57 protein-coding genes (1 of these 57 cut by a window edge) are annotated in these 56,872 nt (G+C 61.8%); 34 read left to right on the forward strand and 23 right to left on the reverse strand.

Features of this window, described 5'->3' with window-relative positions; genetic code table 11:
- The coding region (locus tag XW59_RS28080) for an autotransporter outer membrane beta-barrel domain-containing protein (protein ID WP_206077770.1) at positions 1-1,213 on the forward strand (1,213 nt) is incomplete at its 5' end.
- A gap of 162 nt (positions 1,214-1,375) precedes the next feature.
- Here XW59_RS28080 and XW59_RS28085 read toward each other — a convergent pair.
- Both XW59_RS28085 and XW59_RS28090 read right to left on the reverse strand, forming a co-directional pair.
- Positions 1,376-2,023, reverse strand: coding sequence for a FadR/GntR family transcriptional regulator (locus tag XW59_RS28085; RefSeq protein ID WP_047148936.1), 648 nt, complete (start codon positions 2,021-2,023; stop codon positions 1,376-1,378).
- 26 nt (positions 2,024-2,049) lie between these two features.
- Complete coding sequence (locus XW59_RS28090; RefSeq protein WP_137327115.1) at positions 2,050-2,889, reverse strand: sulfite exporter TauE/SafE family protein; 840 nt, start codon at positions 2,887-2,889, stop codon at positions 2,050-2,052.
- Between the two features lie 301 nt (positions 2,890-3,190).
- Between XW59_RS28090 and XW59_RS28095 the strand changes: the two genes are divergently transcribed.
- From XW59_RS28095 to XW59_RS28200, 22 genes are all read left to right on the forward strand, one after another.
- Complete coding sequence (locus XW59_RS28095) at positions 3,191-4,207, forward strand: ABC transporter substrate-binding protein (protein WP_082137866.1); 1,017 nt, start codon at positions 3,191-3,193, stop codon at positions 4,205-4,207.
- Positions 4,204-5,043, forward strand: coding sequence for an ABC transporter ATP-binding protein (locus XW59_RS28100; RefSeq protein WP_082137867.1), 840 nt, complete (start codon positions 4,204-4,206; stop codon positions 5,041-5,043). Before XW59_RS28095 ends, XW59_RS28100 begins: the two co-directional genes overlap by 4 nt.
- A 1-nt stretch (position 5,044) precedes the next feature.
- On the forward strand, positions 5,045-5,839 hold the full coding sequence (locus tag XW59_RS28105; RefSeq protein ID WP_082137868.1) for an ABC transporter permease: 795 nt from the start codon (positions 5,045-5,047) through the stop codon (positions 5,837-5,839).
- Complete coding sequence (locus XW59_RS28110) at positions 5,839-6,669, forward strand: ABC transporter permease (protein ID WP_052958567.1); 831 nt, start codon at positions 5,839-5,841, stop codon at positions 6,667-6,669. Before XW59_RS28105 ends, XW59_RS28110 begins: the two co-directional genes overlap by 1 nt.
- Positions 6,666-7,349, forward strand: coding sequence for a hypothetical protein (locus XW59_RS28115; RefSeq protein WP_047148939.1), 684 nt, complete (start codon positions 6,666-6,668; stop codon positions 7,347-7,349). Before XW59_RS28110 ends, XW59_RS28115 begins: the two co-directional genes overlap by 4 nt.
- Positions 7,350-7,368: 19 nt before the next feature.
- Positions 7,369-8,574 (forward strand): hypothetical protein, encoded by a 1,206-nt coding sequence (locus tag XW59_RS28120; RefSeq protein ID WP_246666256.1) that lies wholly within the window; start codon positions 7,369-7,371, stop codon positions 8,572-8,574.
- A 15-nt stretch (positions 8,575-8,589) separates the two neighbouring features.
- On the forward strand, positions 8,590-9,054 hold the full coding sequence (locus XW59_RS28125) for a cupin domain-containing protein (RefSeq protein WP_047148940.1): 465 nt from the start codon (positions 8,590-8,592) through the stop codon (positions 9,052-9,054).
- Positions 9,055-9,274: 220 nt separating this feature from the next.
- Entirely contained in the window at positions 9,275-10,096 is an 822-nt protein-coding gene (locus tag XW59_RS28130; RefSeq protein WP_170990246.1) for a tripartite tricarboxylate transporter substrate binding protein, read from the forward strand.
- A 59-nt stretch (positions 10,097-10,155) separates the two neighbouring features.
- Entirely contained in the window at positions 10,156-10,647 is a 492-nt protein-coding gene (locus tag XW59_RS28135; RefSeq protein WP_047148942.1) for a tripartite tricarboxylate transporter TctB family protein, read from the forward strand.
- Between the two features lie 79 nt (positions 10,648-10,726).
- Positions 10,727-12,166: a tripartite tricarboxylate transporter permease gene (locus XW59_RS28140; RefSeq protein ID WP_170990247.1), complete on the forward strand. Its 1,440-nt coding sequence runs from the start codon at positions 10,727-10,729 to the stop codon at positions 12,164-12,166.
- The gene (locus tag XW59_RS28145; RefSeq protein ID WP_047148943.1) at positions 12,163-13,257 is read left to right on the forward strand and encodes a GTP-binding protein; all 1,095 of its coding nucleotides are present in this window, start codon (positions 12,163-12,165) and stop codon (positions 13,255-13,257) included. The genes XW59_RS28140 and XW59_RS28145 overlap by 4 nt, the downstream gene beginning before the upstream one ends.
- Entirely contained in the window at positions 13,254-14,168 is a 915-nt protein-coding gene (locus tag XW59_RS28150) for an NAD(P)-dependent oxidoreductase (protein ID WP_047148944.1), read from the forward strand. The genes XW59_RS28145 and XW59_RS28150 overlap by 4 nt, the downstream gene beginning before the upstream one ends.
- Positions 14,165-14,602 carry a heme-binding protein gene (locus XW59_RS28155; RefSeq protein WP_047148945.1) on the forward strand — a complete coding sequence of 146 codons (438 nt, stop codon included), beginning with the start codon at positions 14,165-14,167 and terminating at the stop codon, positions 14,600-14,602. The genes XW59_RS28150 and XW59_RS28155 overlap by 4 nt, the downstream gene beginning before the upstream one ends.
- Before the next feature lie 223 nt (positions 14,603-14,825).
- The gene (locus XW59_RS28160; protein WP_052958569.1) at positions 14,826-15,470 is read left to right on the forward strand and encodes a GntR family transcriptional regulator; all 645 of its coding nucleotides are present in this window, start codon (positions 14,826-14,828) and stop codon (positions 15,468-15,470) included.
- Between the two features lie 168 nt (positions 15,471-15,638).
- Positions 15,639-16,439, forward strand: coding sequence for an ABC transporter ATP-binding protein (locus tag XW59_RS28165; RefSeq protein WP_082137871.1), 801 nt, complete (start codon positions 15,639-15,641; stop codon positions 16,437-16,439).
- Entirely contained in the window at positions 16,439-17,329 is an 891-nt protein-coding gene (locus XW59_RS28170; RefSeq protein WP_052958570.1) for an ABC transporter permease, read from the forward strand. Before XW59_RS28165 ends, XW59_RS28170 begins: the two co-directional genes overlap by 1 nt.
- 1 nt (position 17,330) lies before the next feature.
- Positions 17,331-18,239: an ABC transporter permease gene (locus tag XW59_RS28175; RefSeq protein ID WP_047148946.1), complete on the forward strand. Its 909-nt coding sequence runs from the start codon at positions 17,331-17,333 to the stop codon at positions 18,237-18,239.
- Entirely contained in the window at positions 18,236-19,270 is a 1,035-nt protein-coding gene (locus tag XW59_RS28180) for an ABC transporter substrate-binding protein (RefSeq protein WP_047148947.1), read from the forward strand. The genes XW59_RS28175 and XW59_RS28180 overlap by 4 nt, the downstream gene beginning before the upstream one ends.
- Before the next feature lie 70 nt (positions 19,271-19,340).
- Positions 19,341-20,429 (forward strand): amidohydrolase family protein, encoded by a 1,089-nt coding sequence (locus XW59_RS28185; RefSeq protein ID WP_047148948.1) that lies wholly within the window; start codon positions 19,341-19,343, stop codon positions 20,427-20,429.
- 142 nt (positions 20,430-20,571) lie between these two features.
- Positions 20,572-21,900: a histidinol dehydrogenase gene (gene hisD, locus XW59_RS28190; protein ID WP_047148949.1), complete on the forward strand. Its 1,329-nt coding sequence runs from the start codon at positions 20,572-20,574 to the stop codon at positions 21,898-21,900.
- Positions 21,900-22,664 carry an SDR family oxidoreductase gene (locus XW59_RS28195; protein WP_136068559.1) on the forward strand — a complete coding sequence of 255 codons (765 nt, stop codon included), beginning with the start codon at positions 21,900-21,902 and terminating at the stop codon, positions 22,662-22,664. The genes hisD and XW59_RS28195 overlap by 1 nt, the downstream gene beginning before the upstream one ends.
- 8 nt (positions 22,665-22,672) lie before the next feature.
- Entirely contained in the window at positions 22,673-23,686 is a 1,014-nt protein-coding gene (locus XW59_RS28200) for a LacI family DNA-binding transcriptional regulator (protein WP_047148951.1), read from the forward strand.
- Here the strand turns inward: XW59_RS28200 and XW59_RS28205 are convergent.
- Positions 23,683-24,078 carry a hypothetical protein gene (locus XW59_RS28205; protein WP_047148952.1) on the reverse strand — a complete coding sequence of 132 codons (396 nt, stop codon included), beginning with the start codon at positions 24,076-24,078 and terminating at the stop codon, positions 23,683-23,685. The genes XW59_RS28200 and XW59_RS28205 overlap by 4 nt on opposite strands.
- Before the next feature lie 99 nt (positions 24,079-24,177).
- On the opposite strand from XW59_RS28205, the gene XW59_RS28210 reads away from it, so the two are divergent.
- Positions 24,178-25,371, forward strand: a complete 1,194-nt coding sequence (locus tag XW59_RS28210; RefSeq protein WP_047148953.1) for an FAD-dependent monooxygenase — start codon at positions 24,178-24,180, stop codon at positions 25,369-25,371.
- Between the two features lie 25 nt (positions 25,372-25,396).
- Here XW59_RS28210 and XW59_RS28215 read toward each other — a convergent pair whose 3' ends face one another.
- Both XW59_RS28215 and XW59_RS28220 read right to left on the reverse strand, forming a co-directional pair.
- Positions 25,397-26,032, reverse strand: coding sequence for a glutathione S-transferase N-terminal domain-containing protein (locus tag XW59_RS28215; RefSeq protein WP_052958571.1), 636 nt, complete (start codon positions 26,030-26,032; stop codon positions 25,397-25,399).
- 9 nt (positions 26,033-26,041) lie between these two features.
- Positions 26,042-26,995, reverse strand: coding sequence for a cyclase family protein (locus XW59_RS28220; RefSeq protein WP_047148955.1), 954 nt, complete (start codon positions 26,993-26,995; stop codon positions 26,042-26,044).
- Positions 26,996-27,168: 173 nt separating this feature from the next.
- On the opposite strand from XW59_RS28220, the gene XW59_RS28225 reads away from it, so the two are divergent.
- The gene (locus XW59_RS28225; RefSeq protein ID WP_052958572.1) at positions 27,169-27,882 is read left to right on the forward strand and encodes a TetR/AcrR family transcriptional regulator; all 714 of its coding nucleotides are present in this window, start codon (positions 27,169-27,171) and stop codon (positions 27,880-27,882) included.
- Here the strand turns inward: XW59_RS28225 and XW59_RS28230 are convergent.
- Together XW59_RS28230 and XW59_RS28235 are read right to left on the reverse strand one after the other, a co-directional pair.
- The gene (locus tag XW59_RS28230) at positions 27,839-29,146 is read right to left on the reverse strand and encodes a 3-keto-5-aminohexanoate cleavage protein (protein WP_052958573.1); all 1,308 of its coding nucleotides are present in this window, start codon (positions 29,144-29,146) and stop codon (positions 27,839-27,841) included. The genes XW59_RS28225 and XW59_RS28230 overlap by 44 nt on opposite strands.
- Positions 29,143-30,252, reverse strand: coding sequence for an LLM class flavin-dependent oxidoreductase (locus XW59_RS28235; RefSeq protein ID WP_047148956.1), 1,110 nt, complete (start codon positions 30,250-30,252; stop codon positions 29,143-29,145). Before XW59_RS28235 ends, XW59_RS28230 begins: the two co-directional genes overlap by 4 nt.
- 118 nt (positions 30,253-30,370) lie before the next feature.
- On the opposite strand from XW59_RS28235, the gene XW59_RS28240 reads away from it, so the two are divergent.
- Positions 30,371-31,282 (forward strand): LysR family transcriptional regulator, encoded by a 912-nt coding sequence (locus XW59_RS28240; protein ID WP_047148957.1) that lies wholly within the window; start codon positions 30,371-30,373, stop codon positions 31,280-31,282.
- Between the two features lie 54 nt (positions 31,283-31,336).
- On the opposite strand, the gene XW59_RS28245 is transcribed toward XW59_RS28240, so the two are convergent.
- The 5 genes from XW59_RS28245 to XW59_RS28265 form a co-directional block, all read right to left on the reverse strand.
- The gene (locus XW59_RS28245) at positions 31,337-32,647 is read right to left on the reverse strand and encodes a TRAP transporter large permease (protein ID WP_047148958.1); all 1,311 of its coding nucleotides are present in this window, start codon (positions 32,645-32,647) and stop codon (positions 31,337-31,339) included.
- Positions 32,647-33,234: a TRAP transporter small permease gene (locus XW59_RS28250; protein ID WP_047148959.1), complete on the reverse strand. Its 588-nt coding sequence runs from the start codon at positions 33,232-33,234 to the stop codon at positions 32,647-32,649. The genes XW59_RS28245 and XW59_RS28250 overlap by 1 nt, the downstream gene beginning before the upstream one ends.
- 84 nt (positions 33,235-33,318) lie before the next feature.
- Positions 33,319-34,209 (reverse strand): polysaccharide deacetylase family protein, encoded by an 891-nt coding sequence (locus XW59_RS28255; RefSeq protein WP_136068547.1) that lies wholly within the window; start codon positions 34,207-34,209, stop codon positions 33,319-33,321.
- Positions 34,209-35,000 carry a 3-oxoadipate enol-lactonase gene (pcaD, locus tag XW59_RS28260; protein WP_047148961.1) on the reverse strand — a complete coding sequence of 264 codons (792 nt, stop codon included), beginning with the start codon at positions 34,998-35,000 and terminating at the stop codon, positions 34,209-34,211. Before pcaD ends, XW59_RS28255 begins: the two co-directional genes overlap by 1 nt.
- Positions 35,001-35,126: 126 nt before the next feature.
- Entirely contained in the window at positions 35,127-36,119 is a 993-nt protein-coding gene (locus XW59_RS28265; protein ID WP_047148962.1) for a Gfo/Idh/MocA family oxidoreductase, read from the reverse strand.
- 145 nt (positions 36,120-36,264) lie between these two features.
- Here XW59_RS28265 and XW59_RS28270 point away from each other — a divergent pair, with 145 nt between their 5' ends.
- On the forward strand, positions 36,265-37,353 hold the full coding sequence (locus tag XW59_RS28270; protein WP_047148963.1) for a C4-dicarboxylate TRAP transporter substrate-binding protein: 1,089 nt from the start codon (positions 36,265-36,267) through the stop codon (positions 37,351-37,353).
- Positions 37,354-37,422: 69 nt separating this feature from the next.
- Here XW59_RS28270 and XW59_RS28275 read toward each other — a convergent pair whose 3' ends face one another.
- Genes XW59_RS28275 through XW59_RS28285 form a run of 3 tightly spaced genes read right to left on the reverse strand, consistent with a single transcriptional unit; the run spans position 37,423 to position 41,119 of the window.
- Positions 37,423-39,795 (reverse strand): xanthine dehydrogenase family protein molybdopterin-binding subunit, encoded by a 2,373-nt coding sequence (locus tag XW59_RS28275; RefSeq protein WP_047148964.1) that lies wholly within the window; start codon positions 39,793-39,795, stop codon positions 37,423-37,425.
- Positions 39,792-40,283: a (2Fe-2S)-binding protein gene (locus tag XW59_RS28280; protein WP_047148965.1), complete on the reverse strand. Its 492-nt coding sequence runs from the start codon at positions 40,281-40,283 to the stop codon at positions 39,792-39,794. Before XW59_RS28280 ends, XW59_RS28275 begins: the two co-directional genes overlap by 4 nt.
- Positions 40,280-41,119: a xanthine dehydrogenase family protein subunit M gene (locus tag XW59_RS28285; protein WP_047149012.1), complete on the reverse strand. Its 840-nt coding sequence runs from the start codon at positions 41,117-41,119 to the stop codon at positions 40,280-40,282. Before XW59_RS28285 ends, XW59_RS28280 begins: the two co-directional genes overlap by 4 nt.
- Before the next feature lie 343 nt (positions 41,120-41,462).
- Between XW59_RS28285 and XW59_RS28290 the strand changes: the two genes are divergently transcribed.
- Genes XW59_RS28290 through ugpC form a run of 6 tightly spaced genes read left to right on the forward strand, consistent with a single transcriptional unit; the run spans position 41,463 to position 48,783 of the window.
- Complete coding sequence (locus XW59_RS28290; protein ID WP_047148966.1) at positions 41,463-42,470, forward strand: LacI family DNA-binding transcriptional regulator; 1,008 nt, start codon at positions 41,463-41,465, stop codon at positions 42,468-42,470.
- A 25-nt stretch (positions 42,471-42,495) separates the two neighbouring features.
- Positions 42,496-43,818: an extracellular solute-binding protein gene (locus XW59_RS28295; protein WP_047148967.1), complete on the forward strand. Its 1,323-nt coding sequence runs from the start codon at positions 42,496-42,498 to the stop codon at positions 43,816-43,818.
- A gap of 54 nt (positions 43,819-43,872) precedes the next feature.
- Entirely contained in the window at positions 43,873-44,718 is an 846-nt protein-coding gene (locus tag XW59_RS28300) for a sugar ABC transporter permease (RefSeq protein WP_047148968.1), read from the forward strand.
- Positions 44,715-45,548: a carbohydrate ABC transporter permease gene (locus tag XW59_RS28305; protein WP_047148969.1), complete on the forward strand. Its 834-nt coding sequence runs from the start codon at positions 44,715-44,717 to the stop codon at positions 45,546-45,548. The genes XW59_RS28300 and XW59_RS28305 overlap by 4 nt, the downstream gene beginning before the upstream one ends.
- Before the next feature lie 28 nt (positions 45,549-45,576).
- Positions 45,577-47,682 carry an ADP-ribosylglycohydrolase family protein gene (locus XW59_RS28310; protein WP_047149013.1) on the forward strand — a complete coding sequence of 702 codons (2,106 nt, stop codon included), beginning with the start codon at positions 45,577-45,579 and terminating at the stop codon, positions 47,680-47,682.
- A gap of 36 nt (positions 47,683-47,718) precedes the next feature.
- The gene (ugpC, locus tag XW59_RS28315) at positions 47,719-48,783 is read left to right on the forward strand and encodes a sn-glycerol-3-phosphate ABC transporter ATP-binding protein UgpC (RefSeq protein ID WP_047148970.1); all 1,065 of its coding nucleotides are present in this window, start codon (positions 47,719-47,721) and stop codon (positions 48,781-48,783) included.
- A gap of 45 nt (positions 48,784-48,828) precedes the next feature.
- On the opposite strand, the gene XW59_RS28320 is transcribed toward ugpC, so the two are convergent.
- From XW59_RS28320 to XW59_RS28345, 6 genes are read right to left on the reverse strand one after another with little or no spacing between them, the layout of a single operon-like run.
- Positions 48,829-49,806 (reverse strand): ornithine cyclodeaminase family protein, encoded by a 978-nt coding sequence (locus XW59_RS28320; protein ID WP_047148971.1) that lies wholly within the window; start codon positions 49,804-49,806, stop codon positions 48,829-48,831.
- A complete protein-coding gene (locus XW59_RS28325) occupies positions 49,803-50,597 on the reverse strand; it encodes an alpha/beta hydrolase (protein WP_170990248.1) in 795 nt (264 codons plus the stop codon). Before XW59_RS28325 ends, XW59_RS28320 begins: the two co-directional genes overlap by 4 nt.
- A gap of 59 nt (positions 50,598-50,656) precedes the next feature.
- On the reverse strand, positions 50,657-52,111 hold the full coding sequence (locus XW59_RS28330; protein WP_047148973.1) for a M81 family metallopeptidase: 1,455 nt from the start codon (positions 52,109-52,111) through the stop codon (positions 50,657-50,659).
- A 56-nt stretch (positions 52,112-52,167) separates the two neighbouring features.
- Complete coding sequence (locus XW59_RS28335) at positions 52,168-52,683, reverse strand: TRAP transporter small permease subunit (RefSeq protein ID WP_047148974.1); 516 nt, start codon at positions 52,681-52,683, stop codon at positions 52,168-52,170.
- Positions 52,680-53,675: a TRAP transporter substrate-binding protein gene (locus XW59_RS28340; RefSeq protein WP_206077771.1), complete on the reverse strand. Its 996-nt coding sequence runs from the start codon at positions 53,673-53,675 to the stop codon at positions 52,680-52,682. The genes XW59_RS28335 and XW59_RS28340 overlap by 4 nt, the downstream gene beginning before the upstream one ends.
- 28 nt (positions 53,676-53,703) lie before the next feature.
- Positions 53,704-55,026, reverse strand: coding sequence for a TRAP transporter large permease (locus XW59_RS28345; RefSeq protein ID WP_047148976.1), 1,323 nt, complete (start codon positions 55,024-55,026; stop codon positions 53,704-53,706).
- A gap of 105 nt (positions 55,027-55,131) precedes the next feature.
- On the opposite strand from XW59_RS28345, the gene XW59_RS28350 reads away from it, so the two are divergent.
- Positions 55,132-55,785 (forward strand): XRE family transcriptional regulator, encoded by a 654-nt coding sequence (locus XW59_RS28350; RefSeq protein ID WP_047148977.1) that lies wholly within the window; start codon positions 55,132-55,134, stop codon positions 55,783-55,785.
- An 80-nt stretch (positions 55,786-55,865) separates the two neighbouring features.
- On the opposite strand, the gene XW59_RS28355 is transcribed toward XW59_RS28350, so the two are convergent.
- Both XW59_RS28355 and XW59_RS28360 read right to left on the reverse strand, forming a co-directional pair.
- Positions 55,866-56,561, reverse strand: coding sequence for an SDR family NAD(P)-dependent oxidoreductase (locus tag XW59_RS28355; RefSeq protein WP_047148978.1), 696 nt, complete (start codon positions 56,559-56,561; stop codon positions 55,866-55,868).
- Positions 56,562-56,629: 68 nt separating this feature from the next.
- Positions 56,630-56,872, reverse strand: partial view of an FAD-dependent oxidoreductase gene (locus XW59_RS28360; protein WP_047148979.1) — the 3' portion only. The gene runs 1,155 nt beyond the window's last position; 243 of the gene's 1,398 nt are visible here — the last part of the coding sequence; the start codon falls outside the window, past its right edge; its stop codon occupies positions 56,630-56,632.

Genomic DNA, 56,872 nt, shown 5'->3' on the forward strand with positions numbered 1-56,872 from the left:
ATCGAATGTTCGCTTCGCGCTGTCCAACGTTGCTGGAATGTCCGCACCGGGTACGATCACGTTCAGGATTTTGGCTCGCCCCAACCCTTCCCTTGATCCGGAAGTCATCGGCCTGATCCGGGCGCAGACCGAGACAGCAAAACGCTTCGCCAACACGCAGATCACCAACTTCAACCAAAGGCTCGAGCAGCTTCACAATGAAAGCGAGCGGCGCAGCAATTCGGTCGGCGTCAATGTCGGCGTGCAACAACCTTCGATCACGCCTGATGCCTATGCGCCGCAAGAGGATGCGCACGATCCGGCACTCAAGGCTATCGGCCGAGCCGCGCCTGTCCAGGCGGAGCGCCGCTCCGACCCGCAACCGGCACCGGTCGACCATCCGTTCGGCAATCTCGCCTTCTGGAGCGGCGGCTTTGTCAATTTCGGCACCAACGACAATGGCGCGATCAACCTCGATCATACGCTGGTCGGCGTCAGCGCCGGAGTCGATTACCGTTTCACGTCCGAACTGACGGCGGGCTTTGGTCTCGGCTATGGGCGCGATGTGACCGAGGTCGGTTCCAACGGCACGGAAAGCCGTGCCGAAGCCTTCTCGCTTGCCGCCTATGGCAGCTACCGGCCCGTGCCCGGCCTTTTCATCGATGGGTTGGCCGGCTACAGCGCCATGAGCTTCGACAGCCTGCGCCATGTCACGGCGACCGGTGACTATGCCACCGGCACGCGCGGTGGCGACCAATTCTTTGCCTCGCTCACGGCAGGCTACGAATACCGCAACGAGGGTTTACTGATCTCACCCTATGGCCGTCTGTCCGGCTCGCGTTCCACGCTCGACGCCTTCACCGAAACGGGAGCGGGTATGTGGAACCTCACCTACGGCGAACAGCGTATCGATACGCTGTCGGGCACACTGGGGCTGCGGCTCGAATATGCCATCTCCACGGACTGGGGTGCCCTTAAGCCGCGCGGCCGGCTTGAATACACCCATGATTTCGAGGGCACGAGCCGCGCCAGCCTCGGCTATGCCGACATCGGCACCCCGCCTTACGAACTCGATATCGAAGGCTTCTCGCGCAATCATCTCGCGATCGGCCTCGGGCTCGATGCGCGGATTGGCGAGGACGTGACGCTCGGCTTCGACTATCGCACTGCCTTGGGCACCAATGGCGACAGCCGGGATCATACGTTCGGACTCAAACTCGGCGTGCAGTTCTAACGGAAATCGCATCGGTGCTGCCGTGCTGGTCGTGTAGCGCGTGGCAGCACGTTCCGCTGATACAGACGCGACAATACTTGAGAAGATATTCGAGAGTTGTCGATCCTGGTATTTGACCGTGAGCCAAACCCCAGTGCCATTATGCATGTTCCTGAGGACACCTCAGGTCCCCGTGATCCGACTGACTTCCAGCAAATGATCGCGCATCGCCTCATCGGCTTTCTCGGGATCTCTTTCGGCGATGGCGTCGACGATTTGCAGATGGTGAACGACCAGGATGTCACGCAGATCCGCAGTGAATATCTGGGCGCGCAGGCCGGTCCATCTCTGTTCCACACGAACTGCCTGGATGAGCTGGAAGACGCCTAAAAACAGGTCGTTACGCGCACTTTCCGCTATCTTTGCATGGAAGGCGCTGTCCCAGCGCTCGTAATCCTGACTGTTGCCGGTCGTTCCGCCGCGTTCGGCCAGACGTTTCAACTGTTCGATGTCGGACGGCGTTGCGCGCAGCGCCGAAAGCCTTGCAAGCGCAGGCTCGATCTCGCGACGGACCTCCATGATCTCGAACGGGCTCGTGCGATTGGCAAGGCTTTCCACCCGTGAGGCGTTCGGACTCGTGGGCCGGATGAAGGTGCCCTGCCCCTGCCGGCGAAACACAAGCCCCTGGTGCTGGAGTTCGTCCAGCGCGCTTCGTACTGCCCTGCGGGTAACGCCGAACATCTCCATCAATTCTCGCTCGGTCGGCAGCCGCCCATCCTTGACCAATTCCCCCTCGCCTGTTTCCGCGGCACCGCGGAGGCTGGCGATCATTGCTTCTGCATTGGAGTAGGAGCGGGTCATAGCGACAGATAAAGGTCGTAGAACATGCGGACCGCTGTTATCGCGAGAAAGAACGCGAAACACAACTGAAGCGCGCGCCGTGGAATGGAATGGGCCAGCCTTGCCCCCAGCGGCGCGAATGCCATCGTCAGCGGCACAAGCGCAAGTGCGCCCGCGACGTTCAGGTAGCCGATGGAAAACGGCGGCAAATCCGGTTCGCCGAGGCCAGACAGGACGTAGCCGATCGTGCCGGGGATCGCAATGATGAAGCCGATGGCCGCCGCCGTGCCCACCGCGCGGCGGATATCGAAACCGTAGGCAGTCAGGATCGGCACGCTCAAGGTGCCGCCGCCGATGCCCATCAATGCGGAGATCGAACCGACGAAAAACCCCAACACCGCCTTGATGATACGGCTGGGGAACCCGTCCCGCAACTTTGCGCCATCCTTCTTGAATGCCATCTGGAGAGACACCGCCAGGGCCACCGTGGCAAAAACCGCAGTCAGGATACGGCCGTCGGCATAGCCGCCGAAAATCGTTCCTGTCACGACTCCGACAAAGATCGGCACGCCCCAACTCTTGAGCAGCGATACGTCGATCGCGTCGCGTTTGCGGTGACTTCGGATGGACATGGCCGATGTGGCGATGATCGTCGACAACGAGGTTGCAACGGCGATCTTCATGCGCAGTCCCTCGTCGACGCCGAAGGATGCGAGAATGTGATAGAGAACCGGTACGATCACGATGCCGCCGCCGACGCCGAGCAACCCCGCCAGCAGCCCCCCCGTTACACCGGCTGCAACGATTCCGGCGAGGAATATCGCCAGGGCACCGACGTCACCTTCGAAAATTCCCATCTATGCAAAGCCCATATTAGCGTACCAATTTGCCCTCATACAGCATATTGGTTCAGCTTCCGCCAGAGAAAAAATCAGCATCACGTCGGGCAATCACCAGACGTCAAAGCTGCCCCGCCTCTCTGAAGCTCAAGTTTCGCAATGCCTGTGGATCAGAAAATCGAAAAGAGGCTGTTGACAGGTGGGCGCAATCAATGATTATCTATCGATCAATAAGCGAGCTTATAGTGAATCAATATAATATTGGTTCGCAAAAAGATCGCTGCTCTCGACATCAAGGCCTATCTGGGAGGAAAGGACCATGTCTCGTCGAATCCGCGCGCTGTTTGCCGCTCTTTCATTAACGATCACGGCACCTGTCATGGCCAATGCCGAGCCGGTGAACATCCGCATCGGCTGGTCCACCATGCCGGGACATCTCATCCCCGTGCTGTATTCCAAGCCCGAGATCCTGAAGCACTACGGAACGAGTTACACGGTCGAGCCGATCCGGTTCCGGGGCAGCTCGCCGCAGATCAGCGCCATGGCCGCGGGCGAGATCGACATCGGCGCGTTCGGACCGCTGGTGCTGGCGCTGGTCGTCAACAATGCGCGCCAGGACGTAAAGGTGGTCGCCGACGTGATCCAGGACGGCGTCGAGGACTACCATTCCGAAACCTATATCGTTCGCGCCGATTCAGGCATCGATAGCGTGGACGACCTCCGCGACAAGCGAGCCGGCACCAACGCCATCGGTTCGGCGTCGGACACGGCGATGCGCGCCATGTTCCGCAATCACGACATGCTCGACAAGCGCGACTTCACCATGGTCGAGGTCGCCTTTCCCAACATTCCGCCAATGCTCGAAGAGGGCAAGATCGACATCGGGACAGTTCTGCAGCCGATGTCGGGTCAGTTGCAGGAAACCGGCGACTACAAGGTTCTGTTCACGGCCAAGGATGCCGTCGGGCCGTCTCAGTTGGTCTTCCTCGCGGGCAAGACCGATTTTCTGGAAGAAAACCGAGATCAGATGATGGACTTCTTCGAAGACCATGTGCGCGCCGTGCGCTGGTTCACCGACCCGGATAATCGTGAGGAAGCCGTCGGGATCATCGCCCGTTTCATGCAGCAGTCGCCGGATACGCTCACCCACGTCTTCACCAAAAAGGACTACTATCGCGACCCCTTCATGTTCCCGAACATCGAGACACTGCAGAACAGCATCGACATCGCCGTCGATCTGGGTCTGTCGCCACAGGGACTGGCGGTTGCCCCGGACTATGTGGACCTCAGTTTCGTGGAAGAAGCCAAACGCCGCATCGAGGCGGACAAACAATGACGACCGTCGCCATGGCCGCCGACGCGAGGCACGAGGCAGCCGACCGCGCCCGAACCGGCATTCACATCGATAATGTCACCCATTCCTACGGCGCACGTGCCAGCGGTCGAGGCGTGGTGGCTCTCAACCGCATCTGCCTCGACATCGCCGACGGAGAATTCCACGCGCTGCTTGGCCCCTCGGGTTGCGGCAAGAGCACGCTTCTCTACCTGATCGGAGGATTCCTTCCCATTCAGGAAGGCGCGATCGTGACGACGAACGGCCCTGTAACTCAGCCCGGCCCGGACCGGGCCATCGTGTTTCAGAACTTCGCGCTCTTTCCGTGGAAGACGGTGAAGCAGAACGTGCTTTACGGCCTGAGAAAGCAAGGCCTGAAGGGAGAGGATGCCGAGGAGCGGGCGCGCGACTACATCAACCTCGTTCATCTCTCGGGCTTCGAGGATGCCTATCCTTCGCAGCTCTCCGGCGGCATGCAGCAACGCGCGGCCATCGCGCGCACGCTTGCCGTCGATCCCAAGACGCTGCTCATGGACGAGCCCTTCGGCGCGCTGGACGCCCAGACGCGCCGCGTCATGCAGGAGGAGCTGCGCGCGATATGGGGACGCTCCCGCAAGACGGTCGTTTTCGTTACGCACGACGTGCAGGAAGCCGTATTCCTCGCCGATCGCATTTCGATCATGAGCTCGCGCCCAGGTCGCATCGAACACGTGATCGACGTATCCCTGCCGCGCGACCGCGGCGAGGACACGCTGGAAGATCGCGAATTCATCCATCTGAGCGAGCAGATCTGGCGGCTTGTGAGGGAACAGGCCGTCGCAGCCACGCGAGGGCGCTGAGATGCCGCGGGCTGGAACCGGGACAGGCGGCATCAACATGCTTCTCGACATCAGCCGGGGTGCGTTGAGGTATTCGCCCATCGCAATCCTGCTCATCGTGTGGGAGCTGCTCGGCGCGACCGGTCTGATATCCCGGCAGATGCTGCCGGGACTTGGTGAGATATTTGGCGAACTCGTTGCCGCGGTGGTGAGCGGCGACCTCCTCTACAATTGCGCCCGCTCGCTGATGCGCGCGGGAAGCGGCCTCTTGTGCGCGGTCGTCGTCGGCATAGTTGCCGGGCTGCTGATGGCAAGCTTCCGCCCCCTTCGCCTGCTCATCAACCCGATCGTCCAGATATTCTACCCGATGCCCAAATCGGCCCTCATTCCGGTTGTGATGATCTGGCTGGGTCTAGGCGACGCCTCCAAGATCCTGCTGATCTTCCTTGGATGCCTCCTGCCCGTGGTGGTGGGAACCTATAACGGCGCGCGCGGCATCAACCCGTTCATGATCTGGTCAGCGCGCAGCCTCGGCGCTTCGAAGCTGGAGGTTATCCACGAGATCGTGCTGCCTGGCGCGATGCCGGAAATCCTCAATGGTGTCCGCACCGCGCTCGCCTTCTCCTTCATCCTGATGGTGAGCTCGGAATTCCTGATTGCGACCGACGGCGTCGGCTACATGATTTCGTCGCTTGGCGATGGGGGCATCTATCCCGCGATGTTCGCGGTCATCTTCTTCGTCGCCGGCATCGGCTTCCTGGCCGATCGGATTTATGCAGCCTTCGCCCGCCGGCAACTCGCCTGGAGGGAAGCCTGATGGCCACGGTCCAAGCCACATCGAGAGGCTCCTTGAAGGCAAAGCGCGCAACCCCACGCATCGCGCCGGACAGGCTGGTCGATATCACGGTGCAGGCGGGCGTCATCGTAGTCCTGTGCCTGGCCTGGGAATTCGGAGCACGAGTCGGCGCGATCAACCCATTCCTGCTGCCCTCGCTCTCGGACGTGCTTGCGCGCATATGGGCCGACGCGATGTCGGGAACGGTGTTCGTAGACCTCGGCCTGACCCTTTACAGGACCCTTGCAGGCTTCCTCATCGCCGCGGCTCTGGGCATTCCCATCGGTGTCCTCATGGCGCGATCTGCAACCGTGCGATGGTTCTTCGACCCGCTGATCTCGGTCGGTTTTCCGATGCCGAAGATCGCCTTCCTCCCAATCTTCATCCTTTGGTTCGACATATACGACACGTCGAAGATCATCATGGTCACCTTCTCCTGCTTCTTCCCCATAGTAGCAGCGACCTACGCCGGCACGACCGGGCAGGACAAATGGCCGATCTGGTCGGCCCGCGCCCTGGGAGCCAGGGAACATGAGATCCTGTGGGAGGTACGTCTCCCGCTGGCCTTGCCGCAGATTCTCACCGGGCTTCAGGTTGCCCTGCCCGTCGGCATGATCACCACGATCGTGACGGAAATGCTCATGGGCGGCAGGGGCGTCGGCGGCTCCATGATCATGGCGGGCCGTTTCGCCGATTCCGTCGGCGTCTTCGCAGGCATCGTCGAGATCGTGTTCCTCGGTTTCGCAGTGGTCCGCAGTCTCGAAATGCTGCGCGCAAGGCTGCTGGTGTGGCATCCGGAGGCGCGCAAATGAAAGCGCCAACCATTCCCGCCATCGCGTTTCCAATCGTATTTGGCGACAACGCGCGGCATCGGCTTTGCTGCCGGCGGGATCAGCCGATCCGGCTGCATCATCTCGGCCGTATCCTCCCCGCATCGGACTCGCTGCTTTCAGGCGGGTCGAAGGAAGACATCCTGGTGGCGGCGTTGAAGCGGCAATGCGCGCCGTGGGACCGCACGCTGCTGCGCCTGATCGACCGCTATTTTGAGTTTCTACGCCGCCGACTTCAGGACAATTTGCCCGAAATAAAGCGACGGCTGGGATACTATGAAGGGCTGTATCGATCTGAAGATACACTGTTTTCGGCCCCTGCGCTTCTGCCCCGCGCGCGGGTGAAAACAAGCGGGCTGGAGGATGTGCCCATCGCAGCCGCGATCTGGTCGGGCGAAAAACTCACCGCGCTCTTCGAGGGCCGTGTGGGCGAAACGCCGCGACACGGCCGCGAATACACGCGGAAACTCGAGGCCGCGGGCATTGCCATCAAGCTGACGGAGCCGGAAGCCACAGCATCCAGCGACGACGCCTTCTTCGACGCCCTGCTCGGTCCGGAACTGCGCCACTTCTTCCACACGGAACCACTGCCTTGCGCGCCGCTGCCGCCGGATCTCGCACCTGGATTTCTCGCGAGGCAACTGAGCGCGCCCGCAACATAATAGGAGAATCTGTTTGACGGTGGATCTGATCAAAGGAATGCGTCTCATCGGCCACGATCTGCTCGATGGCTGGGGAGGTATTGGCGAGGGGATGTCTATTCAGGCGACGAGAGACGGTCGCCGCATCATGTGGCTCGCGCATGAAGGCCCGCCGAAGAATTTCACTGGTGTTGACGTGACCGACCCGCGCAAGCCCCGCGTCGTGGTCCAGACGGATCTGCCCAACATGCATGTGCGCTCGAATTCGCTCGAGACCACGGGCGACCTGATGGCCGTCGCCTACCAGACGCTCGAGCCCGGGCAGACGCCGGCCGGGCTCGAAATATTCGACATTTCGAACCCCGAGTCGCCGCGTTCGATCAGCTATTTCGACTGCTCGGGTCCGCACTCGCGCGGCGTGCATCAATTGTGGTTCGTGGACGGCGAATACATTCACTTCGCGGGAGGGGCGGCCGACTTCACCCCTCACAACCAGCTGGACGATCAGCCTTATCGCATTCTCGACGTGCGCGACCCGAGCCGTCCCGTGGAGGTGGGGCGCTGGTGGATGCCCGGCACGGCCGTAGGCGACGCAGAGTCTCCGCCGGAGCGACTGCCGATCGATACCGGTTTTCGCGGCCACAACACGAACGTCTATCCGCAGCGGCCGGACCGCGCCTATGTCGCCTATATCGACGGCGGCGGCTACGTACTCGACATCTCGAACAAGTCCACGCCGCGTGTCGTGTCGCATTTCAACCCGAACCCGCCCTTCCCCGGCTTCACCCACACCGTGATGCCGCTCTTCAGTCGCGACCTGCTCGTCTTCACGCATGAGTGCGTGCTCGACGACGGCGCGGACTGGCCGAAGTTGACATGGATCGTAGATGCGCGGCGCGAGGACAACCTCGTACCCCTGTCGATCCTGCCGATGCCGCAGGTCGAGGAATATGCGGGTCGCGGCGGTAGATTCGGCTGCCACAACGTGCACGAAAACCCACCGCGCGAGACCTCCTTTCAGTCCGACACGCTGCTCTTTTCCACGCTCTTCAACGGCGGGGTCAGGGTGCACGACCTGTCGGACCCGACCCAACCCAAAGAGGTGGCGGCTTTCGTGCCGAGCGCGCCCAAGGGCTCGCGCGTGCCGGCCGCGCAAATCAACGACGTCTATGTGGACGAGAATGCGATCGTCTACGCCGCCGATCGCCATACCGGCGGTCTCTACGTCCTCGAACTCGATATCTGAACCGGAGGAAATCCAATGACGGAAGCAGCCGAAGCCAAGCCACTGACGAAGAACCTGGGCGCCACGAAGGCGGGGGCCCAGGGCCATATCTTCCAGCTTGCCGAACTCGACAAGATCGACGCGGGGACCGGCTATTCGACGGCCTTCGGCGCGGTCGTGGAAGGCGAACGCACGCAGGTGGGTCTCATGAACAAGGCGCGCGGTACAGGCGCGCGACCGCATTCGCACCCCAACGAGCAATGGAACTACGTCATCAAGGGCAGGCTGCGGGTCCACATAGAGGGCGAGGAAGAACGCATCGTTGGGCCGGGGGCGCTGCTTTATTTCCCACCCAACAAGATCCACGCGACGGTGGCCCTGCCAGACGAGGACGTCGTCTTCTTCGTCGTCAAGGATCTGTCGCACGGGATCATCGGCAAAGCCGCGGACGGAACCATGACCGGCCCTCACTACGACGAGGGCTTTGCTCCAAAAAGCTGAATCAAACCGTTTTTCGATGCTGGGACGGGCGGTGGAGGACTGACCGTCCCGGTGAATGCAACCGGGAGGAACCAAGATGAAATTCGGTGCTTTTGCATCCGCATTGCTGTTGTTTAGCGGCGCAGCGCCCGCTCACGCGCAGGACGCTTATCCACAAAAGCCGGTCGAGCTGGTCTGCTCGACCTCGCCCGGCTCCACCGCGGCACAATGGTGCCAGCTCGTGGCGCAGGTGCTGGCACAAGACGGCATGCTGGGCGTGCCGGTGAACGTCGCCTACAAGGGCGCGGGATCGGGCAACGAGGCGGCCGTGTACGTACGCGGCAAACCGGCGGACGGCTACACGATCCTGCACGCCAACGCGAGCTGGAGCGGCTACATGAATCTGCCGACCTTCGAGCCTTCCGTGGAGGATTTCGAGTATCTGGCCCGTATCGAGAAGTTTATCTACGCGCTGGGCACCCATACCGCCATGCCTTATCAAACCTTCGGCGATGCGGTCGCGGCGGCGAAGGAAAAGCCCGGCACGCTCGCGGTCGCGGGCAACAAGATCGGCTCGATCCACCACAAGCATATCCTGTCGGTGTTCAAGGCTGCCGATGCCGAAGCCGTGCATATTCCCTATGAAGGCTCAGGCGACGCGGTTCGCGATGTGCTCGGCCAGCATGTGCCGCTCGGGCTCGGTTCCATTGGCCAGCTCCAACCACACGTCGAAGCGGGAAACATTCGTCCGCTGGTGGTTTTGAACGAGGAACGCGTCGCCGCCTTCCCCGATGTGCCGACGCCGGCCGAGCTCGGTTACGACTATCCGATCAGCCACCAGTGGCAGGGCATCTTCCTGCGCGCCGGAACGCCCGAAGATATCAAAGGCAAGCTGCGCGATGCGCTGACCAAGCTGATGGATAGCCCGGAATACGCGGAATATCTGAAGAACAGTCCGCACGTGGAAAAGAACTTCGAAACCGATCCGGCCGTGCTGAAGCAGTCACTCGAGGACGAGATTTCAGACTACCGCGAGTTCATGCAGGCGAACGGCATCCTGTGAGGCCGAAGGTGTCCGTTGCCATGCGGCGGACACCGACACTTCTCGAAAGGTATCGGACAATGCTCAAGGTCCGCAGCTTCACCGCCGAACTCGTTACGGCGCTGCTTCTGCTTGCCGCCATAGCGGCGCTCTTCGCGCACACGTTCAGTTTCGCGCCATCTCCCGTGCGCGGCTACCCGGGCGCGGGCTTCTTTCCACGGCTTGCACTGATCGGGGCAGGACTGTTCACGCTCGCCTGGATCGGCCTGCTGCTCATCGGCGGCAAGGAAAACCGGACCTCGGACGAGGAGGATCCGACCGAGTTCGATTTCGAGCTAAAGGATTATGCGATCAGCATCGCGGCCGTGCTCGCCTATGTGTTCGCGCTCGACGTCGTAGGCTTCGAAATAAGCACCTTCCTGCTGCTGGCGGTGCTGCTGCTGCCGCGCATCGGCCCCGTGGCCGCGATCGTGGCCGGCCTACTCACCACGGCCGTTCTCTACGGGACCTTCGTGCTGCTGCTGAACGTTTCCGTCCCGCTGCAATTCCTTCCGAGCTACATCAGATTCTAGGACGCCGGCCATGTCGATGATCATCGAAAACTTCATTCCTGCGCTCTGGATCGTCCTGAGCCCGACGAACATCGCCATCATGGTCATCGGCGTGATCGTCGGTACCCTGCTTGGCGCACTGCCGGGTTTCGGCGCCGCACAGGCCTTGGCGCTGATGTTCCCCTTCACCTTTGCGATGGAACCGATCTCCGGCGTCTTGTTCTTCATCTCGATTTACGCGGCCGCGGAATATGGCGGCTCGATCCCCGCGATCCTGATACGAACACCGGGCACGACAGCCGCCGCGATCACGGTGCTGGACGGCTTTCCGATGGCCCGGAAAGGCTTGGCCGGCCGCGCACTGAAGATCTCCCTCTATACTGGCGTATTCGGCAGCCTGTTCAGCAGCTTCGCCTTCCTTTTCGGATCGTCGGGACTTGCCTGGGTCGGACTTCAGTTCGGCCCGACCGAGATGTTTGCGGTGGGCGTCTTCGGGCTTGCGATCATCGGCAGCTTTTTCGGCTCGGATCCGATCAAGGGCTTCATTGCCACAGGCATCGGGCTGTTCCTTGCAACCATCGGCTCGTCCGGTTTCAGCGGAACACGCTTCACCTTTGGCCAGGCGGCGCTTTTGGACGGCATGCCTCTGATCGTGATCATCATCGGTATCATGGCAATGCCGGAGGCGTTCCGTCTCATGATGGCGCGCAAGGGCGAAGACCCTGAACTCGACAAGACCCTGAACCAGTCCGCCGAAGGCAACCACGTCGGCTGGCGCGACATGCGCACCCTGATGCCGACCATGTGGCGCGGCACGATTGTCGGAACGTTGATCGGTGCGATTCCCGGACCGGGCGCAACCGTTGCATCGCTTGTTGCATATAACGAGGAAAAGCGCTGGTCGAAGCATCCGCCGGAAGCATTCGGGACCGGGCTGGACGAAGGTGTCGCAGCGCCTGAAACGGCCAACAACGCCATCGTCGCCGGCTCGCTGATCCCGTCACTCGCGCTGGGCATTCCCGGATCCGGCGCCATCGCCATCCTGCTTGGCTTGCTCATCAGCCGCGGTATTGTCCCAGGACCCCTGCTCTTCAGCCAGGGCGGCCCGCTGGTGATGTCAGTCTTCATCGGCCTGATCGCGTCGGCGCTGCTGATGCTGGTCGTAGGCATCGCCGGCATCCGTGCATTCGTACAGGTGGCACGCATACCGCGTTACATATTGGCGCCGTTCGTTATGATCACGCTCATCATCGGCACGTATTCCTACCAGAATTATTCCGCCCACGTCGTGATGGCTCTGGTGATAGGCGCGGGCGCCTATTGGCTGGAAAAACTTCGCGTGCCGCTGATCCCCATCGTGCTCGCCTTCGTCATGGGACCAATCGTGGAAGCGAACCTCAACCGTGCCATGGTTATCAACGGCGGCGACCTGCAAGCCATGCTGTTGCGACCCCTGGCCCTCGGGATCCTGGTGCTGGCGCTCGTCACCGCCATCCTCAGCTTCAAGCGCTCGCGGTCGGGAAAGACGGCGGCGGCATGAAGTGGGAAAGCCCCGGATCGCATAGCCGGCAGGCAGGAAGGCAGCGCACCATACCTGCCCTCCTGCTCACCGGGTTTCTGGGCAGCGGAAAGACGACGCTTCTCAACCGGCTGCTGCGCGATCCGCACATGACCGACACGGCCGTCGTCATCAACGAGTTTGGCGATGTCGCCATCGATCATCTGTTGGTCGAGAGCGCCATTGAGAACGCGGTCGTGCTGCAGAGCGGCTGCATCTGCTGCACGGTGCGCGGCGACCTGGTCGATACGCTGCTCGATCTCGTGGCCAAGCGCGACCGCGGGCTGATACCGCCCTTCTCCCGCGTGGTGATCGAGACGACCGGGTTGGCCGATCCGTCTCCCATACTGCGCAGTCTCATAACGCAGAAGGCGGTAGCGGACCTCTTTCACATGCAGGCGGTGATCACCACCATCGACGGCGTCAACGGGTTGCGCCAAATCGGCGAGTTCGAGGAAGCGCGCCGGCAGGTGGCGATGGCCGATCTGCTGATCCTGAGCAAGGCAGATCTGGCCGGACCGGCGGCGGCCTCGTCGCTCGCCCAGACGCTGAGGCCGCTCAACCCGTCCGCCGAGCTCCTGCCGGTTCAAAACGGTAATGTAACGGCAGAGCGTCTGTTTGCTGCCCTGCCCGCCAAACCGACGAAAGCCGGCAATCTTTCCTGCTGGCTGAAAGCAGAGGCCTTTGCGGCGGAGGACGACGGGCTTTCAGCACACGGGGGCGAGATTTCGTCGTTTGTCATCACCATGGATGAAGCCATCGATCGGGATGCTCTCAACATCTGGCTCGCCTCCATCATCTCACTGCGCGGCGACGACATCCTGCGCATGAAAGGCGTCATAAATGTCGCGGGGGAAGCCGGGCCCGTCGTCGTTCATGCCGCCGGACCGCTTCTTCACGAACCGGACGCGCTGGATGACTGGCCGGAGGGCGACCGGCGCACGCAAATCGTCTTCATAGGTCGAAATCTGCCGCAGACCGGCATTCATCGGAGCTTTCTGACCATGCTCCGCTGGAAGCCGAACGCCGCAAATCATGAATCTGCAATCAATGAAACGGATCGTTCTTCATGAATGCTGTACAGACGGATGTTCGCACCGTGGTCGGAATCGCGGGACTCGGCATCATGGGCATCGCCTACGCGCGAAACCTTTGCAAGGCAGGCTACGTCGTCGTTGGATTCGACCCCGCACCTGAAGCAGCAGCCGCGCTTGCCGAGTGCGGCGGTGAAGCCCTAGCCTCGCCCCGCGCGGTGGCGGAGCAGGCCGACATTATCCTGATTGCGCTGGCATCCATACCGGCACTTCGCGATGTCACCATGCAGTTCGCGGAAGCGGCGCGCGAGGATCAGGTCGTAGCGGAAATGGGAACCTTGCCGCTCGACGCCAAGGAAGCCGCCCGCGACCTTCTGGCCGCCAAGGGCTGCACGATGCTCGACTGTCCGGTAAGCGGCACCGGTGCGCAGGCGGCGACCGGCGACTTGGTGATCTTCGCCAGCGGCGACTCCGCCGCCTTCGACAAGATCAAACCCGTCTTCGAAGCCTTCGCGCGCGACGTGAGGCACGTGGGTGCATTCGGCGCCGGCATCAAGTTGAAATACGTCGCGAACCTGCTGGTCACGATCCACAACCTCGCTGCGGCCGAAGCCCTGCTGCTGGCGCAGAAATCCGGGCTCGATCTCCAGATGGTCTACGACGCGGTGCGCTCCGGAGCCGGCAATTCGCGCATGTTCGAAGTGCGCGGTCCGATGATGATCAGCGATACGTACGAACCCGCGACCATGAAAATGGATGTCTATATGAAGGATCTGACGCTCATCCTCGACCATGCGCGCGACGTCAGGGCCCCATTGCCCCTGATGACGGCAAGCCTGCCCTACTACATGGCCGCCCTGTCGCAAGGCCGCGACAAGCAGGATACCGCGGCACTTTTCGCGGTGCTCAAAGCTTTGGCCCCATCCGATCGAAAGGAGACCCACATTTGACCGCCCTTACTCTGTCACTTGCCGACCGCATTGCCGACGCCACGCTCGAGGCCGGACGCAAACGCAACGCCTCGCCGCTGACGGTCGCTGTTCTCGATGCCGGCGGGCACGTCGTCGTCATGAAACGCGCGGACAACAGTGGCATACTTCGTTGCGAGATCGCCCACGGCAAGGCATGGGGTGCACTCGGCATGGGGCTTCCAACGCGCACACTGAGCGAGCGGGCAAAGAATGCGCCTGCCTTTTTTGCCGCCATCGCGGCGGCATCCGAGGGACGCCTCATCCCCGTGCCCGGTGGAATCCTGCTGCGCAACGATAGCGGCGGCATCATTGGTGCTGTCGGCGTTTCGGGCGACACGTCCGACATGGACGAAGACTGCGCCATGGAGGCGATCGCTGCATGCGGCTGTATCGGTGACAACGGCCTTTCCTAAACACGCCTGATATCTCACAAACTTTAATTTATGACCACAATGGCTCGATTTGTCCTTGACAAGCCGGGCCCTTTGTTTTTCGATTGATAAATAGCAGATTGTCACCGCTTCACGCTAAACATATCGCGGCGGGCACTGACCGCGGGATGATTTGGCAAGATTCCGTCCAAGCAGACGGTATTCGAAAGCCTTTTACGTGAGATATCAGAAATAGGAATTCCGTTTGGCTCTTGCACGCAACAAGGTCTTCGAGATGGTCCGAAGGGAAATCCTCACCTGTGAACTCATGCCTGGCGTCGAACTGCGCGAGGGAGAGTTGGCCCAGCGCTATGGCGTGTCGAAGTCGCCGGTGCGCGATGCGATGCAGAAACTGGAATTCGAGGGCCTCGTGGAGATCGAGCCCCGCCGTGGCCATCGTGTCCGCCCGATTTCCGTGCGGGATGCCGAGGACCTGCTCGAACTGCGTGTCATCCTCGAAGGTGCGGTGGTGCGCAAGATTTCCAACGAGGCGAGCGACGAGGAACTCGCCGGGCTCGATCGCTTCCGCACCGCCGATATGTCCTCCATCGAGGCTTTCGCGGAATATAATCGCGATTTCCACCACGCGCTCTCCATGCTGTCGAACAACCAGCGGCTGGCGGAGGAAACCAAGCGGGTGATGGAATTCTACGATCGCCTCTGCGTGATCTCCCTTTCCACCCTGAGGCAGGAGGGTGGTTTCGAGGGACCTCTGGCCGATCACAACGCAATCATCGACGCGATCCAGGCACGCAACGGGGCGCTCGCCGCCCGGCTTTCACATAAGCATGTGACCAAGTCTCGCGGACAAATCATGCGAGGCCTGGAAAGCCGTCCGATCGTCGCCTGAAAGCGACCCCTGCTCCTGAAGGGGCAGGCAGGACGGGCCTCTGTGAGGCAGTAGGATTGAAGGGCATGACGCGGGCACCTCGCCCGCGAACGGACTGGCGTGGAGGTCGCCCGCCGAAGGAGTGGGACGGTTAAAGGAAACGCGGCGGACTCAGGGAGGAGATACGCCATGACTGCATTGCCACGCAAAGTGGAAGCCGGCACAGCGACGGACGTCGCCGACATCGTCATAGCCGGCGGCGGCGTCGGAAAGACGTTCGGCGGCGGAGCCGTCGTCGCCCTCGAGGACGCCTCGTTCAACATTCCGAAGGGTTCTTTCGTCTCGCTCGTCGGACCTTCGGGCTGCGGCAAGTCCACCTTGTTGCGGTTGATCGCCGGATTGATCGAGCGCAGTTCCGGCAGCCTCACCGTCCATGGCAGGGAGGTCAGCGGTCCGCATGCCGATGTCGGCATGATGTTCCAGCGGGCGACGCTGCTCGATTGGCGGACGGCGGTCGAGAACGTGTTGCTGCCGACCGAAATTCACCGCAAACCCACCGCCGAGGATCGTTCGCGCGCCGTCGAACTCCTGAAGATGGTGGGCTTGAAGGATTTCGTGTTTTCGTTTCCGAGCCAGCTTTCCGGCGGCATGCAGCAGCGCGTCGCGCTCGCTCGCCTACTGCAGACCGGTGCCGACATACTGCTTCTCGACGAGCCGTTCGGTGCGCTCGATGAATTCACGCGCGAGCGGCTGAACCTCGAGCTGATGCGCATAGTGGCCGAGGTCGGCGCAACCACGCTTTTCGTCACGCACAATATCGGCGAGGCGATCTTCCTGGCGGACAAGGTGATGGTGATGACTCCGCGTCCCGGCCGCCTCGCCCGCATGGTGGACGTGCCGTTTGCCCGCCCACGCCGGCCGGAACTGCAGCAGACGCCCGAATTCAACGCCCTCGTGGCCGAGGTTCGCGACATCCTGGGGACGCATTGATGGTCGTGCTTACCTCATCCACACGGGAGCAGGATCATGGAACCCGACGCGGCGCGGGATCATTCTTCCACGCGGCCGCCTTCCATCCGATCGTCCGCCATTTCGCCATTTTCGCCGTTCTGATCGGCGCATGGGAGATCGGCGCCCGCACCGGCACGATCGACCCGCTGGTTCTGCCCGCCCCAAGCGCCATTGCCGAAGCAATGTGGCGGCTGTTCGTCACGCAACGCAACATATGGTGGCATCTGCTCGTCACCATCGGCGAGGTGCTCGCAGGCTTCACCGCTGGCTCGATCCTCGGCATCGGCCTCGCAATCGTCGTCGGACTGAATCCGATGGTGCGCAAGCTGCTGAAGCCCTACGTCATCGTGCTGGAGGCAACGCCGCGCATCGCCATCGGACCGCTCATCATCGCCGCGCTCGGCTTCGGTTGGTCATCCAAGATCACCATCGTGATGCTGGTCTGCTTCTTCGCGCCCTTCATCAACACGCTGAGCGGCATGCTCAGCGTCAACGAGGGTGCCTATGAACTCTTCCGCTCGCTGCGGGCGAACAAGTGGCAGATATTCACGAAGTTGATGCTCTTGGATGCCATGCCGGTCATCATGGCCGGGCTCAGGCTTGCCATGGCTTCGGCTCTCTCGGGTGCTCTCGTTGCGGAGTTCATCTCCGCCTCGGAGGGGATGGGCGTGCTGCTCAAGCGATACACCGCATCGCTCAACATGGCCTCCGCCTTCGGCTGCCTTCTAACGCTCACCGCCCTGGGTTTCGCCATCTACAGGACCATGGAAGCCGTCGGAAACCGGATCGTCTTCTGGCGGCACGCGCCGCAGATGGATGCGGTGTCCCGCCGGCGTCAGGCCCAGTGGCAACGTAACTGGGGGGCTTGAGATGAGTACCGTACAACAGACCGGAGCGACCGATCAGGCGACCTTCCGCCTGTTCTCGATCGCAACCACGCTGCTGCTGCATCTGAGCATCTTCGCCGCGCTGATCGCCATGTGGGAAGGTGTGATCGCCGCAGGTCTCGTGAACGAGTTCCTGCTGCCGCGGCCAAGCCGCATCGCAGCCGCCATCGGAAAGCTCTATCTCTTCGACAGAACCATCTATTGGCATTTCGCGATCACGATGTATGAGGCCGTCGCGGGCTTTGCGATCGGCGCCGCTGTCGGTATCGCCCTTGCCGTCAGTTCCGCGCTCAACGACACTTTCCGCCGCTACGTCGCGCCTTATGCCATCGTGCTCAACGTTACGCCCGGTCTCGCGCTGACCCCGATCGTCATCGCATGGTTCGGTTTCGGCTGGGGCTCGAAGATCGCGCTCGCCGCGATCATCTCCTTCTTCCCCATCTTCGTGAACACGCTTGCCGGCCTCACCCAAAGCGACGCCGACCGGCTGGAAATGTTCCGTTCGCTGGGGGCCAGCCGCTTTCAGATCTTCTGGAAGCTCAGGATACCGGACGCCCTGCCTGTTGCACTGGCCGGGCTCAAGATCGGCATGACGACCGCACTGATCGGTGCCGTCGTAGCGGAGTTCGCCCAGGCTACCGAAGGCGTCGGCGTATTGATGCAGCGCTATTCCTTCAGCCTCGACATGGCTGCCGCCATCGCGACCCTGCTGTCGATGTCCCTGATGGGGCTGATCCTCTTTTCCATCATGGAACTGGTGGACGACCGCGTCGTCTTCTGGCGTCGCGACGCGCGCATGGCCGTCATCTCGAGGAAACGCGCTGCGGCCTTCGCCCGTGAAAATCCGGGACTTCAGACAAACAACAAACATAACGCAGGAGGAAGACAATGAGGAAGCTAGCAGGACTTTTGCTCGCCGGCTTTATCGCCGCACCGTCGACAACCGCCTTCGCGCAGGATGTGACCACCGTCAACGTCATCATGCCCTTGCCGCGCTCGGCGCATTTCTATCCGCTGATCGTCGGCGAGGCTCTCGGCTATTTCGAGGACGAAGGCGTGGAGGTAAATCTGCTGCCGTCCTCGACGACGATCCCTTATGTGGCTTTCGTCCAGAACCAGCAGGCGGATCTTGCCATGCTCGATCCGTCCGAGACCTTCGCCGCCGTTTCGGCGGGCGCCGATGTAAAGGTGGTCTACGAGGTGATGCAGAACGCGCCGGAGGGGATCGCGGTTTCGGCCGACAGCCCTGTCGCGAACGTCTCGGAACTGAAGGGCACGACGGTCGGCCTCGTTTCCGACCGCGACCGCAACACGCTCGGCATCGCGCTGGGAACGGCCGACCTGACGATCGACGACGTAACCACCGTCGTTGTCGGCGAGGCCGGTCCGACCCTTGCTAACGCGTTCAAGACACAGTCCGTATCCGCGATCGCAGGCGCGGTGCCCGACTGGCTGGCGCTTCAGGCGAACGGCATGCAGATCAAGATGATCACCCCGGAAGAGGTTTCGCAGACGCCGGCGAATTCCTTCGTCATCAGCGCCAGCCGCATCGACGAGCTGCGCGAGCCTATCCAGGGCTTCCTGCGCGCCTGGTCGAAGGCCATGCATGTGGCCGAGATTGACCCGGACGCGGTCGCCGAGATGTCAAAGGCAGCCGTGCCGGAGGAGTGGGAGAACGAGGAGTTCGGACGCCAGTTTCTTGACGCGTCAATTCCCATGAATGTGTCCTCGACCGAAAGGGCCGGCGATCTGCAGCCGGAGATCTGGTCGGCGATCCAGCCACGCATGGTCGCCGTGGGCGCGCTGCAAGCCGAGGTCGACCCTGCGACCTTCCTCGACAACAGCTTCATCGAGTTCGCGAACGACTGGGATGCGGAGACCGTAAAGGCCGACGTGAAGGCCTGGAAAGACGCCAATCAGTAAAGCGCCAACGGCGCGCCGGCGCCAAGCGGCGGCGCGCATTTTCACGCAATTAATCAAGGAAAAGCATTCAATGGAACACAGCGTCATTAACACGCCCGAGCTTGGCGAGGCCGTAAACCGCTACGGAGCGACCGCCGCACGGAAAAATCCCGGCAAGCCGCTCAGGCTGGACAGCCGGACGATCGACATCCATGCCCATGTCGCCGTGCCCGAGGCAGCACGCTATGTCGAACCTCATCTCAATATCGGCCAGATCGCGATGGTGCGTCACTCCAACGACGAAACCAAATCGATCAACCGCAAGCAGGACCAGGATCGCACCCTCGCCATGAGCGACATGGACGACCGGCTCAAGGTTCTCGACAAAATGGGCATTGACTTCCAGGTCGTCGCCCCACCGCCTTTCCAGTGCTATTACCAGGTCGAACCCGAGCATGCCGTAAAGGCGACGCGCATGGTCAATGACGGAATCGCCGCTTTCGTCGCCAAGCGGCCCGATCGCTTTGCCGGGCTTGGAACCGTCGCGTTGCAGGACCCCTCCGAGGCCGTGCCCGAACTGGAACGCTGCATGGGCGAACTCGGCTTCAAGGGCGTCGAGGTGCTCACCAACGTCAATGGAGACGAGCTGGCGGATCCGAAATACGCGCCGTTCTGGGCGAAAGCCGAGGAGCTCGGCGCGCTCGTCATGATCCACCCGAACGGCTTCACGCACGGGGAACGCTTCCACGACTATTACTTCTCCAACGTGGTCGGGAATCCGCTCGAAACGACAATCGCGCTGCACCACATCATCTTCTCCGGCCTGCTCGAACGCCTGCCGAACCTGAAGATCCTCGCGGTGCATGGCGGCGGCTATCTCCCGGCCTATTCGGGTCGCATAGATCACGCATGGGGCGCGCGGCGCGATTCCAACGCAGGCCTGCCCAAACCGCCCACCGAGTACCTGCGCAAGGTCTATTTCGACAGCGTGGTCTTCACGCCGCACCAGCTCGACTACCTCGTCGGATTGTATGGCGCCGACAAGATCGTCATGGGAACGGACTACCCCTATGACATGGCGGATTACGATCCGGTCGAGCACGTGCTTTCCGCCTCCGTCTCCGAAGAGGACAAGGCGAAGGTCGGCGGGCTGACCGCAGCCCGGCTGCTGGGCCTCTGAAGCTCGGCATGCATCGTTCCGCCGGGCGATCGGTCCGGCGGACGAAACCTCGGATGCAACGGCATAGCTCAAAAGGGATCGGCTTGCGTCCGCGCTTGGTTTTGTATACGTATTCAAACAGGTTTTGCACGGGAGGAGCAGTATGGCCGTCACCTACCTCAAGAGAGGCAAGCCGCAGGCCGAGCGGGCCGAGGACGATGCCAAGGTTCGCGCGAGCGTCGAGACGATCCTGAAGGACATCGAAACCCGCGGCGACGCGGCGGTGCGCGAGCTTTCCCAGAAATTCGACACCTACGCGCCCGCATCCTTCCGGCTCAGCCGGTCGGAGATCGATGCCGCGATGAACCGCGTGTCCACCCGCGACATGGAAGACATCAGATTCGCGCAAACCCAGATTCGCCGCTTCGCCGAAGCGCAGCGCGCCTCGATGACCGATATCGAAATCGAGACGCTACCCGGCATCGTTCTCGGTCATCGCAACATCCCGGTACAATCGGTGGGTTGCTACGTGCCGGGCGGCAAATTTCCGATGGTCGCCTCCGCGCACATGTCGGTGCTGACGGCGTCGGTCGCCGGCGTACCGCGCATCGTCGCCTCGGCCCCGCCGGTCAAAGGCGAACCGCACCCGGCAATCGTTGCGGCCATGCATATGGGCGGCGCACATGAAATCTATGTCCTGGGCGGCATCCAGGCGGTGGGCGCCATGGCACTCGGCACCGAGACGATCGAGCCCGTGCATATGCTCGTCGGCCCCGGCAATGCCTTCGTCGCGGAAGCAAAGCGGCAGCTCTACGGCCGGGTCGGCATCGACCTTTTCGCCGGGCCGACCGAGACCATGGTGATCGCCGACGAAACCGTCGACGCGGAGATGTGCGCCACCGATCTGCTGGGTCAGGCGGAGCACGGTTACAACTCGCCAGCCGTGCTGGTCACCAACTCGCGCAAGCTGGCCGAGGACACCCTTGCCGAGATCGAACGCATCCTGAAGATCCTGCCGACGGCCGAAACGGCATCCAGAAGCTGGGCCGACTACGGCGAGGTGATCCTGTGCGACACCCATGAAGAGATGCTCGCCGTCGCCGACGATATCGCTTCGGAGCACGTGCAGGTGATGACGGATCGCGACGACTGGTTCCTCGACAACATGACCTCCTACGGGGCGCTGTTCCTCGGACCGCGCACCAACGTCGCGAATGGCGACAAGGTGATCGGCACCAACCACACCCTGCCGACCAAGAAAGCGGGCCGCTATACCGGCGGCTTGTGGGTGGGCAAGTTCCTGAAGACCCACAGCTACCAGAAGGTGCTGACCGACGCGGCGGCTGCCGAGATCGGCGAATACTGCTCGCGGCTGTGCATGCTGGAAGGCTTCGTCGGGCATGCCGAGCAGGCCAATGTGCGCGTGCGGCGCTATGGCGGGCGCAATATCGGCTACGGCGAACCAGCCCTTCATCGGGAGGACGCGGTATGATGGAACTCCCCGGCGCACCGACGTTCCGACTGGAAGGCAAACGCGCTCTGGTGGCAGGCGCCTCGTCCGGCATCGGTCTTGCCTGCGCAACGGCGCTTGCCGACGCCGGTGCCTTCGTAACGCTGGCGGCACGCCGCAAGGCGCAGCTCGACGATGCGGTCGACGCGATGGCGCAGCGGGGCTGGCACGCCGAAGCCGTGTCGCTGGACATCGCGGATGTCGGCGCGACGGAAGCCATGGTCGAGGCAACCGAGCCCTACGACATCCTCGTGAACAGCGCAGGCATCGCCAGACACGGCCCCGCGACCGAGACCACGCCTGAGGATTTCGACACGGTGGTCGGCGTCAATCTGAAAGGCGCATACTTCCTGACGCGCGCGGTCGCAAGGAAACTGATCGCGGCCGGCAAGCCCGGCTCGCTCATCAACGTGTCGTCCCAGATGGGTCATGTCGGCGGTGTCGACCGTGCCGTCTATTGCGCAACGAAATTCGCGGTCGAGGGCTTCACCAAGGCGATGGCGATCGAGTGGGGCAAAGCGCAGATCAGGGTGAACACGATCTGTCCGACCTTCATCCGCACGCCTTTCACCGAAACCACCTTCGACCGCCCCGAACGCGTCGCCTGGATAGAGGAGAAGATCAAGCTCGGCCGCACCGGCACGGTCGAGGACGTGATGGGCGCGGTGATCTATCTCGCCTCGGACGCCTCGTCGCTGGTGACCGGCACCGCTCTTCTCGTGGACGGAGGTTGGACGGCGGATTAGAACGCTGTATGTCTTCCAATCGCGTTACCTCGATAGACGTTGCGAAACTGGCCGGCGTGAGCCAGGCGGCTGTCAGCCGTGTGTTCACACCCGGTGCAAGCGTCTCGCCCCGGATCGTCGAAAAGGTGCGTCTCGCGGCCGACAGGCTGGGATACCGACCGAACCGGCTTGCGCGTTCGCTCAATACCGGACGCAGCGGCATCATCGGGCTGGCCATCGGCTATCTGGAGAACCAGTTCTACCCCGAGCTGCTGCAACAACTTTCCGCGTCGCTTCAAACCAACGGCTATCATGTCCTGGTCTTCATGACGGGCAACCCTGACGAGGATGTCGACAAGGTTGTCGCCGAAATTCTCGACTATCAGGTGGATGGATTGATCGCCGCGTCGGTCGGCATGTCGTCGCAATTGGCGCGGCGGGCGCAGGCCGCCGGCGTGCCGGTCGTCCTTCTCAACCGCAGCCAGGACGACAGCACGATGTCCTCCGTCACGTCCGACAATCATGCGGGTGGGCGCAAGGTCGCCGATTTCCTGGTAGCCGGCGGGCATCGCCGCATTGGCTATATTGCGGGCTGGGAATCGGCATCCACGCAGCGCGATCGCGAGGCCGGTTTCCGCGAGGGGCTCGCTGCGCACGGGGTGGGGCTTTGGGCGCGCGCGCGCGGCGAGTTCGAGCGCGAGGCCGCCGCCGATGCTGCCCGCGAGCTTTTCTCGACCGGTAACCGGCCCGATGCCGTCTTCGTGGCCAACGACCACATGGCCTTTCCGGTCATGGACGTGCTGCGCCACGAATTTGGGCTGCGTATCCCCCAGGACGTTTCCGTCGTCGGCTACGACGACGCACCGCCGGCAAATTGGCCGAGTTATGATCTCACCACCGTCCGGCAGGACCGTCCGAGCATGGTCGCGGCCTGCGTAAAGATCATACTGGCCGGAATCGAGAATCGGGACAGCCCACCGCAGCGCATCGCAATCGACGGGCCTATCGTTATTCGTGGTTCTGCACGCATCCCGCCACGCTAAAGCGAGAGCGGCGCGTTGGCGCTGCGCTTATCCTCCACCGTGGCGAAGGTCAGCGTGGTATCGCCGATATTCTCCAGATCGTGCGTCATGAACTCGCCCTCGGCGAAGTCCATGTGGCGCGTCATGCCGACCTCGTAATCCATCTCGCCCACCTTGCCATCCGAATGGCGGGATCGCGCACGACCTTGCGATGTCGCAACCCAGAAATAGTTCAGCACGTGGGTGTGGAACGGAAGCCGCTCACCTGGTTCGATCGAAATCAGCCAGATGCGATAGCGATCCGTCTCGTTGACCAGCGTGCTCCCCACCCGACCGTTGCCGCCCGCATTCTCAGCCTCGGCGCGCAGTGCCGGCGTCCAATGTGAACCTCCCCCATCGTGTCGCTGAAGCATGTCTCTCTCCCTGAAACGCGGATGTCGTTTGCGCGATTGTCAATCGCTCCTTATTTATATACTGATAAATAAGGAAGTCAAAGCGAGGGAGAGAGATTTATGGGTCGCAAGGCTATCGTTTGCGGCGGTTCGATCGGCGGTCTGTTTGCGGCGGCCATGCTGCGCCGGACGGGATGGGAGGTCGTCGTCCTCGAAAGAACGGCGGTTGAGCTGTCGGGACGCGGTGCCGGCATCGTCACCCACGATCTCCTCAACGGCCTGATCGAGAAGACCGGCGCGACCACGGACGATCTAGGTGTCCACGTGCGGAAGCGCGTGGCATTCGACCTCGAAGGCAAGCCTGTCAAAACCATCGACTATCCGCAGATCGTCACTTCATGGGACCGGGTGCATTCGATCCTACGCGGATTGATGCCGGACGGAACCTATCGTCTCGGCGTCAACGTCACCGGCTATCGCGATCATGGAGATCGCGTCGAAGTGCAGACCGCCGATCACGGCGAGATCGAAGGCGACATTCTCGTCGGGGCTGACGGCTTCCGTTCAGTCGTGCGCGGCGTGATGCATCCGGAAGTCAAGCCGCGCTTTGCCGGCTATGTAGTCTGGCGGGCGCTGACCCTGGAAGCGGATGTTCCGGAGGATGTCCGCAGCGAGGTGTTCGACCATTTCGGTTTCTTCCTGCCTACGGGGACACAGATCGTCGGCTATCCGATCGCGGGCCTCGGCAACGACCTGCGCCCCGGGTATCGGCGCTATAATTTTGTCTGGTACGCGCCGGTCAATGGCAGCGGATTGGACGACATGCTTACAGACGCGCAGGGCATGCGCCATGACCTGTCGATCCCGCCGCCGCTCGTCCGCAGCGACGTTCTGGGGCAAATGCAGGACTTTGCCGCCTCTCACCTGCCCAAGCCTTTTCTCGAAATTCTGGCGCGCTCGGAGCGGCCGTTCTTCACGCCGATCTACGACCACCTCTCACCGACTTTTGCCGATGGCCGGGTCGCACTTGCGGGCGACGCTGCCTGCGTCGCGCGCCCCCATGTCGGCATGGGCGTAACCAAGGCCGCCTGTGACGCGGATGCGCTTGCCCGCCATCTCGCCGGGTCCAATGTGGTGGAGGGGTTGGAGGCCTATTCAAGGGAACGCGTGCCACTGTCGCGCATCGCGTATGAACTGGCGCAGGACCTTGGCAGAATGATCTTCGAAAAACCGGCATCGGGAGGCAATGCGAACGGACGCACGAACCCGAACATCGACACGATCATGTTCAAGACCGCCGTGGTGCCGTCCTGAAACGGCACCGCGGTTCGAAGCAAGGTCAGAGCGCCCGCAGTTCTTCGTAGGACGTGGCGATATGCCTGGCATACCCCTCGCGACCGGCGAGTGTTTCCGCCCAGCGCTTCACGGCTCGCATGGATGACGGCAACAGGCCGAGATCGAGCGTCCGATGCATGAGGCTTCCAGCAGCGATGTCAGCCATGCCGAATGTATCGCCCGCGAGAAACGCGCTTTCCGATAATTTTTTCTCCAATATCGCCAATCCGGCCTCATACTCTGCGCGGGTCCTTGCGACCGTTTCTGCACTGCGCTGCGCTTCCGGCGTACGCACCAGTTGCCAGAAGACGCCGATGAAGGCGGGCTGGAGCGTGGATGTCGTGAACTCCATCCACTGATCCATGATCGCGCGTGCCTTGGCATCATCGGGAACAAGCGTCTGCGAAGCTGAAGGAGATGAGCCCAGATAGCGCAGAATCGCGTGCGATTCCCACAGCACGAAGCCATCTTCCTCGAGCACGGGCACCCGACGCATCGGGTTCATGCGCGCGAACACGTCCATATCCACCACGCCGTATTTGCCGCCGGCGTCGACGCGTTCATAGGAGATGGCAAGCTCATCCAGCGCCCACAGAACCTTCTGAACGTTGACCGAACTTGCACGGCCCCAGATCTTCATTGTCATCTCCTACTTGATCGCCTGCGGATTGGCGGGCGAGCCCGCACCGCCCGGCAGGTTGAGCGGCGGGGCGCAGAAGAAGAACTCGTAGACACCGTCCTCCGCGCAATCTTCCGCCAGTTCCTTCAGGTAATAGATTTCGCCCATGGCGATGCCTATGGCCGGGATGACGACCCAATGCCACGGCTGGTTCGCTTCGTCGGTTTCGTTGGGACGCACCTCGCAGCCCCACGTGTCGGCGCAGATGGCCGCAATGTCCTTCTCGCGAATCCAGTAGCAGGTCTCGAAGGCGAGGCCGGGGGCGTCACCGCCCGCATAGCCGGTCCAGTCCTCGCGCTTGAGACAGTCTTCCTGATGGCCCGTACGCACGATGACGAAATCGCCCTTGCGGATTTCCACATTCTGGGCGACCGCGCAGCCGTCGAGATCTTCATTGGTGATCGCATAGCCGACAGGGAGCATGTCGACGCCCTTCCAGCGCGCGATGTCGAGCAAGACACCGCGACCCACGCATTTGTCGCGATAGTTCTCGATGCCGTTCTTCTGGGCACCGCGCGCATCGACGAGCGTCGCAGGGTAGCCGTTCCACATTTTGTCGTCGAGGAAGATATGCGCCAGCGCGTCCCATTGGGTCGATGCCTGACAGGGCATGCTGATTGCGTCGTCCGCATAGCGCAGATAGGCGCCGATATCCTGATTTCCGGCTGCCGCGTCCGTGCCGGTCGCCAACATGGTGTGAATTGGATTCCAACGGCCGCCGAACAGGCCCGACTGGATCTTCTGATCCAGCGCCAGACCCAATGCGAAAGTCTTGCCCTTACGGATCAGCTTTCCCGCGTTGACGATATCTTCCGGGGTCACATTGTTGAGGGTTCCGATCTGGTCGTCCTCTCCCCACCTGCCCCAGTTGGAAAGCTTTTCGGCCGCTTCGTAGATCGCCGCACGGTTGACGGTCTTCGTCATGAAATTCTCTCTCCCACGCTGTTCAAGTTCACTGCGAATAGGTATTTATCACCTGATAAAAATATTCCACACTGCGTGGTACCATGCAAGTACGAGCTGCATGTTTATGCGGTTGTGCGAGCCGCATTCATCCATGCTAGAAAGTCTCATCCAAGGAGACGTAACGAGGAAACGTGAACCCAAGCGACAAGAAGCCGAAGAGGCTGTCACCCGAGGAACGCAAGCGGCGACTTCTCGAAAAGGCGATCGACTATTTTTCAGAAGAAGGTTTCGAAGGGGGCACGCGCGAGCTTGCCCGCCAGCTCGGCATCACCCAGCCGTTGATCTATCGCTATTTCTCCACCAAGGCGGACCTCATCAACGAGGTTTATCACGCCGTTTACGTCAGCCAGTGGCAGGAAAGCTGGGCTCAGAACCTGCAGAAGCGCGACAGGCCAGTGCGTGATCGCCTCATCGAGTTCTACGATGGTTATACCAACGCGATCTTCAATCGGCACTGGATGCGCATATTCTTCTTTGCCGGTCTGAAAGGTCTCGACATCAACACGCGCTACATACGGCGGGTAAGCGACCATCTGTTGCGTCCGATCTGCCGGGAGATGCGCGCGGAGTTGGGGTTCGATGTCGAAAAACCCTTGCGGCAGGCGGAGTTCGATCTCGTGTGGATGATGCACGGCCTCGTCTTCTATCAGGGCATCCGGGAGCACATCTACAAGGTGCCCTACAAGGTGAACCACGAGTTCTCCATCCAGATCGCGGTGGATATGTATATCACCAAGTCCCGCGAGGTGATCGAGGCGGCGCTGAAGGACCCCGCGGCCGACCTCGCACCCGCCGCAAGCTTCATCCCCGAGCAACTGGTCCAAGTCGCCCCCGACAGAATATGAGCGGCTCATGTCCCTCGTTGCGGCATTCCAGCACCTGGCCGACGAAAATCTCGTGATCACCACCATCATAGCGGGCCCAATGCTGGCACTGTAGCGTCGCAACGGTGTCGTCCAGCACGGGCAGCCCATCGATCCCGCGATGCCAGGCGATGCCATCGAAACGATCATCGACATTGCGCGAGAAGGTATGGCAGATCTCGTGCTGGTGGCTGGCCAGGATGTTGACCGCGAAGCCGCGCGCGGCGGCGAAGTGCGGCATGCTCCACGCCTTGCGGGCAAGGCTCCAAAGTACGAGCGGGGGATCGAGCGACACGGAAGAAAACGAGTTGACGGTGACGCCGATCGGCACGCCTTCCTGCGTCGATGCCGTGATCACGGCCACGCCGGTCGGGAAGCAACCGAGCGTCTTGCGGAAGTCACCGGCTGCGATCTGGCTTAAGGGTTGCCGGACTGTCTGGCTCATCGTCTGCTCCATCAATCTGCTTCCCAGTCTAGCGATTTCCGCAATCACGGCTACACGCGCGGCGTTGTCTGCCGCGACGCTTCCGTCGGCGTGCAGGAAATTGTTCTCGAAGCCCACGCGTGCCTTGCCGCCCAGCGCCAGCACGGCTGCAAGAGCTGCCGTTTCCGGCGGGCCGAAAGCACATGCGGTCCATTCAGCCTTGTGTGCGATGGAGCTGGCGCGAAACGCCGCGAGATAATCGACGAGCGAAGCCGGATCGGTATCGTCGCCGCCATAGCGGCCGAGCACGAACAGGACGTCAAGGTTGACGTCGGGAACGACGCCGCGCTCGACAAGCGTCACGAAGCGTTCGAGTTCCTTAGGGCTATAGAGCAAATACTGAATAGCCCTGTCCCGCGCCACCGCCTGTTCAAGCGTGCGCGTCGCCAGCTCCTCGTGTTCGTCGCTTGGCACCAGCTCGCGCATCGCGACACTGAAAGCGGGTGCGTCGACACCATCGAAAATGTCACCGATCTCTTCGGGGCTGTAGCGCCCAACCGCCTCGGTCGTCACCTGGATGAGCAGCCCGTCGTCGGTGGCGCGCCGGATTGCCTTGACCGCGGAGTTGTAGCGATCGGCGTCGAGCACGTGCAGCCCGGCATCATCGCGAACGTGGATATGTATCGCCTGCGCGCCGGCCTTGCGGCAGGCAATCGCGGTTTCCACCAGTTCGTCTTCCGTGATGGGGAGCGCGGCATGCGCAGCCTTGCCGTGGCGCGCACCGTTGGGCGCCACCATGATGAGCGGGGTGCGCCGGCTCATTCGGCAGCCGCCTGATCGGACGCGCCGATGGCGTCGTTGACGGCCGGCATCACCTTTTCGGCGGCAAGCCGCATCGAGGTCCGCGCCAGTGCCGGGTCGGCCCAGTCCTTGCCGGCATAGAGCAGGGTACCGAAATCCCCCACCTCCTCACGGAAAGCCAGAACGTCTTCCGTCACCTTGTCAGGCGTACCCCAAATGATCAGCTTTTCGCAAATTCCGTCCAACGTGACTTCGTCGTCAGGCTGCTCGCGATGTGTCTTGAACAATTCCAGGCGGTTGTGCTTGCGCATCTTGGTCAGCAATTGGCTGTAGTAGAAGCGGTAGGGGCTGTCCGGATCGGTCGCGTAACGCCTGGCCGTCGCCATGTCATCAGCCACGAAAACGCTCTTGGCCACACGCCAATTCTCCGTCTTCGCCTCACGGCCGACGCGCTCGCAGCCTTCGACATATTTCGGCCAGTGCGAGCGCACCCATTGCGGCAGCAGGAAGTTCGCCGAGATCGGATCCCAGCCGCGTGCGGCCGCTTCCGTCACGCCCTTGGAGAAAGGCGCAACGGCGGTAACGACGACGGGCGGGTGAGGCTGTTGGAACGGCTTGGGCATGATGCCCTGACCGATATCGACGAGTTGCGTACGCTCGGTCGATACGGTCCAGTACCGGCCCTCCAGCTTGTAGGGCGCATCCCGCTTCCAGATTTCGAGGACCATGTTGATGGATTCGAGGAACATGGCGTTGCGGTCGGCATCCAGATTGCCGAAGACTTCCGCGTCCGAGGCAAGACCGCCCGGACTGATGCCGAAATTGAATCGGCCATCAAGCATATGATCGAGCATGGCTACCTGGGCAGCGATCGCCGCCGGGTGGCTGTTGGGCATGTTCACGGTTCCAGTGCCCAGCCTTATGTTTTTGGTCTCCGCCGCCAGAGAAGCGATGAACATAGCGCACGAAGTGATGTTCTCTGCCGCATCCGTCACATGCTCGCCGACATACCCTTCCGAAAAACCGAGCTCGTCGGCGAGAAGGAAAGCCTCACGATCTTCGGCCAGGCTCTGGCGCCAGTCCTTGCCGAGCGGGTGTATGGGCATGGTGAAGAAGCCGATCTTCATGGCAGCAATCTATCCAGTTGGAAAAACCGGATATGAATTTATCGCCTGCTACCATTACTGAAAAATAATAGTATCTTAAATTCAGGATCATGAAATCTGATACTATTGGGGAAGCGTCATGTTGAGCCTACGCCAGATCCGTTCTCTGATCGCAGTCTATGAGGAGCGCTCCTTCACGCGTGCAGCACAAAGGGAAAACGCGACCCAATCAGGCATCTCCCAACACATCTCGGCACTGGAGGAGCAGTTAGGGACGATACTGTTCGAGCGGCGACATGGCGGCCCCGAACCCACGCCCGCGGGAGACCTCTTCTATCAACGCTCTCTCGAAATGCTGCGCGCGATGGAGCGCGGCGTTGCCGAGGTGCGCGCCAGCATCGGGCAGGTGTCCGGCGAGGTCAAAGCCGGCGTCATGCCAACCTTCACGCGCTGCGCGCTTCCGCCCGCGCTCGACCGCTTTATGAGCGCCTATCCGCATGTCCGCGTGGAGGTGGTCGAAGGCTACAGCGGCGCATTGTCCGATATGGTGCGCGCCGGCGAGCTCGATATGGCCCTCGTACCCGCATCGGCCGAGACGACGGGCCTGACCCTCTCGCCGCTTTGCTCGAACCGCGAGATGCTCTTGTCCGGCCCCCAGAGCGGATTGAAGCATCTGCAGGCCGTGCGTCTCGCTGAACTCGGTCCACTCGATCTGATCGTGCCCAGCCAGGCCAATGTGCGCCGCCGCCGCATCGAGACCTACCTGGCGACCAACAATGTGCGTGTCGGCAGACTGCTGGAGATGGATGCCATGCTGGGCACGTTGGAGCTCGTGGCACGCTCGCGCTGGATGACGATACTGCCGGGCGTGCTCTGTATCGCGGACGCCGAGGGACGAGAAAGGCGGGTCAATCCGATCGTCGATCCCGAGATGGTCAGCGAGTTCGTCGTCATCGAGCCCGCGCGCCGCGCCCTTTCGCCCGCCGCGTCCCTATTCCTTGCCGCCATGCGCGAAGAGATCGCAAAGCTCGAAAACTTCCCGATCGCTTGATCCTTCCAACAGGAAGGCGGCCACAGGCCGCCCTCCAACCGGTGCTTGGCAGGCTCAGAATGTCACCGACGGTAGCCAGGTCGCCAGTTGCGGGAACAGAATGACCAGAAGCGCGGCGATGAGGATCATCACACAGAACGGGAACGATCCCTTGAATACATGCTTCAGCTTGACACTCGGATCCGGCACCGCGCCTTTCACCGTATAGACCACCAGTCCGAAAGGCGGCGTCAGCAACCCCGCTTCAATGACCAGAATGCCGAAGATCGCGAAGGCCGTGGAGTCGAGGCCAAGCGCAAGCGCTATCGGCGCAAAGATCGGCACGGTGAGAAGGATGATCGATATGGAATCGATCAGCATCCCCAAAATGATCCAGATGATGATCATGACCGCCACGATGACGATCGTTCCTCCCCCGAGACCGAAAAACAGGTTCTGGATGTAATTGACGGCGCCACCCATGGCGAGGAGGCGTGAATACATCGTGGCGGCGATCAACAGCAGCATGATGGGGCCGGTGGTACGCGCGGCACTGTAAATTGCCTGCATGACCTCGCGTCCTCTCATGCCCTTGGCGACACCGAGAACGAGCGCTCCTATCGTGCCGAAACCCGCCGCCTCCGTGGGATTGAAGACCCCTCCCCAAAGGCCGCCGATCACCAGAACCACGAGCGCGAATATGCCGAGGGCCCCGAAGATCTCACCTCGAGCCAGCGGCGTGATGTCTTCGGCGGCTGGAGGGTTGGGCGCCACGTCCGGCCGCATGCGTGCATGGACGACGCAATAGGCAGCGAACATGATCGCGAGAATGATACCCGGAAGAACGCCCGCAATGAAGAGTTTGCCTACCGACGCTTCCGTCAGAATCGCCCAGACAATGAGCAGGACGGAGGGCGGAATGAGCATACCCAGACAGGCGCTGCCGGCTACAACGCCCACCGCATATTCGCGCTGATATCCAAGCCGGCGCATCTCGGGATAGGCGATGCGCGAAAACGCGGCGGCCGAAGCAACGGAAACGCCAGTCACTGCGGCAAAGATGGCATTGCCGGCTACGGTAGCGACGGCCAATCGTCCTGAAACGCGGCGAAGCAGCCGGTTGCAGACTTGGTACAGGTCACCCGCCGCGCCGGATTTGGAGACGAAATCTCCCATCAATACGAAGAGCGGGATGACGATGAAGGTGTGGCTGCGGATCGCCTCGTAGGCCGAGGAACCAAGCAGCGAGACGGCAACATCGAAGCTGCCCATCATGAGGTAGATGCCCAGTACGCTCGTCATGGCAAGCGCAACGGCGATATGAAAGCCGAGCAGCACGAGAACGACGAGCAGCCCGACCATGTACATGACGATTTCGGCGGCCATTACTTGGGCTCCCTGTCCTGAGCCGAAGAGCGGCCCTCATTGTCGAGCCCCATCACCGCCGCAGCTTCGCGGTCATAGGCGAGGATGCCTGGATAGGCGATTTCGTCCTCGAGCTGGTTCGTCCAGTCGAGCCAGATCATGAGCAGATACGAGATGGCGCACATCGCCGATGTGACGAGCAGAATGAAGTGGACGGGCCATACCGGAATTCGCAAGGCGCCCTCGCCTTCGTATTCGCCGATGCGATATGCGAGCATCGCGGGACGCCAGTCGGCGTAGACGATGAGTGCGAAAAGCGCGAGGCCGAGGAGGTAGGCGAGCGTGCGCAGGAACCTGCGCCCTCCAGGCCCAAGAGACTCGGAAACGAGTTCGGTCCGCAGCATCGAACCCGAGAGGATGGCGAGCGGCAGCTGCAGGAATGTGATCGCCACCACCGAGTTCCGGATCACCTCGGTTGCTCCCTGCAGAGGCGACGAATAAAGCGCGCGCCCGAGCACATCGACAATGATGACCACGGCAATCAACAGCACCCACAAGGCTGAAATGACGTGGATTGTACGTGCGAGGCCCACGAAGCCTTTCACCATGACAACCTCCCAATTCTCACGGAGCGGAGCCGGCAGGCCGGCGATCCGCAGAAAAGAAAAACAGAAACCGCGCGGCCGACCGCATCAGCCTCGGCCCGATAGGCGACCCATTTCGGCCCGATACCAGTCGCCGATTTCCGATGCGCTCATGAAGACCGTCGTATCGTACCCAGCGATGTAGTCGAGCAACTCCTCCAGATAGCGAATGCGATGGGGCACGCCCGTGATGTAGGGATGGATCGAGATCGCCATTACCCGAACATTGTCTTCGCTTTCGGCAAACAGCCGGTCGAACTGGTCGCGCCCCCGGTTGAAGAACTCGACCGAAGGATGATTCTGCAAGGCGAAGACCGGAATGTCGTTCATTTCGACCGAATATGGGATCGTCGTGATCGTCCCATGCGGCGTATCGATGTCCTGCGGAAGGTCGTCGATCACCCAGTCCGCGACATACTCGATGCCGTTCTTGCGCAGGCAATCGAGCGTCTCTTCCGTTTCGGTCAGGCCCGGGCTTTCCCAGCTCCGAGGCGACTTGCCCCAGTAGTTCGAAATAACTTCGACCGCGCGCGCGATTTCCCCCGACTGGTCATCCAGGCTGTGCATGGGCTGCTGCAGGAAGCCATGTCCCATGAACTCCCAACCAGCATCCCGCGCGGCATCCGCAACGCGCGTATAGGAACGGCAGACATTCGCATTGAGGGCCAGCGTCGCCGGCAGCCCGCGATCCGTGATCGCCTTGAACTGGCGCCAGAAGCCGGAGCGCATGCCGTATTCATGCCACGACCAATTGGGCACGTCAGGCAGAAGCGGTTTGCCCATCGGCGGCGATAGGACGGTGCGGGGCATTGCGCGCTCGATGCGCCATTCCTCGACATTCACGATGATCCATACGGCCACCCGCTTGCCGTTCGGCAGCGCCAATTTCGGCCTGTCGATCGAAGCGACATAGGGAACGCGATCGGACAACGCCGTCATCATGCCGATCCCAGGAAGCGGGAGACAGTGGCATTGAATTGTTCGGGACTGTCGATGTTCGCTATGTGCGCGGCGTTCTCGACAAGGGCGAATTCGGCGCCGGGAGTAGCGGCGGCCATCGTCCTCATGGCATCCGGCGGAGCACCCGTGTCGACGTCGCCGCAAACATAGAGCACCGGCAGCGACAGCCTGCCGAGAGAATTTAGATAGTCGAGCCGCTTCAGCGCGGCCGCACAGCCTGCATATCCATCCACCGTGGTGCGAACGAACATGGCCTTCACCTCGGCCAGCCTTTCGGGATTGGCGGAACGCCATTCAGGCGTGAACCAGCGGTCGGCGGTACCTTCCCACAATGCCTCGATGCCGCCTTTTCGCGCGGCCGTCACCCGGTCGTCCCAGCTCTTCGCAAAAGGCTCGGGGGCATCGGCTCGCGCATCGGCACAAACCAGCCGCGTAACGCGATCCGGATAAGCCAACGCAAGGCCGAGTCCCGTCATGCCACCCAAAGACAGGCCCATAAAGGCCGCCTTCTCGGCGCCGAAATGGTCGAGCACGGCCACCGCGTCCGAGACCAGGTCGTCGAAGCTGTAGTCGCCGGCTGGCGTATCGGAACCGCCATGACCGCGCGTGTCGTAGGACAGCACCGTGAAGCGTGCGTCGAGCATTTCACGCTGAGGACCCCACATCGTCCGGTCGGCACCAAGCGAATTGGACAGCAGAATGACATCCCCGTCCGCACCGCTGCGTTCAACGTCGAGGCTCCATCCGCCCCGGTCGATTCTTGACGCCATACAATACCCTCCCTCGCCGCGACGAGCGGCTTCTCCACAATCAGGATACCGGCACGGCGCAGGTGTAGAAATTATTTTCCACGCTATTCACCATCAGGTTTTCTGATAATGCCGGCAAATGACCCTTTAGAGCCTTGCCGTCTCGCCCGTGTCGGCGGAGCGCACGATGGCCTCGTAGAGCGCGATGTTGCCGACCAGTTCCTCGTCGCTCCACGGGTAGGTCTGTCGACCCGCTACGGCTTCGGCGAAGGCCTCCAGATTGGCAATGACGGCATCCGCCCACGGCAGATCTTGCGTAACCGGCTGTTCGCCCGCCCTCGCCACGGTAAAGGTCGTCACGCCGCCGGGCGTATCGGGATGCGTGGCGTTACGCACTTCCACCCAGGCCTTCGATCCGAACACGTGATAGCGCATGTAATGCGGTGTCGCGAGGATAGCATTGAGGCTCGCGGTCATGCCTGCCTCGAACGCGATCTGCGCAACCACCATGTCACCCGTCGGCCAGCCCAGCACCCGATCGCGTGTCTGCGCCTGCACGCTGGTCGCGGGGCCGAACATCCAAAGGAACAGGTCGGTGAGGTGAATGCCCATCCCCGTCATACCGGCTCCCGGCGACAGTGCCTTGTCGGTTCGCCATCCGCCGGCCGGGATACCGATCAGCTTGTCGTGGCTGAAGGCAGCTTCGGCATGCATGATGGCGCCCAGCTCTCCCGCATCGATCATGGCCTTCAGCTTCTGCATCCCCGGCTCGAAACGCCTCTCATGGCCAATGCCAAGAACCTTGCCGTTCGCGCGACATGCGGCCAGCGAGCGTCTCGCACTGTCGGCTGTCAGGCCGAGGGGCTTTTCGCAGAAGACGTGCTTGCCGGCCGCGACCGCGGCGACCACCTGCTCCTCGTGGAACATATGCGGTGTCGTCAACACCACGGCGTCGACGGTGCCATTGACCAGCGCATCCTCGAACGAAGAAACCGCCGCGTACCCCATTGACGTTATCTCGTCATGCAATGAGGCTTGTGTCTCCGCGACGCAGACCACTCGGATTCCGGCATGACCCTTCAGCCGATTGCAGATGTGACGTCCCCACCAGCCGAAGCCTATGACGGCAATATTCAACATGGCTTATCTCCTCCGCTCGGGGGCCCTATTGACGCGGCCCCAACATCGTTCAATGATTAGCAGGTGATAAACAACAGGTCGCCGGCAATCAAGTCGTATCGGCCGTCTCGTTCGCAACTCGACGTACCAGGGAGGAAAGCGTCACATGGATCATAGTTGGAACCGCGTCCTTATCGCCGCCGCCGCGCTCGCAGGAGCCGTAGCGGCTTCGGGCATCACCGCAGCGCAGGCAGACACCTTCACGCTACGCGTGGGAACGGGGCACCCTGCGGGTCCGACGGTCTACGTCAATCTTGTGCAGGACTTCTTCGTGCCGGAGGTCAAGCGCCGGGTTTCGGAGGGGACCGAGCACGAAATCGAATTCATCGAAGGATATGGGGGTGCCATCGCAGGCGTGGCCGATACCCTGGAGGCCGTCGAAACCGGCCTTCTCGACGTCGGCGCCTATTGCTTCTGCTTCGAACCGTCGAAGCTCTTCATCCACAATTTCCCCTACTACACTCCCTTCGGCCCCGAAGATTCCGTGGTGGCACTTCAGGCGACACGCGCTGTCTACGACAAGGTTCCGTGGCTCGCCGAGGTTTTCGAGAAGGATTACAATCAGACCCTTCTGGGTCTCTCGGCATGGGACAACTACCACCTCGGAACGACGATGGAATGGAATACCGTCGCCGATTTGAAAGGCGTCAAAATCGCGGGGGCGGGACCGAACCTGCCCTGGCTCGAATATGCAGGCGCGGTGCCGGTCCAGTCGGCCCTGCCCGACGGCTACATGAGCATGTCTACCGGCGTATACAACGGCTGGATCATGTTCCCGTCGTCCTATCTGGGCTATCGCTACTACGAGCCTTCGCCCTATTACACGCTGATCGGCTTCGGTGCTATGGGCGTCAACGGCCTGACCATGAACAACAACTCTCTGGCGCGTCTGCCCGAGGATGTCCAGCAGATCATCCGCGAAGTCGGCTTGGAGTACGAAAAGAAGAGCGGCGAGGAACTGAACGCCCGTCAGGCCGCCGGACTGAAGGGGCTTGAGGAAGCCGGTGCCAAGATCCGCGAACTCCCGGACGAAATCCGTGCGCAGTGGGCGGAGTCCCTCGCCAACTATCCGAGCATCCAGGCCAGGGACGCCGACGGTCGCGGCATGCCCGGGACCGAGGTGATGCGCGCATTCCTCGACGCAGTTTCCGAGACGGGCCACACCTGGCTGGTCGAATACAAGCTCGAGGATTGATCTCGGTCAAACATGCAAGAGCGGCCGGTTAACCCCCGGCCGCTTTTCTTATGGGATCGGAAGTTCAAGTCAGTCGACCGTGCCCAACGCCCGCAATATCCGTTCGGGCGACATCGGCATTTTCGAGATCGAGCAACCGAGCGGTGCCAAAGCGTCGTTGACCGCATTCATGATCGCGCCCGGAGCGCCCGCCGTGCCCGCTTCACCCGCGCCCTTCGCGCCCAGTTCGGACGTCGATGTCGGCGTCATCACATGGGCGATCTCGATGTCCGGCATCTCGACTGACATCGGCACGAGGTAGTCGGCCATGCTCGCATTGAGCAGTTGGCCGTCATCGGAATAGACGCATTCCTCGTAAAGCGCGCCGCCAATGCCCTGCACCACGCCGCCACGGATCTGTTCATCGACGAGTTGCTCGTTGATGATGGTGCCGACATCCTCGACCACCCAGTGCTTCAGCAGCTTGACGATGCCGGTATCCGTATCGACCTCTACATAGGAAGCCATCGCCCCGTTGGTGAAAACGAACGGCACGTCGGAAACCTTGTAGTGGCGGGTTGCGATGAACTCCGGCGACAGACCGGCGGGCAATTCGTTGCCGCGGTAATAGACCATCCTGGCCAGGTCGGCGAGCGTCATGCGCTCGGTTCCGTCAAGGTCGGTGACCGCGCCCCTGAAGATGTCCAGCGCGCCCGGCTTGGCCTGAAGCACGGCGGCCGCGGCCTCCAACACCTGCGCCTTCAGCGCCTTGCATGCCTGAAGCATGGCTTCGCCGCCGATGCCTGCTCCGCGCGAAGCCCATGTGCCGCCGCCATAAGGCACGACCGCCGTATCGCCGGTCTTGACATGGACCATGTCGAGATCGACCCCAAATCCGTCCGCTGCGATTTGGGCCAGCATGGCGTCCGTGCCTTGTCCTTGCTCCGTGATCGAACTTGCGACATGCAACGCACCCGACGCGTCCAGCCGCGCCGAAGCACCGTCCTGCGCCGCGATCGGCGCCCCACCCACGCCGTAGAACATCGGGCTGGGATTCGTGACCTCGACCATCGAGACGATGCCAATGCCGCGATACACCCCCCGCCCGCGAAGCCGGTCGCGCTCCTGCTTGAGCGCTTCGTAGTCCATCAGGTCGAGCAGTTTCGCCAGGCACTTCTGGTGCGACAGATCCGCAAATTTCATCCCTTGCGCTGACACATGCGGATAGGCGTCGTCAGGTACGAGATTGATCCGGCGTAGTTCCGCCGGATCGCAGCCCGTCGCTTTCGCCAGTTCGTCCATGACGCCTTCCATGATCGCCATCGCGATCGGATGGCCGACGGCGCGATATTGGCAGGTAGGCACCTTGTTCTGAAACACCACCCGCAAACGGCCCCTATAAGCGGGAATGCGGTAAGGCGCACCCGTCAGGTTGATGACCTGATTGCCTTCGATGCCCGAGGAGCGCGGATAGACGCTGTAAGGGCCGATGCCGGTAATGTCGTCAACGTCCAGCGCCTGCAGGAGCCCCTCCCCGTTGATAGCGGCCTTCACACGCACACGGTGCTCGCGCGCATGAATGTCGCTCTGGAAGCTCTCCAACCGGTCAGCCGCGAACTTCACCGGCCGTTTCAGGAGCTTTGCCGCACCCGCCACCGCAATCTCGTCCCCATAGGTGTGGACCTTGATTCCGAAGGAGCCGCCGACATCGTCAGAGATGACACGGACCCGTCCTTCCGGAATGCCGAGATGCTTGGCCAGCACCACCTGGATCATGTGCGGGGCCTGCCCGGAATAATGCATCGTCATGCGATCTTCGGCCGGATCGTATTCGCAAACGCAGCCGCGCGGCTCGAGCGTGACGCCCGTGTGGCGGCCGAAATCGAAACTGCGCTCGACGACGGTGTTGGCGGGATCGGCGAAGGCGGCATCGACATCTCCCGCTTCCACCTTGCGTTCCCAGCACAAGTTGCTGTCGTAACCGGGATGGATCAGCGGCGAGCGCGGCTCCAGCGCTTCTTCCATGTCGCAAACCGCGTCGAGTGGGTCGTAGTCAACGTCGACCAGCGTGGCCGCGTCCTCGGCAATGGCGCGGCTGGATGCCAGCACCATCGCAACCGGCTCACCCTGCCAGCGCGCTGTGTCGGTCGCCACGCATGGCTGCGGGGGCGAGCGCATGCCTGACAAATGAGTCAGCACGCCGACCCAGGGGCTGACGACATCCACGATATCGCGTCCGGTCAGGACAGATGCAACTCCTTCCACCGCAAGCGCCGCGGTGGCGTCGATGGAGACGATGCGCGCATGCGCGAAGGGCGAGCGGACAAAGACGACGTGCAGCATTCGCGGAAGCGATTTGTCGTCTATGTATTTGCCGCGACCGGCCATCAACCGCGTTATGTTGGGTCGCGGCACCCGGGAACCGATGTAGCTGTTGGGCCGGTCGTATTTCGTCAGCGTCATGTATCGCTCCCCGAACGGCGAGCCACGGCGACCTCGACGATCGCATCGACGATCGCCTGGTAGCCGGTGCAGCGGCAGTAGTTTCCTGAAAGGTAGCTGCGCACCTCCTCGCGGGTTGGAACACGGTCGATGCAAGCCAGCAATTCCGATGTCGTGACCAGCATGCCCGGTGTGCAGAACCCGCATTGGAGCGCGTTACGGCGATGAAACGCCGCTTGGATGTCGGCAATCTCGCCGCTTTCCGACAGCCCCTCGATAGTTTCGATCTCCGCGCCGTCCGCCTGGACGGCCAAGGTGAGGCAACCGCGCACGATGTCGCCATTCATGCGCACGGTACACGCGCCGCAGACGCCGTGCTCGCAGCCGACATGAGTGCCCGTCAATTGCAGATGAAGACGCAGGAAATCGGCAAGATGCTGCCTGGGCTCGACAAGAGCCGACACTGCTTCTCCATTTACCTTCAGCCGGATCGGCATCGTTTCGGTCACGCGCTTGCTCCTCCGTCCAAGCTAAGGAGGACCCTCCGCATCAGCACTCCTGCAAGATGCCGCTTCATATTCTCGGATGCGTTGAGGTCACCAAAGACGTACATCTCCCGTGTCGCGACTTCGGCACACTCTGCCGGAGATGCGCCGGACACGAACGCGTCTTCCGCCGCGGTCGAACGGAGCGCCCGATCGGATATGGCGAAATAAGCCATGCGCGCTCGGCGGCCTGTTGTCATAACCGCAAGACCTGCCATCGCGTAGTCGCCATGCCGCCGCGCAATCTCCTCGAAACCATGACGCGCGCCCTCCGCCGGAAGGGGTATCTCGATCCCTGTCAGGAGCTCGCCCTCTTCGAGAGCGGTTTCGTAGAGACCCAGATAGAAATCATCGATGGGAATGCTTCGCTTTCCCGCGGGACCGTTCGCGTGAATGACGGCATCTAGAGCAAGCATGCACGCCGGCATCTCGGAAGCCGGGTCGCCAAGCGCGATGGATCCTCCGATCGTGCCGCGATTGCGGATCGCCGGATGAGCGACGTGAACATATGCCTCGGCTATCAGCGGCAGCCTTTTCCTCACAAGACTGCTTCGGGCCACGGAGGCATGCGTCGTCAACGCGCCGATATGGATGGCATTGCCCCTCTGTTCGATGCCTTTCAAGCTTTCGATTCGCGTCAGGTCGATCAGCGTGCCCGCTTCGCTGACCCGGAAGTTCAACGTCGCCATGAGGCTTTGGCCGCCTGCGAGATACTGGGCTCCCTCGCCGACTTCCAAGAAGAGCCGAACGGCATCCTCGGCGCTTTCCGCGCGCCGATAGCCAAATGCGCCTGGTTTCAACTTTTCCTCCGTCACGACCGTCGAAAGCGCCGACGAGCAAAACGTTATCTATCACTCGATAATTTACAAGGCAAATGTTTAGACCGGGCGGTGCAAGCGCACTCAAAATACCGAAGCGATCGACGGCAAGATGTTGGAAAGCACCGCAACGCAGCACGAGTTCGGTCCCCCGATCTCCGACGCGGTCGTCGACTGGGTGTTACGCCTCACCATCCTGAGATAAGGCAAACGGCGCCGCAGGCAGTTTCCGGTAGTATCGCACCATCGAGGCCGAGATGGCCCTGCTTGACAATGCGAGATTCCCACCTATACGTATAAGTAATACGTATCAGGAGACTTTGCATTGCCACCGCGCCGGCCCACACAAAAGGACATCGCTGGTCTCGCAGGCGTCTCGCAGGCGACGGTTTCAATGGTGCTGAACGACAGCGAGGCACCGGCGATCCCGGCCGAAACGCGACAGCGGATCGTTGATGCGGCCAAATCGCTCGGATATTCACCGAACCGCTTCGCGCAGGCGCTGAAGACCCGCCGGACGATGACGATCGCCTGCATCGTTCCCGATATCACCAACCCGTTCTATCCGTCTCTCATTCGCGGCGTGCAGAAGGCGGCGCAGGCGCAGGGTTACGATGTGATCGCCGTCAACACCGACGGTCTGGCCGAACAGGAGCGCCATTTCGTGACATGGGCCGGCGAAGGGCGCGTGGACGGCGTGATCGGCGTCTTCTTCAACACCCGAGCTCCCGATCTCGCGGCATTGGTCGATTCCGACATTCCCATCGTGCGCATAGAGGCTTCCCGAAAGACGGGCGGCGACCTGGCCATCGACGACCTCTACGTCGACAGCCGGGCAGCCGCGCGTGCAGTCACGGAATATCTCATAGGCAAGGGCCACCGCCGGATCGCGATGGTGGCGGGGATCGGCGGGCCTCAGTCGGAGCGGATCGAAGGTTACCGCGAGGCGGTGGCCGAGATCGGCGAGATGCCGCTCGTCCATGTCGAGCAAAATTTCGACGAGAAAGGCGGACTGCGCGCCGCGGAAAAGCTGTTGGCCAAGGAACCGCATTTTTCGGCCGTCTTCGCTGCCAACGATCTGATGGCAATCGGCGTCATGCAGACGTTGCGGGAACGCCAAATCGACATCCCCGGACGAGTCGCGGTCGTCGGCTTCGACGACATTTCGGCAGCCCGGCTCGTGACGCCGTCGCTGACGACCGTCACGCAATTTCAGGACCGCATGGGAGAACGGGCCGCGGCGATCCTGGTCGAACGCATGCAGGGCAAGCGATCGGGGCCGGGCACGACCGAAATGATGCCGTTCAAACTGGTCGAACGGGATTCGGCCTGAAGCAACGAACTTCAAGGAGGAGACAATGGAGCGACGTGTATTTCTGAAGACGAGTCTCGCCCTCACGGCGGGAACCGTGCTGACAAGCCCCTTGCTGGCCCAGAGCAAGCAGCCGGTGAGCTGGTGGTACGAGACCGCGACACCCGCCAATCAGCGCCACATCCAGGAACTGATCATCGACAAGTTCAACGAGCAGCACCCGGAATACAACTTGACCGTCGACTATCGGGGCGGCGAGCTCGACAAGCAGATGCGCGTGGCGCTTCTGTCCGGCACCGGACCGGACGTCGTCTATACGGCCGGGCCGAGCTATGTCGCACCGATGGCGCAGGCCGGGCAGCTCCTGGCGCTCGACGACTACGCGGAAAAATATGGCTGGAACGACCGCATCCTGCCGGTTTTCCTCGAAATGGGTCGCTATGAGGGCACTCTCTACGCGCTTCCCAAGACCTACGAGACGCTCGGCCTCTTCTACAACAAGTCGCTGTTCGACGAGCATGGCTGGGCTACTCCGACCACCATCGCGGAACTCGAGACGCTCGCCGACAAGATGCTGGAAGCCAACATCGTGCCGTTCAGCGCGGGCAATGCCCAGTGGCGGCCGGCCAACGAACACTACGTGACGATCGCACTGAACTCCATCGCAGGACCCGAAAACGTCCACAAGGCGCTCACCGGCGAACTGCCGTGGACGGCGGAGCCCTTCGTCGCGGCCATCACGAAGCTCAACGACTGGTGGCAGAAGGGCTATTTCGGGCGGAACTACTTCTCCCTGACGATCGAACAGGCGTTCGCCGAAATGGCGAGCGGTCGCGCCGGCATGCATCCCGGCGGCACGTGGCAATTCCAGCACCTGCCGACCTATTTCACGTCACAGAACCTCGAAGCCGGTTTCGTCGGGTTCCCGAGCGCCGACGAAATAGGCGATCCGATCTTCCCGCTCGGTGTCGGCTCGACGTTCTCGATCGCGGCGCAGGCTCAGAACCCGGACGGCGCGGCTGCCGTCATCGACTACGTCTTTTCGGACGAGCTCTACGGAGCGATGAATTCGGTCTGGCAGGGAGAATGGAACACGCCGCTGCGCGACCTTTCGAAGGTCGAGATCAGCGGGGAGGTGTCGCCGGTCTACAGCGCGACGATGGAGGAACTGGCCAAGTCCGTGGACGAGAGTGAATACGGCTACACGACCTGGACCTTCATGCCGCCTGCCACGAACACCTACCTCGTGAGCGGAATAGAGGAAGTCTGGCTGGGCCGGACGACGGTCGAGGACTTCCTAGCGCAATTGGATAGCCGATTCCGCCAGGAGATGGCCGAAGGAAAAGTTCCGGCTATCCCGGCCCGCTGACCGCGCGCAAACCCAAACGGGCGGCGCAAGCGCCGCCCAAGCGGAGAAGCTACTTTGCACAGGCTCTATGTCGTCCCGACATTGATCATCAATGTGGTGATCATCCTGCTACCTGCCATGCTGACGATCGCACTCGCTTTCTTCAGGTGGGACGGTATCACCGCGCCCTCTTTCGTCGGGCTCCAGAATTTCCGGGAATTGTGGGCGGACAACGTGTTTTGGACCGCACTCACCAACAACATCATCTGGACCGCGATCTTCCTCACCCTCCCGATCGCCATGGGACTGCTCGCAGCGACGATGTTGTTGATCGCACGACGGGGCAGCCTCTTTTTCCAGGTCATCTACTTCCTGCCGATGATCATCGCCACGGCGATCATCGCGCGGATCTGGCAGGGCATGATCTACAGCCCCGTCAGCGGCATCAACGGTCTGCTGCAGCGTTTCGGCCTACCGACCTACGACCCCCTGACGCAGCCATCCACCGCGCTGCTGGGCATCGCGACCGTCGACCTGTGGCATTGGTGGGGCTTTCTCTGCGTGATCTTCTTCGCGGCGCTGAGGCAGGTGCCGCAGGAGCATATCGAGGCGGCAAGAATCGAAGGCGCCAACTTCTGGCAGATGATGCGCTACGTGCTGCTGCCCGCGATCCGGCCGACCATCACGCTGATGATGATCATGACGGTCATCTGGTCGTTCCTCGTCTTCGACTTCGTCTACATCCTCACGCAGGGCGGTCCCGCCTTTTCCAGCGAAGTCCTTTCGACAATGGCCTACCGAAGCGCATTCTACGACCTCGCCGTAGGCAAGGCCGCCGCCGTCGCCATCGTCATCAGCCTGTTCGGTCTCGCCGCGACGGCGTTTTACATCCAGGCGCAGGCGAGGGAGTTCGAGGAATGAGTCTCGTCGAAAGCCGCGTGACGCTCACGCTCACCTATATCGCGCTCGCGATCCTGTTGGTGATAACCCTGTTCCCAGTTGCGCTGCTGCTGCTCAATTCGGTCAAGCCGGCCGCTCAGATCGTGCAGAACCCCCTCGCCTGGCCCGAAACCTTCAGGTGGGATAATTTCACCCGCGCCTGGCAGGACGCACGTTTCGGTCAAACGATGTGGAACTCGATCGTGTTGACCGCAACGACCATCGTGCTGGTCTGCACGACGGCGTCGTTGACGGCCTATGTGCTGGCCAGACGCAAGATCAGGACGTGGAAGATCGTCACCTTCTACCTGCTGGCGACGACCACCGCGCCGATCCAGCTCTTCCTGTTCCCGCTCTATTTCGGCTTTGCGCGGCTCGGACTTATCAACAATCCCTTCGCGGTGGCACTGATCTACACGGCGGTCTACTCGCCCTTCGCCATCATGCTGCTGCGTACTTATTTCCTTGCGGTTCCCAAGGAACTGGAAGAGGCCGCGCTGATCGACGGTGCGACGCACTGGCAGGTCTTCACCAGGGTGATGCTGCCGATCGTCTCGCCCGGCATCCTGACGGTCGCGCTGATCATCGGCCTGTATTCGTGGAACGAATTCCTGATCGCGACGACCTTCCTGCAGCGCGCCGACCGGATGACGGCGGTCGTCTCCTTCTTCCTTCTAAGCGGCCAATACAGTTCCGACTGGGGAGAGATCATGGCCGCCGCCCTGATCATCGTGCTTCCCGTCGTAGTCCTTTTCGTCTTCCTGCAACGCCGGTTCATCGAAGGCATGGCGGGCGGGTCCGTCAAGGGCTGATCGAAATCCGAACCGAATGGAGTCCACAGTGAGCATTCCCAACGACTATCTTGAACGTGTCTATGCCGGCGTCCTCGGCAAGCTGATCGGAGTGTATCTCGGCAGACCGTTCGAGAACTGGACGTACCAACGGATCATGGAGGAGCTCGGGCCGATAGAATATTACGTGCACGAGCGTCTCAATCAGCCTCTGGTGGTAACCGACGACGACGTCGCGGGCACGTTCACCTTCGTACGTGCGCTCGAGGATTACGGCATATCGCCCGATCTCAAGGCGGAAGACATCGGCAAGGCCTGGCTCAACTACATCATCGAGGAACGGTCGATCCTTTGGTGGGGCGGCATCGGAAACTCCACCGAGCACACCGCATGGCTCAATCTGAAACGCGGGGTTCCGGCTCCACGGTCGGGTTCCATCGAACTCAACGGCCACACAGTCGCCGAACAGATCGGGGCTCAGATATTCATCGACGGCTGGGCGCTGGTCGCGCCGGGACAGCCGGAGCTTGCGGCCCGGCTGGCCGAGCAGGCGGGCAAGGTCAGTCATGACGGCGAGTCCGTCTACGCGGCCATGCTGTGGGCCGCGATGGAGGCTGAAGCGTTTCGCACGAAGGACATCGACAAGCTGATCGATGTCGGATTGTCCGTCATCCCTTCCGACAGCACGATTGCACGCCTGATCGCCGACATCAGGAAATGGCACGCTGAAAACCGCGACTGGGAGGCCACGCGTCAGCTCATCCAGGACAATTACGGCTACGATAAATATCCGGGCAACTGCCACGTCGTGCCCAATCACGCGCTGATGATCATGTCGGTGCTCTACGCACCCGACGATTTCCAGAAGGCGCAGATGATCGTCAACACGTCCGGCTGGGATACGGACTGCAATGCAGGAAATGTCGGATGCCTGTTGGGAATCATGCTCGGACTGGATGGGCTGGAAGCGGGGCCGGACTGGCGAGGTCCGATCGCCGACCGCATGCTGATATCGTCGGCCGATGGCGGCAATTCGATCAACGATGCCGTACGCATCAGCTACTATCTCGCCAATCTCGGCCTGCAACTGGCCGGCTCCAATCCGCTGGAGAAACCAAAGGACGGCGCGCAGTTGCATTTCTCGTTGCCCGGCAGCCGCCACGGGTTCCGCAAGCAGGACGGTTTCGCCGCCAATGCGCACGTTATCGTCGGCAACGAGGAGAGTGGGCCTTCGCGTGCGCTCGCCATCCGCTACTCCGCACTGGGACCGGGTCAATTCGCGGCGGCGACCTCGCCCACCTTCTCCCCCCGCGAGATGCTCGAGATGCGCACATACGACTTGATGGCCACGCCGCTCGTCTATCCCGGCCAGACGCTGAAGGCGCGCCTGATCGCGCCTGCCGACAACAAGGGGAAGGTCGAGGCACGGCTGAGGATCCGGGTGTACGATTCAAGCGACCAGTTGAGCGACATCGATGGCGATGCCGTGGTGCTCGCACCGGGAAAGGAGACGACGCTGGAGTGGAGGCTTCCCGATCTCGGCGGCCAGCCGATCGCCGAGATCGGGATAGTTTTGACGTCGACGGACCGGCGCGCTGACGGTCGCGTTCTCGTCGACTGGATGCGATGGGACGGGGCACCCGAAGTCACGCTTCGACGGCCCGACGGCGACGGCGACTTCTGGCGCATGGCTTGGGTCAACGGCGTCAGCTTCTTCTCGAAACGGTTCCGCAAGAGCTTCCGGATTTCGCAAAGCCGCGACGAGGGCCTGGTCGCACATGGAACGCGGCAATGGACAGACTACACGGTGAAGTCGAGCATCGTGCTCCACCTCGGCAATCACGGTGGCGTCGCCGTGCGCGTTCAGGGGCAGCGGCGCTACTATTGCGTTCGCATCACCCGGGACAACCGGCTCGAGATCGTCCGCGTCCGCGACGACGAGCGTGAAGTGTTGGCAAGCACCGCGTTCGATTGCGAGTTCGAGACCGAGGTTCCGGTGAACATCCGCGTGTCCGGCGACCGCATAACGTCCGAGGTCGGCGGCAAGCACATCGAAGCGACGGACACGTCGGACAAGCGTTTCCGGGACGGCGGCATCGGGCTGGTCGTGAACGAGGGCGCGCTCTCGGCCGACTATGTGACCGTGTCGGCCTGACCGTGACGCCGCGAAATCCGGATTGAGGAGATTGTCTTGGCTACTGTGACGCTGAACGAGGTTCGCAAGACCTATGGCGGCCATGAGGTCGTGCATGGCGTATCGGTCGATATAGAGGATGGCGAATTCGTCGTGCTCGTCGGCCCATCCGGATGCGGGAAATCCACGCTGCTGCGCATGATCGCGGGACTAGAAACGATAACGGCCGGCACGATCAGCATCGGCGGCAAGGTCGTCAACGATGTCGCGCCCAAGGAACGCGACATCTCGATGGTGTTCCAGAACTATGCGCTCTATCCGCATATGACGGTGGCCCAGAACATGGCGTTCTCGCTCACCCTGGCCGGAGCGGCCGCGGACGAAAAGAAGCGGAAAGTGGCGCAAGCCGCGGAAATCCTCGGCCTGACGCCGCTTCTCGGTCGCTACCCGAGACAGTTGTCCGGCGGCCAGCGACAGCGCGTCGCAATGGGTCGCTCGATTGTCCGCAATCCGCAGGTTTTCCTCTTCGACGAACCTCTGTCCAATCTAGATGCAAAGCTTCGCGTCGCCATGCGCGCTGAGATAAAGGGCCTCCACAGGCGCCTGCGGAGCACGACCGTGTACGTAACACACGATCAGGTCGAGGCGATGACGATGGCGGACAAGATCGTGGTTCTGCAGTCGGGAAAGATCGAGCAGATCGGTACGCCCCTGGAACTCTACGACCGCCCAGCGAACGCATTCGTCGCGCAGTTCATCGGGTCCCCGTCGATGAACATCTTGAAGGCGAGGCGGGTTGGATCGGAACTTCAAATGCCCGATGGGCGCGCACTTGGCGTTCCACCTCCCCGGAATCTGGCGGATGGCGCGGAGGTGTTGCTCGGCAAGCGCCCCGAACATATCCGCATCGCCCAGACCGATGGCGTTGAAGTCCGTACAAAGGTCATCGAGCCGACCGGCTCAGAGACCTTTGTGCAGTTCGAAAGCGTCGGAGGCGAAATTGGCGCACTGTTCAGGGACCGCATCGACCTGCGGGAAGAGGCCCCGATGCGGATCGACCTTGCCCGCGGTCCTACCCATTTCTTCGACACCGGATCAGGTCACCGCTTCATACCCGAATAAGGTATTCGCCTGAGCTATCCGTGGGCGTTCTCAAGAAATAGGCACTCACAACGAGGCATCGACACCCCTTCCGGTGCGCTGTGCAGCATCCCAGCAATGATAGGCGCAGGCGATGTCCTGCGTCGCGATACCGAGCGAACGATAAAGCGTGATGGCCTGATCGTCGGTGCGGCCCGACGCGCCGCCGTTGAGTACTTCGCCGATTTCGGCTACGATATGGTCCTTACCAATCGTGCCAGCATTGATCATGTCTACTATTTCCCCGGCCTGCACAAAGGTCGAATGACGGTAGTCGGCGAAGACCTGAGCGCGCAGCACCGTCTCGTCGTCGATCTCGCGCTTGGATGGGATCGACGCACCGACGACATTGAGGTGCGTGCCCCTTGAAATCCAAGCGCCCTGCAATATCGGGGTGGGTGCGCTCGTGACGGTGCAGACGATATCGGCGCCCGTCGCGGTCGCCCTGACGTCGGTTCCGGAAGAGACCGTCAGATGCGGATACTTGCTGCGGGCGTATTCAGCGAAGTTGGCGGCCGATTTCTCGGTCCGGCTCGCGACGCGCAGCTCCGTGATCGGACGGATCGCGATCATCGCGTCGAGGTGATGACGCGCCTGCTCTCCCGCCCCCACCATCGCGAGAACGGCTGAATTTTCGCGCGACAATGCGCGCGTCGCGACCGCGCTGGCGGCGGCGGTGCGCAAGGCGGTCAGCGGCCCGCCATCCATAATGGCGATTGCGGTTCCGTGCTCCGACTCAAACAACACCATCGCGCCCTGATGCGACGAGTATCCCGCCGCCGCGTTGCCGGGAAACAGGCTGACCAGCTTGATGCCATGGCAGGGCGGATTGCGCATCATGCCGGGCATGATGCCCATCATGTTGGGTCCGCCGGCAGCCATGGTAGAGCGCAGCGGCAATTCGGCTTCGCCGCGAGAGGTGGCGGCCATGGCCATGGCGACCACCTCGATCGCGGTTTCCGGCGGCAGCAACACCTCGACGTCTTCGCGGGAGAGAACGATCATAGCGCGCGTACTCCGGCATTGCCCCAAGCGGTGGAACCGGTTGACACCAGCCCTAGCTGCTCCTCCAGAATGGCGGTGTAGAGCTCGGGACGCACGGCATAGGGGAAATGACCCCCGCTCTCGAAGCGGTAGGCAATCCCAGGCTTGAGCACGGCACGCACCTCTTCGCGCATGAATAGCGGAATCAACGGATCGTCCGCGCCTTCGATTGTGACGATGTTTCCCGACGGCACGCCGACCGGCGGAAGCTGCGGCGCATACTTGATGCCCTTGAGGCGGTTGCGAAGCTCACGCTCGGGGATGCGGCCGCCGACTTCGCCCAGAAGCAGCTCAACCATCTCGCGCTGGTCGGGATGCGTATCTGCCCAGGCGGTGAGCCCTCGACGGAAACCGGCGCGAAGCTCCGCGATCGGAGCCGCGTCGAGGTCGGAAATATAGGGTGGGGTCTGGCTGACCGGCGCGGTGTCGTGGAGCGTGTTAGCCGCGATCAGGCGCGCGACGCGCGCCGGATGGGTGGCGGCGATGTATTGCGCGAAATAGCCACCCAGCGACGAGCCCAGCATGGTTGCATTGTCGATGCCGCGTGCGTCGAGCAGCGCCGTCAGGTCGCCGGTCCATTCTGCCACGCCGCCGGTTTCCGGATAAGTAACTGAGAGGATGCGCGCGCGACCCTCAAGTGCGGCCATTTGCTGCCAGAAGATGTCGCCGCGCCCGAGCGTGCCGGGGATCAGCAACAAGACAGGACCGTTGCCGGCAAGCTCGACAACGCCCCATTCGCGCCCATTGAGCATAACGCGTTCTTCCGGATGTTCAGCGGCAAAGCGGTCTCTGGATTCGATCAATGCGTTTGTCATGCGAACGGGTCTTCCATTTTCGGCCAGTAGTTGGGTGCGCGTTTGATGTAGGCGATGTTGGCGTAGTCGGGTGTGATCGAGCCCGGCGTCGCGACATGAATGACCTCGGCAGCGATGGGCGCGAAGCCGGCGTGGAAATGCTGCGAGGATTTCACGCAGACCAGCTTCCTCGACGCTAGGTCGATGCCGAGGCCGGTATAGGCTTCGGGATGGAAGGTCTGGGTGCGCAGGTCGTTGACGACGATATCGACGCCGTCGCATTCCAACCATGCCATATTGCCGAGCGGGATCGGCAGATCGCCAAAGCGTTGTGACAGATCAGAGGCGAGCCGGCGGATGGTGACGCGTAGGTCGAGCGGGTCGCCGGACATGGGGCCATATTTTCCGCCAAGCCGCAGGTTGAGCGTTGCCCCTTCGTCGGCCTCGCGGCAGATGCGCATCGCCATCGGATCCCAGAAAATGCCGACGACGGCGTTGGTGATGCCACGATCGAGGATCGCCCTGAGCAGGAAGGTCGCATCTCCCGGCGCGCCGCCACCGGCATTGTCAGCGACATCGGCAAGCACAACCGGCCCGAAGGCGTGCTCCATGCCACGGTCGAGCGCGGCGTCGATGGTCGGGTGGGTGCGATTGAGGCGGCCGCGGATAGACAGAAGTTCGCCGGCGAGTTCCTTTGCGAGCGCTTCTGCCTGAGCGGCGTTGCCGTTGGTGGTGACGAGGCTGCGCGCGCCGGCGCGTGGGTGGTCGCCCCAGGGGAAGCCATGAACCAGCCCGACATGCAGAACGCCATCCTTCCCTTCGCGCGCGCTCATGCCGTCGACGAACGAACGCATCGGCTCGTAGGGCGTGTGCATAGCACAAATGATGCGGCAGTCATGGTCGCGCATCACCGGATTGGTGCGGCCCTCCGCAGCGTCGACGGCGAGCGCGAATAGATCGCGTGCGCGGTCGGGGACGTCCACATGTGGATATTCCTTATATGGAACCAGCAGCGTTGCGTTCTCCATCATCATGTCAGTGAGATGAGAGTGCGGGTCGAGCAAGCCGCCGATAATCACCTTGTCACCGGCGATCTTGCGGCAATGGGAGATGAGATCGCCTTCGCAGTCGTCGTAGCCATCGGCGATCATGGCGCCGTGCATCGACAGGAGCACGATATCCACCGGCATCGCGGCGCGCAGATTGTCGAGGATTTCGCCGCGCAGCGTCTCGTAGGTCGAGCGGACCGTTGGACCGGCGGGCTGGGCGACAGCCATCAAACCCTCGGTGATGTCCCATCCACGCTCCGTCGCGGCGTGCTTCCAGATATGCAGCGGCGCTGTCCAGTATTGCAGCGGCTGCGCGGTGGCGTCGCCGTGGTAGATACCACCTTCCTCAAAGCTCAGCATGCCCGTGGGCAGAGGCGAGAACGTGTTCGTCTCGGTGACAAGACCGGCCATGAACATCTTCATTGTGTCGCCTCTCTGGTAACTCCTGTGCGTTGCGACGAAAGGCGGGATCGACACCTTCAGCCACGCCGTATCGGACCGCCGACGATGCGGGCGGCCAGATGGATGAGGATCACGATGCAGACCGTCGGGATCGCGGCGGCGATGAAGACAAGGTTGAGCCCAAGCCCCGGCGAGGTACGGGCCGACATGCGGATCAGGAAGCTGCGGGCGAGGTCCATGCCCGCGCCGAACAGCGAATAATAGAGGATCGGGCCGACAAATATGATAGCGGTCAGGCCGATCGCGAGCTTGGCAAGGAGCGCGCTGCGATCGCGTGCGTTCTCGTCAATCCACACAACGGCGGGATCGGCTGCCCGTCGGAACGCGGCGGTCGCGCCGAGCAGGCCGCCCCAGACCATTAGGTATCGGGCAAGCTCCTCCGTCCAGACCGGCGGCTGCCGAAGGCCGTAGCGCGAGACGACCTGCAGCATGATCACGCAGACCATGCCCACTAGCGCCGTCTTCGCAAGAAAGAGGCACACACGGTCGATCCCCCCGCTGAGAGCGATGACGGCATCGCCGGCCTTCGTCATTGGCGGGTCTGATCCGCGGCCGCCGTAAAGGCGTCGATAGCGTCAGCGGGCATCAGGCTCGGCCACGCCGCCTTTGACCGTTTGACGAATTCGGCGCGCGATTCAGGTGACAGGCTGGTGACGGTAACGCCCTTCTCGCGGAGCTGGTCGAGTTCCTTTGCAGCAGCGTCAGCAGTCCACGCGCGGTTTTTCTCGTTGGCGAGACTGATGGCAGCATCGACTTTGGCACGGTCCTCATCGGACAGATCTTCATACCAGTCATTCGACATCAGCGCTGAGCGAAACGGCGTGCCGGAACCGGCATCGGTGTAGTATTTGAGATAGTCGGTATGCTGGAAGATCAGCGCAACGACGGGTGGATTCACATAGCCATCGACCATGCCCTGTTGGAGACCCGTCATGAATTCGGGCATGTCGATCACCACCGACGATGCACCCCATTCCTCGATCAGCCGCGTCTGCGTAGCATCGATGGCGCGGATACGCATTCCATCTAGATCGGCCAACGTCTCGATTGGCTTCTTGGAGTTGAAAATACCGACCGTGCCGCCGAGGCCAGTGAGACCGGCGATGCGTACTCCCTGCGTCTGCATGGACGCGTCGATGGAGTCGAGAATGTCGGTTTCGTCCAGCGCACGGAACATATGTTCCATGTCATCGAACATATAGGGAGCCATGAAGCCCTGCACCCGCGGGTCGATCTCGTTGATCATCACGAAGTTAGTGACACCGAACTGCAGCAGGCCTTGCGAAAGCTGGTCCACCACCTCCGGGTCCTTGCCAAGTGCGCCGCCGGGATAGACGGTCGCCTCGAAGCCGTCTTCCTTGAGCTTGATGGCGAGATCTTCCGCCCAGACCCAGTCGCCGCAAACCTGCACGGCGGGGCATCCGACACCAATGCGGATTTCCTCTGCCTGCACGAGTGCTACGCCGCTCATCACGGACGACGCGAGAAACGCCGCGCCGAGCATGAGCTTTGATGACGTTCTCATTTTCATTCCCCTTTATCGTGTGTTGCGATCATTGGACGAAGCCTGCCTGTCTCGGGATATAGAGGGTGATCTCGGGCACCAGCACGAGCACCAGAAGCATGACAACGAGCAGGAAGAAGAGTGGCAGGATCGCCCGGGCGAGCTTCAGATAGGAGACGCCGCTCATGGCCGAGACGACCATCAGAACGCCGCCGACAGGCGGCGAAACGAGGCCGATGGTCAGGTTAAGACAGACCACCACACCGACATGCACCGGATCAGCACCGCCAGCGATCGCGGCTGGTATGAGCAGCGGTACTAGGAGAACCATAGCCATCATGTTGTCCATGAACATGCCAACGACCAGGAAGAACATTGTGATCAGGAGCAGATAGCCGACGCCGCTGATTCCTGCGGAGTCGATGAGCGCGGCAATATGCTGCGGCAGGTTCTGGATGGCTACGAGATAGCCGAAAATGGCGGCGGCAAACAGGATGACGAAGATAGCGCCGGTCAGCAACGCAGCGCGCTCCAGGGCGGCGTTGAGGTGGCCCACGAACTCGCGCATCGCCTTTCGGTTGCCTACGCCCGGCTGCTGGAGAGCATAGGTGGCACCCGTCAAAGTGGCAATGACGACAGCAAGCGCAGCGGCTTCCGTAGGCGTGACGATGCCGAACACGATGCCGCCCAGCATGACGGCCGGCACGAACAGGGCGGGCAGCGCCTTCACCAGCGTTGGAAACACGGCCGGCATTTCGGTGTTGCGCCCGCCCGGCAGATTGTAGCGGCGCGCAGCATAGGCGTTGTAGGCGAACAGGCCGGCCGCCACGAAAAGACCGGGCAGGATGCCTCCCGCAAACAGCGCCGCGACCGATACGTTCATCAGCGCGCCATAGAAGATCATCACCACGGATGGCGGGATCAGAGGTCCGAGCACGGAAGACGCGGCAGTGAGCGCGGTCGCATACTCGGCCGGATAGCCGCGCTTGCGCATTTCGGGCACCAGCGCGCTGGTGGTTGCTGCTGCATCTGCGACCGCCGAGCCGGACATGGACGACATGAAAATGCTGGTGGCAACGTTGACGTGGCCAAGACCACCGCGAAACCGCCCGACGATGAGCATGGCCAGGTCGATCAACGCCCTGGTGATGCCGCCCCGGCTCATCAGTTCGCCGGCGAGAATGAACAGCGGCATAGCAAGGAATGTGAATACGTCGAGCTGGCTTAGAACCCGTTGCGGCAGAATCGCCAGATGGCGCGCCTGATCGGCGGCGAAAAAGCTCAGCACGGCCGCCGCGCCGGTCACGTAAGCAATTGCCGCGCCGCCGGTTAGGGTTGCCGCGACAAACAAGATGATAGCGATCCACGCCATTTCTTGCTCCCCTTATTGCTGACAGGATTTTCCTATTAGAAAATTTTGTCAAACAAATTTTCCGATGATAGGGTTTGCCGAGAATCCGAAACAAATGGAGCGGCGATGGGTGGTCGTGCGGCTAACGAGATATTCGCTTTTGGTCCGCATCTGCGCGCCCTGCGACACACCGCGGACATGACCCTGAAGGAGGTGGCCGCCCGTGCGGGACTGGCGGTCTCCACCATTTCCAAGATCGAAAACGACCGGATGTCACCGACTTATGATGTGCTGCTGAAGCTGTCGAAGGGGCTTGATGTCGATCTGGTGACGCTGATGGCAGGGCCGGCGCGCGCGCTGGTGAACGCTCCGGCAGGTCGTATCGATGTGACACGCGCAGGTGAGCGGCGGGCCTACCCAACCGGTACTTATGTCTACGAGCCATTCGCGATGCGCCTAACGAACCGGCTAATGGACCCGACCTTCGTGCGCGTTATCGCCCGCTCGATCGACGAATTTCCCGAGCTGGTGCGTCATCCGGGCGAGGAATGCGTGTTCGTCATCTCCGGTGCAGTGGAGATGCATCTGGAATTCTACGCGCCGATACGGTTGGAGGCCGGCGACAGCGTCTATTTCGACGGCCGCATGGGCCACGCCTACATCTCGGTCAGCGAAGAGGATGCGCATATCCTCAACATCTGCGCTGGCGTCGGCGAGCAGAATGTGAGCCAGATGACGAACGGGATGCTTTCGGTGCTGACGACGAGTCAGCCAAAATAGTGAGCACCGCTTGCCGAAGGCCCCATGGTACGGCTAAGACATGGCTCCTCCTGACAAGCGATTGTCAGTCCATAAACGGCTCAGTACGTGGCTCTGCCGCCCGAGATATCGAAAGTCGCTCCGGTGGAAAACGAGCATCGCGCGGATGCAAGCCACACGACGAGCTCGGCAATCTCTCCTGGCTGCCCCATCCGACCCATCGGCACCTTGTCGAGAACCAGAGCGCGTTGGGCCTTCGTCATCTGGAAGATCAGGTCGGTTTCGATGATCGCGGGTGCAACGCAATTGACCAGAACGCCCGAGTGGGCGAGTTCCTTGCCCAGCGACTTGGTAAACCCAATCACCGCCGCCTTGGACGCTGAGTAGGCGGCCTGGTTTGGGTTACCTTCCTTGCCGGCGACCGAGGCAAGGTTGACGATCCGGCCGTAGCCTCGAACCTTCATTGGCGCGATGAGGGCCCTACACGACAGGAATGTGCTGGTCAGGTTCAGTGCGATTACGCGCTGCCAATCATCAAGTTCATAGTTCTCGACCGGCGCGGTAGGACCGGTCACCCCGACGCAGTTGACGAGGCAGTCCACATGTCCCGTGCGTTCAAGGGTAACGTTGAGAGCGGAGGCTATTGCAGCTTCGTTTGTAAGATCGCACACGACGTCGTCGGCACCAGCTTGGCTTGGCTTGGATGCGACGTCCCAAACAACAACGCGAGCGCCCTCCTCGCGCGCGGTTCGAGCGACAGCGCTACCTATGCCACCGCCGCCCCCACCGATCACCATGACGCGTCCAGCAAGCAGACCGCCAGCGCATACTGGCGACGAGACGGGATCTCGATCGGTTGGGCTCTTCACACTATCGCTCCCTGATCGGCAAGCCGCTGCCGCAGACGTTGAACCGGCAGTTCGTTAAAGTTCACATTGCCCGAAGCACTGTCTGCAGTCAGCGCGGCCGCGGTGCCTGCGGCCTGTCCCATCGCGAGGCATGTCCCCATCACGCGCGCGGAGCTTTGTCCTTCGCGCGAGCTGGACAAGCACCTGCCCGCCACGAGGACATTCTCAAGCCCTTTGGGAATAAGGCAGCCGAATGGAAT

It is taken from the genome of Aquamicrobium sp. LC103, assembly GCF_001014615.2.
Classification (GTDB): domain Bacteria; phylum Pseudomonadota; class Alphaproteobacteria; order Rhizobiales; family Rhizobiaceae; genus LBCQ02.

What these genes read in the sequence shown, in the direction of transcription:
- XW59_RS28185 (WP_047148948.1), top strand. Translation starts at nt 19,341, where the DNA reads ATGGAACACAGCGTCATTAACACGCCCGAGCTTGGCGAGGCCGTAAAC.
- XW59_RS28355 (WP_047148978.1), bottom strand. Translation starts at nt 56,561, where the DNA reads ATGGTGATCGGTGGGGGCGGCGGTGGCATAGGTAGCGCTGTCGCTCGA.
- XW59_RS28230 (WP_052958573.1), bottom strand. Translation starts at nt 29,146, where the DNA reads ATGAGCCGGCGCACCCCGCTCATCATGGTGGCGCCCAACGGTGCGCGC.
- XW59_RS28115 (WP_047148939.1), top strand. Translation starts at nt 6,666, where the DNA reads ATGAAAGCGCCAACCATTCCCGCCATCGCGTTTCCAATCGTATTTGGC.
- hisD (WP_047148949.1), top strand. Translation starts at nt 20,572, where the DNA reads ATGGCCGTCACCTACCTCAAGAGAGGCAAGCCGCAGGCCGAGCGGGCC.
- XW59_RS28085 (WP_047148936.1), bottom strand. Translation starts at nt 2,023, where the DNA reads ATGATCGCCAGCCTCCGCGGTGCCGCGGAAACAGGCGAGGGGGAATTG.
- XW59_RS28270 (WP_047148963.1), top strand. Translation starts at nt 36,265, where the DNA reads ATGGATCATAGTTGGAACCGCGTCCTTATCGCCGCCGCCGCGCTCGCA.
- XW59_RS28135 (WP_047148942.1), top strand. Translation starts at nt 10,156, where the DNA reads ATGCTCAAGGTCCGCAGCTTCACCGCCGAACTCGTTACGGCGCTGCTT.
- XW59_RS28100 (WP_082137867.1), top strand. Translation starts at nt 4,204, where the DNA reads ATGACGACCGTCGCCATGGCCGCCGACGCGAGGCACGAGGCAGCCGAC.
- XW59_RS28305 (WP_047148969.1), top strand. Translation starts at nt 44,715, where the DNA reads ATGAGTCTCGTCGAAAGCCGCGTGACGCTCACGCTCACCTATATCGCG.
- XW59_RS28255 (WP_136068547.1), bottom strand. Translation starts at nt 34,209, where the DNA reads ATGACGGCGTTGTCCGATCGCGTTCCCTATGTCGCTTCGATCGACAGG.
- XW59_RS28180 (WP_047148947.1), top strand. Translation starts at nt 18,236, where the DNA reads ATGAGGAAGCTAGCAGGACTTTTGCTCGCCGGCTTTATCGCCGCACCG.
- XW59_RS28195 (WP_136068559.1), top strand. Translation starts at nt 21,900, where the DNA reads ATGGAACTCCCCGGCGCACCGACGTTCCGACTGGAAGGCAAACGCGCT.
- XW59_RS28170 (WP_052958570.1), top strand. Translation starts at nt 16,439, where the DNA reads ATGGTCGTGCTTACCTCATCCACACGGGAGCAGGATCATGGAACCCGA.
- XW59_RS28165 (WP_082137871.1), top strand. Translation starts at nt 15,639, where the DNA reads ATGACTGCATTGCCACGCAAAGTGGAAGCCGGCACAGCGACGGACGTC.
- XW59_RS28275 (WP_047148964.1), bottom strand. Translation starts at nt 39,795, where the DNA reads ATGACGCTGACGAAATACGACCGGCCCAACAGCTACATCGGTTCCCGG.
- XW59_RS28250 (WP_047148959.1), bottom strand. Translation starts at nt 33,234, where the DNA reads ATGGTGAAAGGCTTCGTGGGCCTCGCACGTACAATCCACGTCATTTCA.
- XW59_RS28350 (WP_047148977.1), top strand. Translation starts at nt 55,132, where the DNA reads ATGGGTGGTCGTGCGGCTAACGAGATATTCGCTTTTGGTCCGCATCTG.
- XW59_RS28090 (WP_137327115.1), bottom strand. Translation starts at nt 2,889, where the DNA reads ATGGGAATTTTCGAAGGTGACGTCGGTGCCCTGGCGATATTCCTCGCC.
- XW59_RS28235 (WP_047148956.1), bottom strand. Translation starts at nt 30,252, where the DNA reads ATGAAGATCGGCTTCTTCACCATGCCCATACACCCGCTCGGCAAGGAC.
- XW59_RS28335 (WP_047148974.1), bottom strand. Translation starts at nt 52,683, where the DNA reads ATGACGAAGGCCGGCGATGCCGTCATCGCTCTCAGCGGGGGGATCGAC.
- XW59_RS28245 (WP_047148958.1), bottom strand. Translation starts at nt 32,647, where the DNA reads ATGGCCGCCGAAATCGTCATGTACATGGTCGGGCTGCTCGTCGTTCTC.
- XW59_RS28295 (WP_047148967.1), top strand. Translation starts at nt 42,496, where the DNA reads ATGGAGCGACGTGTATTTCTGAAGACGAGTCTCGCCCTCACGGCGGGA.
- XW59_RS28150 (WP_047148944.1), top strand. Translation starts at nt 13,254, where the DNA reads ATGAATGCTGTACAGACGGATGTTCGCACCGTGGTCGGAATCGCGGGA.
- XW59_RS28265 (WP_047148962.1), bottom strand. Translation starts at nt 36,119, where the DNA reads ATGTTGAATATTGCCGTCATAGGCTTCGGCTGGTGGGGACGTCACATC.
- XW59_RS28095 (WP_082137866.1), top strand. Translation starts at nt 3,191, where the DNA reads ATGTCTCGTCGAATCCGCGCGCTGTTTGCCGCTCTTTCATTAACGATC.
- XW59_RS28140 (WP_170990247.1), top strand. Translation starts at nt 10,727, where the DNA reads ATGGTCATCGGCGTGATCGTCGGTACCCTGCTTGGCGCACTGCCGGGT.
- XW59_RS28325 (WP_170990248.1), bottom strand. Translation starts at nt 50,597, where the DNA reads ATGCTCAATGGGCGCGAATGGGGCGTTGTCGAGCTTGCCGGCAACGGT.
- XW59_RS28175 (WP_047148946.1), top strand. Translation starts at nt 17,331, where the DNA reads ATGAGTACCGTACAACAGACCGGAGCGACCGATCAGGCGACCTTCCGC.
- XW59_RS28215 (WP_052958571.1), bottom strand. Translation starts at nt 26,032, where the DNA reads ATGAAGATCTGGGGCCGTGCAAGTTCGGTCAACGTTCAGAAGGTTCTG.
- XW59_RS28200 (WP_047148951.1), top strand. Translation starts at nt 22,673, where the DNA reads ATGTCTTCCAATCGCGTTACCTCGATAGACGTTGCGAAACTGGCCGGC.
- XW59_RS28220 (WP_047148955.1), bottom strand. Translation starts at nt 26,995, where the DNA reads ATGACGAAGACCGTCAACCGTGCGGCGATCTACGAAGCGGCCGAAAAG.
- XW59_RS28210 (WP_047148953.1), top strand. Translation starts at nt 24,178, where the DNA reads ATGGGTCGCAAGGCTATCGTTTGCGGCGGTTCGATCGGCGGTCTGTTT.
- XW59_RS28345 (WP_047148976.1), bottom strand. Translation starts at nt 55,026, where the DNA reads ATGGCGTGGATCGCTATCATCTTGTTTGTCGCGGCAACCCTAACCGGC.
- XW59_RS28110 (WP_052958567.1), top strand. Translation starts at nt 5,839, where the DNA reads ATGGCCACGGTCCAAGCCACATCGAGAGGCTCCTTGAAGGCAAAGCGC.
- pcaD (WP_047148961.1), bottom strand. Translation starts at nt 35,000, where the DNA reads ATGGCGTCAAGAATCGACCGGGGCGGATGGAGCCTCGACGTTGAACGC.
- XW59_RS28125 (WP_047148940.1), top strand. Translation starts at nt 8,590, where the DNA reads ATGACGGAAGCAGCCGAAGCCAAGCCACTGACGAAGAACCTGGGCGCC.
- XW59_RS28330 (WP_047148973.1), bottom strand. Translation starts at nt 52,111, where the DNA reads ATGAAGATGTTCATGGCCGGTCTTGTCACCGAGACGAACACGTTCTCG.
- XW59_RS28340 (WP_206077771.1), bottom strand. Translation starts at nt 53,675, where the DNA reads ATGAGAACGTCATCAAAGCTCATGCTCGGCGCGGCGTTTCTCGCGTCG.
- XW59_RS28145 (WP_047148943.1), top strand. Translation starts at nt 12,163, where the DNA reads ATGAAGTGGGAAAGCCCCGGATCGCATAGCCGGCAGGCAGGAAGGCAG.
- XW59_RS28240 (WP_047148957.1), top strand. Translation starts at nt 30,371, where the DNA reads ATGTTGAGCCTACGCCAGATCCGTTCTCTGATCGCAGTCTATGAGGAG.
- XW59_RS28105 (WP_082137868.1), top strand. Translation starts at nt 5,045, where the DNA reads ATGCCGCGGGCTGGAACCGGGACAGGCGGCATCAACATGCTTCTCGAC.
- XW59_RS28205 (WP_047148952.1), bottom strand. Translation starts at nt 24,078, where the DNA reads ATGCTTCAGCGACACGATGGGGGAGGTTCACATTGGACGCCGGCACTG.
- XW59_RS28320 (WP_047148971.1), bottom strand. Translation starts at nt 49,806, where the DNA reads ATGATCGTTCTCTCCCGCGAAGACGTCGAGGTGTTGCTGCCGCCGGAA.